56 protein-coding genes (2 of these 56 running past the window's edge) are annotated in these 57,036 nt (G+C 59.3%); 32 read left to right on the plus strand and 24 right to left on the minus strand.

Annotated features, from left to right (window positions below):
- On the minus strand, positions 1-833 hold the 5' portion of the coding sequence (locus tag LRR79_RS03525) for a YicC/YloC family endoribonuclease (protein ID WP_231759032.1). The gene continues 37 nt to the left of window position 1, outside the view; only the first 833 of its 870 coding nucleotides appear in the window; the start codon lies at positions 831-833; its stop codon lies off the left edge, out of view.
- A 155-nt stretch (positions 834-988) separates the two neighbouring features.
- On the opposite strand from LRR79_RS03525, the gene rph reads away from it, so the two are divergent.
- A complete protein-coding gene (rph, locus tag LRR79_RS03530) occupies positions 989-1,708 on the plus strand; it encodes a ribonuclease PH (protein ID WP_231759033.1) in 720 nt (239 codons plus the stop codon).
- A 161-nt stretch (positions 1,709-1,869) separates the two neighbouring features.
- On the opposite strand, the gene LRR79_RS03535 is transcribed toward rph, so the two are convergent.
- A complete protein-coding gene (locus LRR79_RS03535) occupies positions 1,870-2,637 on the minus strand; it encodes an exodeoxyribonuclease III (protein WP_231759034.1) in 768 nt (255 codons plus the stop codon).
- Positions 2,638-2,760: 123 nt separating this feature from the next.
- Here LRR79_RS03535 and pyrE point away from each other — a divergent pair, with 123 nt between their 5' ends.
- Both pyrE and LRR79_RS03545 read left to right on the plus strand, forming a co-directional pair.
- A complete protein-coding gene (pyrE, locus tag LRR79_RS03540; RefSeq protein WP_231759035.1) occupies positions 2,761-3,417 on the plus strand; it encodes an orotate phosphoribosyltransferase in 657 nt (218 codons plus the stop codon).
- Between the two features lie 200 nt (positions 3,418-3,617).
- Positions 3,618-4,214: a hypothetical protein gene (locus LRR79_RS03545; RefSeq protein ID WP_231759036.1), complete on the plus strand. Its 597-nt coding sequence runs from the start codon at positions 3,618-3,620 to the stop codon at positions 4,212-4,214.
- A 52-nt stretch (positions 4,215-4,266) separates the two neighbouring features.
- Here the strand turns inward: LRR79_RS03545 and slmA are convergent, their stop codons facing one another.
- From slmA to coaBC, 4 genes are all read right to left on the minus strand, one after another.
- Entirely contained in the window at positions 4,267-4,878 is a 612-nt protein-coding gene (gene slmA, locus LRR79_RS03550; RefSeq protein ID WP_231759037.1) for a nucleoid occlusion factor SlmA, read from the minus strand.
- 234 nt (positions 4,879-5,112) lie between these two features.
- On the minus strand, positions 5,113-6,024 hold the full coding sequence (gene argB / locus LRR79_RS03555) for an acetylglutamate kinase (RefSeq protein WP_231759038.1): 912 nt from the start codon (positions 6,022-6,024) through the stop codon (positions 5,113-5,115).
- 26 nt (positions 6,025-6,050) lie between these two features.
- The gene (locus LRR79_RS03560; RefSeq protein WP_231759039.1) at positions 6,051-8,402 is read right to left on the minus strand and encodes a phosphomannomutase/phosphoglucomutase; all 2,352 of its coding nucleotides are present in this window, start codon (positions 8,400-8,402) and stop codon (positions 6,051-6,053) included.
- 89 nt (positions 8,403-8,491) lie between these two features.
- Complete coding sequence (coaBC, locus tag LRR79_RS03565; RefSeq protein WP_231759040.1) at positions 8,492-9,706, minus strand: bifunctional phosphopantothenoylcysteine decarboxylase/phosphopantothenate--cysteine ligase CoaBC; 1,215 nt, start codon at positions 9,704-9,706, stop codon at positions 8,492-8,494.
- A 141-nt stretch (positions 9,707-9,847) separates the two neighbouring features.
- On the opposite strand from coaBC, the gene radC reads away from it, so the two are divergent.
- The 6 genes from radC (at position 9,848) to LRR79_RS03595 (ending at position 13,217) form a co-directional block, all read left to right on the plus strand.
- On the plus strand, positions 9,848-10,522 hold the full coding sequence (gene radC, locus LRR79_RS03570) for a RadC family protein (RefSeq protein WP_231759041.1): 675 nt from the start codon (positions 9,848-9,850) through the stop codon (positions 10,520-10,522).
- Positions 10,523-10,930: 408 nt separating this feature from the next.
- On the plus strand, positions 10,931-11,167 hold the full coding sequence (gene rpmB / locus LRR79_RS03575; protein ID WP_010132080.1) for a 50S ribosomal protein L28: 237 nt from the start codon (positions 10,931-10,933) through the stop codon (positions 11,165-11,167).
- Between the two features lie 32 nt (positions 11,168-11,199).
- Positions 11,200-11,355, plus strand: a complete 156-nt coding sequence (gene rpmG, locus LRR79_RS03580; protein ID WP_043319942.1) for a 50S ribosomal protein L33 — start codon at positions 11,200-11,202, stop codon at positions 11,353-11,355.
- A gap of 233 nt (positions 11,356-11,588) precedes the next feature.
- Positions 11,589-12,404 (plus strand): bifunctional DNA-formamidopyrimidine glycosylase/DNA-(apurinic or apyrimidinic site) lyase, encoded by an 816-nt coding sequence (gene mutM, locus LRR79_RS03585; protein WP_231759042.1) that lies wholly within the window; start codon positions 11,589-11,591, stop codon positions 12,402-12,404.
- 61 nt (positions 12,405-12,465) lie between these two features.
- Complete coding sequence (locus LRR79_RS03590; RefSeq protein ID WP_231759043.1) at positions 12,466-12,624, plus strand: DUF5993 family protein; 159 nt, start codon at positions 12,466-12,468, stop codon at positions 12,622-12,624.
- A gap of 20 nt (positions 12,625-12,644) precedes the next feature.
- Positions 12,645-13,217 (plus strand): disulfide bond formation protein B, encoded by a 573-nt coding sequence (locus tag LRR79_RS03595; protein WP_231759044.1) that lies wholly within the window; start codon positions 12,645-12,647, stop codon positions 13,215-13,217.
- Position 13,218: 1 nt separating this feature from the next.
- Here the strand turns inward: LRR79_RS03595 and sugE are convergent, their stop codons facing one another.
- The 4 genes from sugE to rsmD form a co-directional block, all read right to left on the minus strand.
- On the minus strand, positions 13,219-13,545 hold the full coding sequence (gene sugE, locus LRR79_RS03600; protein WP_231759045.1) for a quaternary ammonium compound efflux SMR transporter SugE: 327 nt from the start codon (positions 13,543-13,545) through the stop codon (positions 13,219-13,221).
- 29 nt (positions 13,546-13,574) lie between these two features.
- Positions 13,575-15,335, minus strand: a complete 1,761-nt coding sequence (ggt, locus tag LRR79_RS03605; protein ID WP_231759046.1) for a gamma-glutamyltransferase — start codon at positions 15,333-15,335, stop codon at positions 13,575-13,577.
- Between the two features lie 57 nt (positions 15,336-15,392).
- On the minus strand, positions 15,393-15,872 hold the full coding sequence (gene coaD, locus LRR79_RS03610; protein WP_043319947.1) for a pantetheine-phosphate adenylyltransferase: 480 nt from the start codon (positions 15,870-15,872) through the stop codon (positions 15,393-15,395).
- Positions 15,873-15,980: 108 nt separating this feature from the next.
- Positions 15,981-16,565 carry a 16S rRNA (guanine(966)-N(2))-methyltransferase RsmD gene (rsmD, locus tag LRR79_RS03615; protein WP_231759047.1) on the minus strand — a complete coding sequence of 195 codons (585 nt, stop codon included), beginning with the start codon at positions 16,563-16,565 and terminating at the stop codon, positions 15,981-15,983.
- A 430-nt stretch (positions 16,566-16,995) separates the two neighbouring features.
- Here rsmD and ftsY point away from each other — a divergent pair, with 430 nt between their 5' ends.
- The 7 genes from ftsY to LRR79_RS03650 all read left to right on the plus strand — a co-directional run bounded on the left by ftsY (position 16,996) and on the right by LRR79_RS03650 (position 23,560).
- The gene (ftsY, locus tag LRR79_RS03620) at positions 16,996-18,003 is read left to right on the plus strand and encodes a signal recognition particle-docking protein FtsY (RefSeq protein ID WP_322790444.1); all 1,008 of its coding nucleotides are present in this window, start codon (positions 16,996-16,998) and stop codon (positions 18,001-18,003) included.
- Between the two features lie 200 nt (positions 18,004-18,203).
- Positions 18,204-18,887: a cell division ATP-binding protein FtsE gene (gene ftsE / locus LRR79_RS03625; protein WP_231759049.1), complete on the plus strand. Its 684-nt coding sequence runs from the start codon at positions 18,204-18,206 to the stop codon at positions 18,885-18,887.
- Entirely contained in the window at positions 18,871-19,884 is a 1,014-nt protein-coding gene (ftsX, locus tag LRR79_RS03630; RefSeq protein WP_231759050.1) for a permease-like cell division protein FtsX, read from the plus strand. The genes ftsE and ftsX overlap by 17 nt, the downstream gene beginning before the upstream one ends.
- A 307-nt stretch (positions 19,885-20,191) precedes the next feature.
- Positions 20,192-21,046, plus strand: coding sequence for an RNA polymerase sigma factor RpoH (gene rpoH, locus LRR79_RS03635; RefSeq protein ID WP_043319951.1), 855 nt, complete (start codon positions 20,192-20,194; stop codon positions 21,044-21,046).
- A 266-nt stretch (positions 21,047-21,312) separates the two neighbouring features.
- On the plus strand, positions 21,313-21,690 hold the full coding sequence (locus LRR79_RS03640; protein ID WP_231759051.1) for a DUF423 domain-containing protein: 378 nt from the start codon (positions 21,313-21,315) through the stop codon (positions 21,688-21,690).
- A 217-nt stretch (positions 21,691-21,907) separates the two neighbouring features.
- On the plus strand, positions 21,908-22,645 hold the full coding sequence (gene trmB, locus LRR79_RS03645; RefSeq protein WP_231759052.1) for a tRNA (guanosine(46)-N7)-methyltransferase TrmB: 738 nt from the start codon (positions 21,908-21,910) through the stop codon (positions 22,643-22,645).
- Positions 22,646-22,735: 90 nt separating this feature from the next.
- Positions 22,736-23,560, plus strand: coding sequence for an outer membrane beta-barrel protein (locus LRR79_RS03650; RefSeq protein WP_231759053.1), 825 nt, complete (start codon positions 22,736-22,738; stop codon positions 23,558-23,560).
- Positions 23,561-23,587: 27 nt separating this feature from the next.
- On the opposite strand, the gene LRR79_RS03655 is transcribed toward LRR79_RS03650, so the two are convergent.
- Positions 23,588-25,507 (minus strand): ABC-F family ATP-binding cassette domain-containing protein, encoded by a 1,920-nt coding sequence (locus tag LRR79_RS03655; RefSeq protein WP_231759054.1) that lies wholly within the window; start codon positions 25,505-25,507, stop codon positions 23,588-23,590.
- A gap of 69 nt (positions 25,508-25,576) precedes the next feature.
- Between LRR79_RS03655 and LRR79_RS03660 the strand changes: the two genes are divergently transcribed.
- Positions 25,577-26,128, plus strand: coding sequence for a TIGR02444 family protein (locus LRR79_RS03660; protein ID WP_231759055.1), 552 nt, complete (start codon positions 25,577-25,579; stop codon positions 26,126-26,128).
- A gap of 21 nt (positions 26,129-26,149) precedes the next feature.
- On the opposite strand, the gene LRR79_RS03665 is transcribed toward LRR79_RS03660, so the two are convergent.
- Entirely contained in the window at positions 26,150-27,154 is a 1,005-nt protein-coding gene (locus LRR79_RS03665; RefSeq protein ID WP_231759056.1) for a hypothetical protein, read from the minus strand.
- A gap of 488 nt (positions 27,155-27,642) precedes the next feature.
- On the opposite strand from LRR79_RS03665, the gene LRR79_RS03670 reads away from it, so the two are divergent.
- A complete protein-coding gene (locus tag LRR79_RS03670) occupies positions 27,643-28,440 on the plus strand; it encodes an FKBP-type peptidyl-prolyl cis-trans isomerase (RefSeq protein WP_231759057.1) in 798 nt (265 codons plus the stop codon).
- 106 nt (positions 28,441-28,546) lie between these two features.
- Here the strand turns inward: LRR79_RS03670 and rsd are convergent, their stop codons facing one another.
- The 8 genes from rsd to LRR79_RS03710 all read right to left on the minus strand — a co-directional run bounded on the left by rsd (position 28,547) and on the right by LRR79_RS03710 (position 35,436).
- The gene (rsd, locus tag LRR79_RS03675) at positions 28,547-29,014 is read right to left on the minus strand and encodes a sigma D regulator (protein WP_231759058.1); all 468 of its coding nucleotides are present in this window, start codon (positions 29,012-29,014) and stop codon (positions 28,547-28,549) included.
- 174 nt (positions 29,015-29,188) lie between these two features.
- Positions 29,189-29,947 (minus strand): LrgB family protein, encoded by a 759-nt coding sequence (locus LRR79_RS03680; RefSeq protein WP_231759059.1) that lies wholly within the window; start codon positions 29,945-29,947, stop codon positions 29,189-29,191.
- Positions 29,937-30,335, minus strand: coding sequence for a CidA/LrgA family protein (locus LRR79_RS03685; RefSeq protein WP_231759060.1), 399 nt, complete (start codon positions 30,333-30,335; stop codon positions 29,937-29,939). The genes LRR79_RS03680 and LRR79_RS03685 overlap by 11 nt, the downstream gene beginning before the upstream one ends.
- 12 nt (positions 30,336-30,347) lie before the next feature.
- Positions 30,348-30,848, minus strand: a complete 501-nt coding sequence (locus LRR79_RS03690; protein WP_231759061.1) for a disulfide bond formation protein B — start codon at positions 30,846-30,848, stop codon at positions 30,348-30,350.
- A gap of 47 nt (positions 30,849-30,895) precedes the next feature.
- Entirely contained in the window at positions 30,896-31,483 is a 588-nt protein-coding gene (locus LRR79_RS03695) for an acyl carrier protein phosphodiesterase (RefSeq protein ID WP_231759062.1), read from the minus strand.
- A 236-nt stretch (positions 31,484-31,719) separates the two neighbouring features.
- Positions 31,720-33,327, minus strand: coding sequence for a glutamate--cysteine ligase (gene gshA / locus LRR79_RS03700; RefSeq protein WP_231759063.1), 1,608 nt, complete (start codon positions 33,325-33,327; stop codon positions 31,720-31,722).
- 124 nt (positions 33,328-33,451) lie between these two features.
- The gene (locus LRR79_RS03705) at positions 33,452-33,901 is read right to left on the minus strand and encodes a hypothetical protein (RefSeq protein WP_231759064.1); all 450 of its coding nucleotides are present in this window, start codon (positions 33,899-33,901) and stop codon (positions 33,452-33,454) included.
- A gap of 281 nt (positions 33,902-34,182) precedes the next feature.
- Entirely contained in the window at positions 34,183-35,436 is a 1,254-nt protein-coding gene (locus tag LRR79_RS03710; protein WP_231759065.1) for a malic enzyme-like NAD(P)-binding protein, read from the minus strand.
- Positions 35,437-35,916: 480 nt separating this feature from the next.
- Between LRR79_RS03710 and LRR79_RS03715 the strand changes: the two genes are divergently transcribed.
- Positions 35,917-37,575, plus strand: a complete 1,659-nt coding sequence (locus LRR79_RS03715; protein WP_231759066.1) for a hypothetical protein — start codon at positions 35,917-35,919, stop codon at positions 37,573-37,575.
- A gap of 153 nt (positions 37,576-37,728) precedes the next feature.
- Complete coding sequence (locus LRR79_RS03720) at positions 37,729-39,534, plus strand: PhoX family protein (RefSeq protein ID WP_231759067.1); 1,806 nt, start codon at positions 37,729-37,731, stop codon at positions 39,532-39,534.
- A gap of 96 nt (positions 39,535-39,630) precedes the next feature.
- Here the strand turns inward: LRR79_RS03720 and LRR79_RS03725 are convergent, their stop codons facing one another.
- From LRR79_RS03725 to LRR79_RS03740, 4 genes are all read right to left on the minus strand, one after another.
- Positions 39,631-40,464 (minus strand): thermonuclease family protein, encoded by an 834-nt coding sequence (locus LRR79_RS03725; RefSeq protein ID WP_231759068.1) that lies wholly within the window; start codon positions 40,462-40,464, stop codon positions 39,631-39,633.
- Positions 40,465-40,493: 29 nt separating this feature from the next.
- Positions 40,494-40,706 carry a 50S ribosomal protein L31 gene (rpmE, locus tag LRR79_RS03730; protein ID WP_231759069.1) on the minus strand — a complete coding sequence of 71 codons (213 nt, stop codon included), beginning with the start codon at positions 40,704-40,706 and terminating at the stop codon, positions 40,494-40,496.
- Between the two features lie 146 nt (positions 40,707-40,852).
- Complete coding sequence (locus LRR79_RS03735) at positions 40,853-41,167, minus strand: transcriptional regulator (protein WP_231759070.1); 315 nt, start codon at positions 41,165-41,167, stop codon at positions 40,853-40,855.
- Positions 41,164-41,739, minus strand: coding sequence for a hypothetical protein (locus LRR79_RS03740; RefSeq protein ID WP_231759071.1), 576 nt, complete (start codon positions 41,737-41,739; stop codon positions 41,164-41,166). Before LRR79_RS03740 ends, LRR79_RS03735 begins: the two co-directional genes overlap by 4 nt.
- Before the next feature lie 252 nt (positions 41,740-41,991).
- Between LRR79_RS03740 and LRR79_RS03745 the strand changes: the two genes are divergently transcribed.
- The 12 genes from LRR79_RS03745 to ubiB form a co-directional block, all read left to right on the plus strand.
- Complete coding sequence (locus tag LRR79_RS03745; protein WP_231759072.1) at positions 41,992-44,235, plus strand: primosomal protein N'; 2,244 nt, start codon at positions 41,992-41,994, stop codon at positions 44,233-44,235.
- Between the two features lie 80 nt (positions 44,236-44,315).
- Entirely contained in the window at positions 44,316-44,876 is a 561-nt protein-coding gene (locus LRR79_RS03750) for an SPOR domain-containing protein (protein WP_231759073.1), read from the plus strand.
- A 111-nt stretch (positions 44,877-44,987) separates the two neighbouring features.
- Positions 44,988-45,527, plus strand: a complete 540-nt coding sequence (gene hslV, locus LRR79_RS03755) for an ATP-dependent protease subunit HslV (RefSeq protein ID WP_010132036.1) — start codon at positions 44,988-44,990, stop codon at positions 45,525-45,527.
- A 204-nt stretch (positions 45,528-45,731) separates the two neighbouring features.
- Complete coding sequence (gene hslU, locus LRR79_RS03760) at positions 45,732-47,048, plus strand: ATP-dependent protease ATPase subunit HslU (protein ID WP_269455113.1); 1,317 nt, start codon at positions 45,732-45,734, stop codon at positions 47,046-47,048.
- Between the two features lie 63 nt (positions 47,049-47,111).
- Positions 47,112-47,489 (plus strand): gamma-butyrobetaine hydroxylase-like domain-containing protein, encoded by a 378-nt coding sequence (locus tag LRR79_RS03765; RefSeq protein WP_231759075.1) that lies wholly within the window; start codon positions 47,112-47,114, stop codon positions 47,487-47,489.
- 103 nt (positions 47,490-47,592) lie between these two features.
- On the plus strand, positions 47,593-49,197 hold the full coding sequence (locus LRR79_RS03770; RefSeq protein WP_231759076.1) for an alkaline phosphatase: 1,605 nt from the start codon (positions 47,593-47,595) through the stop codon (positions 49,195-49,197).
- Positions 49,198-49,760: 563 nt separating this feature from the next.
- Positions 49,761-52,280, plus strand: coding sequence for a TonB-dependent receptor (locus LRR79_RS03775; RefSeq protein WP_231759077.1), 2,520 nt, complete (start codon positions 49,761-49,763; stop codon positions 52,278-52,280).
- A gap of 8 nt (positions 52,281-52,288) precedes the next feature.
- Positions 52,289-53,050, plus strand: coding sequence for a porin family protein (locus LRR79_RS03780; protein WP_231759078.1), 762 nt, complete (start codon positions 52,289-52,291; stop codon positions 53,048-53,050).
- A gap of 87 nt (positions 53,051-53,137) precedes the next feature.
- Complete coding sequence (locus LRR79_RS03785) at positions 53,138-55,090, plus strand: alpha/beta hydrolase family protein (RefSeq protein WP_231759079.1); 1,953 nt, start codon at positions 53,138-53,140, stop codon at positions 55,088-55,090.
- A 182-nt stretch (positions 55,091-55,272) separates the two neighbouring features.
- Complete coding sequence (gene ubiE / locus LRR79_RS03790; RefSeq protein WP_231759080.1) at positions 55,273-56,022, plus strand: bifunctional demethylmenaquinone methyltransferase/2-methoxy-6-polyprenyl-1,4-benzoquinol methylase UbiE; 750 nt, start codon at positions 55,273-55,275, stop codon at positions 56,020-56,022.
- Positions 56,023-56,205: 183 nt separating this feature from the next.
- Positions 56,206-56,853, plus strand: a complete 648-nt coding sequence (locus tag LRR79_RS03795; protein ID WP_231759081.1) for a ubiquinone biosynthesis accessory factor UbiJ — start codon at positions 56,206-56,208, stop codon at positions 56,851-56,853.
- 1 nt (position 56,854) lies between these two features.
- Positions 56,855-57,036 carry the beginning of a ubiquinone biosynthesis regulatory protein kinase UbiB gene (gene ubiB, locus LRR79_RS03800; protein WP_231759082.1) on the plus strand. It continues 1,453 nt past the right edge of the window, so 182 of the gene's 1,635 nt are visible here — the first part of the coding sequence; it begins with the start codon at positions 56,855-56,857; its stop codon lies off the right edge, out of view.

Below are 57,036 nucleotides of genomic sequence, written 5' to 3' on the forward strand. Positions count from 1 at the left end.
ATCAATACTTTCAGCTCGACCGCGGCCTGGGTGGTATCGGTCACCACCGCTTTGGAGGAGAGTGTATTGGCCTCGCGGTTGAATTCCTGCATCAGGAAATCCAGGCGACGACCGATGGGGCCGCCGTTTTTGAGGACGCGGCGGGTTTCAGTGATATGCGCGTCGAGGCGGTCGAGCTCTTCATCGACGTCCGCTTTCTGCGCGAGGATGGCGATCTCCTGCTCGATGCGATCTCTGTCGATCTCTTCGAGCAGTTCCTCCAGGCGGCCTCGCAGCTTGTCGCGCTGGTTCTGTAAAATCTGCGGCAGCAGTGCGCGAACGGTGGCCACCTGCTCGTCGATACCTTTGATGCGCGCCTCGATAAAACCGGCCAGCTCCGCACCTTCCCGTTCACGGTTATCCACAACCTGCGCCAGCGCTTGCCTGAAACCGTCGAGTATGGCCTTGGCCTGTTCCTCCGCATCGGTTTCCGGTTCGGCGATGACACCGGGCCACTTCAGTATTTCCAACGGGTTCACTGGCTGGCTTTGTGGTGCCACCTGGGCTGCGGCATTCAGCAGCTCCTGCGCCAATGCCTGATTCACCTTGATACCGGTCACCTCACCGCTATTGGCTTTCAGGTTCAGAGTCATTTCCACCTTGCCGCGATTCAGGGTCTTGCGCAGCAGTTCCCGCAATTTGGGCTCCAGTGCGCGGCCGGCTTCCGGCAGGCGGAAATGAGGCTCCAGGTAGCGATGATTGACGGAGCGCATTTCCCACACGGCGGTGCCGGTGGAATAGTTGACTTCCGCGCGCCCGAAGGCGGTCATGCTGCGCACTTTGTTGTTGGCCATAATATTGCCGTACTCCGGAAATACAGTGAGGTCAGGGGTAAAAAACAGCGGCAAAGCATAGCACAGGGTGATTGCGTGCTTTGATGGCTATAATGCCGGGCTCCGAAAGTGAACCATGACATTCGTCGAAATTTTCTAAAGATCAGAGGTGCTATATGCAGCGACCCAGCGGCCGCAAACCGGAACAACTGCGCGATGTGCGCATCACCCGCAACTATACCCGTCACGCAGAGGGCTCGGTGCTGGTGGAATTCGGTGACACCAAAGTGCTGTGCAATGCTTCGGTGGCGGCGGAAGTGCCGCGCTTCCTGCGCGGCCAGGGCAGCGGCTGGATCACCGCGGAATACGGCATGTTGCCCCGCTCTACCGGCTCCCGTATGGGGCGTGAGGCGGCCCGAGGCAAACAGGGTGGCCGCACGGTGGAGATACAGCGACTGATTGGCCGCTCCCTGCGTGCCGCGGTCGATCTGAAGGCCCTGGGTGAGCATCAGATCACCCTCGATTGCGACGTGATTCAGGCCGATGGCGGCACCCGTACCGCGTCGATTACCGGCGCCTGTGTGGCCCTGGTGGACGCCATCCGCTTTATGCAGCGGGAAAAGATGATTGCCACTGATCCATTGAACAATATGGTCGCGGCAATCTCAGTAGGGATTTATGACGGTGAAGCGGTGCTGGATCTGGATTACCCGGAAGACTCCAATGCGGATACCGATATGAATCTGGTGATGGCAGAAGACGGCGGTATGATCGAGGTGCAGGGCACCGCAGAAGGCGCACCGTTTACCGAGCATCAGTTCGCGGAGATGTTGGCGCTTGGCAAGGCGGGCATCAAGGAGTTGGTCGAGCTACAGAAGAAAGCGCTGGCGGAATAGGTGGTGGATGCGCTTTGCTTATCCACCCTACTCCAGTTCGGAGGATACGCAGGATGGTTGCCGTAGGGTAGATAAGCGCAGCGCATCTACCAGCTCGGCTGGCCACAAACGAAAAAGGGCCCGCTGGTTTTCCAGCGGGCCCTTTTTCGTGATGTTGGAAATCAGACTTCCAGGTCGTAATCCATGATCAGTGGCAGGTGGCTGGAAAATTTGACGTTCTTGTTGATAGCGCCGTATTCGATCTTGTTTTTCAGGGTCTGCGACACGATCTGCATATCGGTACGCCAGCCGTCGCCCTGACCCGGTTCGCCGCTTGGCCACCAGGTAAATTCATCGGCATCTTTGACCACCCGGCGGAAGGCGTCGATGTAGCCGATCTCGTTGAACAACTGGTCCAGCCAGCGCTGCTCGTGGCGCATGAATCCGGGGGTGTCCTGATGGTCCTGCCAGTTCTGCACGTCGGCGCGACGGTGTGCCATGCCCCAGTTGCCGCAGAAAATAAAATCCCGGCGCTTGCGGCTGATCTTGGCCAGATGGGCCTGCATATCGTCAAAGAACTGGACTTTCACCTCCAGTGACGCTTCGTCCGTGGCGACCGGCGCCAGCAGGGAGCCAACGCTCAGGCGTTCAAAGTCCGCCTGCAGGTAGCGGCCGTACATATCCACACCGTTGGCAAAGCCCATACCGTAAATCAGCGCTTTCGGCTGGGCACGGGTATAGATGGCGACGCCATTTTCATGGGGGGTGCCAGAATCGAAGAAATAGCTGTAGTAGCCGTCCGGATGGAAGATGGGGTGATCCAGCTCCGGTTCCAGTGAGCGCAGATCCTGGAGGCAGATGATGTCTGCGTCCTGTTCTGCCAGCCGGTCGTAAAGCCCGCGCTGTGCAGCCTGATGCACACCATCCACGGACAAACTCACTATTCGCATTATTAGCCCCTTACCAGCGGACTGTGTAAAATTGCAGTCGTTATTCGTCTGAACATTTTTCGATTGCCGCCCCCCTTTCCGTGGGGACCTTCCTTCACCTTAGCCAATAGTTATCAAATTGCCATGCAGCAGTACCAGCGCGACTTTATTCAACTGGCCCTGGAGCACGATGTGCTCTGTTTCGGAGATTTTACGCTGAAATCCGGGCGCCAGAGCCCCTATTTCTTCAATGCCGGCCGTTTCCACAGCGGTGCGGCGCTCGCCGCACTGGGCAATGCCTACGCGGAGGCGATTCTTGCCTCTGGAGTGGAGTTTGATGTCATATTTGGGCCGGCCTACAAAGGCATCCCGCTGGGTGCGGTGACCGCGGTGGCGCTGGCACAGAAAGGCGTCGATAAACCCTTCTGTTACAACCGAAAAGAGGCCAAGGACCACGGCGAGGGCGGAACCTTAGTGGGTGCGCCGCTTAAAGGCAAGGTTTTGATCATTGATGATGTGATTACGGCGGGTACGGCCGTACGCGAGGTGATGCAGATCATCCAGTCGGAAGGTGCGCAGCCTGCCGGTGTGGTGATCGGCCTGAACCGTCAGGAAAAGGCCAATGACGACACCGATCTTTCCGCAATCCAGCTTGTTGAGCAGGAATACAGCATTCCTGTGATCGGGATTGTAGAACTGGATGATATTATTTCTTATCTTAAGTCGGAGGCTGCCAGCGACGAGCTGCTGCAGCGAATCATCGGCTATCGCAAGCAGTATGGTGTTTCCTCTGAGGGTTAGGCGGGCAGGAGCACGCAATTGATCCAATCGGGCTAACTACACGGTGTCTCGCCTGGGGTACTCTGTTGAAAACACATTGAGGTAGGTGTTCAGGAGAGATCGGCCCGGATAACGACCATTGGCCGTCGTTGGCGGGAAGCACAGGGCGGTGCCGCGGACCGACAATTGGCGCTTAGTAGACAATAAACAATGAGGCAGGTGTGAAAACCGCACTCGCGCTGGCATTGACCGGTGCCCTTCTGACACTGGATGTCGGAGCTGCAGGCTCGGGGTGGGATGGCAAGAAGCTATACCGCTATACCAACGAACACGGCGTCCAGGTGCTGGACGACGTTGTGCCTCCACGTTATGTGGCCGGCGGTTACGAGGTGCTGACGATTTCGGGGCGTGTTCTGGAGGTGGTGGCGCCGGAGCTGACTGGCGAGGAACTGGAAGAAAAGCAGCGCCGGGAAGCCCAGATGGAAGCGGACCTGCAGCTGCTCAAACGCTACAACAGCCTTGCCGACATCGAATCGGCGCGTAAGCGCAAGCTGGCGATCGTGCAGCAGGATATGGCAATCCTGCGCTCCAATATGGCCTCTCTTAACCGTCAGATCGAAAACGAAGAGTCTGCGGCCGCGCGCACCCAGCGTAATGGCGGCACGGTATCCGCCGAGCTGCTGGCACGTATTGAGAATTTGAACAAGGAAGTGGCAGTGGTGGCACAGCGCCTGTCACTGCGTGAGAAGGAAGCGGTGGCCATCAATAGCGAATTTGATGCGGCGGCCAGCCGTTATCAGGAAATCGCCGGCAACTAACCTCGTTGGCAGCTGCCAGTGCCACCGCTTCCGATCCGTCAATCTACTTGGCTTATCCCTGCGCGGTCAGCGCACTTTCCCGGAAAAACCCTGCAACCAGCACCGGCCACTGTTCAGGCCAGTACTCGGTGGGCTTGCGTTTGAAGCCGCTGCGCACGTACTGGACAATGCGTCCTTCGGCACTGGCCAGCAGAAGGTTGGCGGCGGCGGTCAGGGGAATGGCGGGGCGCAGCTGCTCGCGCAGTTCCGCTTCTCGCAGAATCTGCTTGAGTTGGGTCTCGAGGCGGTCGAATAGCTGCAGAATACGGCCGTGCAGGCGTTCGGTTTCACCGGTCAGTGCATCGCCGGTGAGCAGCCGGGTGATCCCGGGGTTGCGCTCACAGAAGGCCAGCAACAGGTGCAGAATTTTCTGACAACGTGCCAGTGCACTGGGCTCATCCTGCATGATCAGCTTGATGCGGCTGAAGATGGTCTCTTCGATAAACTCGATGAGGCCTTCGAACATTTTGGACTTACTGGGAAAGTGGCGGTACAGCGCCGCCTCAGAGAATCCCACCTCTTTGGCCAGTGCCGCGGTGGTGATGCGGGCGCCAGGGCTGGCTTCCAGCATGTGGGCCAGAGCCTGCAGAATCTGCTGGCGCCGATTGATTTTTTCGCTGCTCATGAACTGCCTTTGCCCGGAGTATTCAGCCGGGATCTGATTTTGTTGTTGTGCCGGTCCTGTTCTCGAAACCTGGCCTGGTGGCGCCGGGGGTCAGAAGCCCGCTATTTTTTAGCAAAGTTTGAGGCGCCAAAAGCCGGTGAACCTGCGCCAGAATCGTAACGATTCGGCGCCACGGCATCAATTGTTAGTGATCGTTAACACCGGTTATGTGACCGGGATCACGCAGGGGGTGGCTTATTCCTCATTCAGGGTCGCGTTGGTGATCAGGGTGCCGACACCGGTATCGGTAAAGATTTCCAGCAGTACCGCGTGTGGGACGCGTCCGTCGATAATATGCGCCGAGGTCACGCCCGCTTTCACCGCATCCAGTGCGCAGGCGATTTTCGGAAGCATGCCCCCGTAAATAGTGCCGTCGGCAATCAGGCCGTCCACTTCCAGTGTGGAAAGACCGGTGAGCACCTCTCCCTGCTTGTCCTGCAGCCCCGCCACATTGGTGAGCAACATCAGCTTTTCGGCCTTCAGGTATTCAGCGATCTTGCCGGCCACCAGGTCGGCGTTGATGTTGTAGGATTCGCCATCGCGCCCCACGCCGATGGGCGCAATCACCGGGATGAAATCGCTGTTGATCAGCATGTCGATGACACCGGTATCGACACTCTCCACTTCGCCCACGTGACCGATATCGATGATCTCCGAGGCATGCAGGCCGGCGGTGTCCTCTTTGCGGCGCAGCTTTTTCGCGCGGATCAGCAGGCCGTCTTTGCCGGTCACGCCTACTGCGCGACCGCCATTTTTATTGATCAGGTTGACGATCTGCTTGTTCACGGTGCCGCCGAGGACCATTTCCACCACATCCATGGTTTCGCTATCGGTTACGCGCATGCCATCGACAAAGCGGGATTCAATACTGAGTTTGTTGAGCAGATCGCCGATCTGCGGGCCGCCGCCGTGCACCACCACCGGGTTCATGCCCACCAGCTTCATCAGGATCACATCGCGGGCGAAGCTGTTCTGCAGCTCCTCGTCCACCATGGCGTTGCCACCGAACTTGACCACCACGGTCTTGCCGATAAACCGCTGGATATACGGCAGTGCTTCGTTGAGAACCTGTGCAACGCGCAGGGCGGATTTCTGATCCAGGGACATAGCGTTTTCCTTACTGCTTCAATAGGTCAGCCGGCGGGTAACACCAGGGCTGAGTCAATTTTGTGGAGCTGGCTGGCCACCTGCTCGCGGATGCGGGCGAGGGCCGCCTCGTCGTCGGCCTCAAAGCGCAGGGTCAGGGCGGCGGTTGTGTTCGAGGCGCGCACCAGCCCCCAGCCATCGGCGAATTCAATACGCAGGCCGTCAATGGTATTGAGGTCTGCCCCGTCGAACTTGCCTTCGCTGCGCAGTCGGTCGATCAGCGCGAATTTGTCCTGCTCGGCGACGGGCAGCAGAATCTCCGGGGTATTGACCATCTGCGGTAACGAGTCGAGGAGTTCGTCGAGGCTCTGTTCGCGCAGGGCCATGATTTCGAGGATGCGCGCGGCGGCGTAGATACCGTCATCAAAGCCGTACCAGCGGTCCTTGATAAAAATGTGCCCGGAAAGCTCGCCACCCAGCAATGCGCCGGTTTCCAGCATCTTGGTCTTCATCGGCGCGTGCCCGGTTTTCCACATGATCGGGCGGCCGCCATACTGGGTCACCAGATCCGCCAGTGCACGGGAGCTCTTTACGTCGAACACGATATCCGAGCCCGGGTTGCGCGCGAGGATATCCCGCGCCAGCAGCATCACCAGCTGGTCGGCCCAGACAATACGGCCGCTGCCGGTGATCAGGGTTACCCGATCACCATCTCCGTCCAGGGCGATGCCCAGGTCGGCATTCTCACTTTTTACTGCGGCGATCAGGTCCTGCAGGTTTTCCGGCCGCGATGGGTCTGGGGCATGATTGGGGAAATTGCCGTCGACGTCGCAGTAGAGGGGCTCGACGGCACAGCCAAGTTGTTCAAACAGCTCCGGTGCCAGTCTGGAAGTGGCACCGTTGCCCGCGTCGATGACAATATTGGGCTGGCCCGCCAGCGCCACATCGTTGAAGATCTCGTCGATATACGCAGCGCTGATGTCCTGGGCACTGTGGCTGCCCTTGCCGCTGGAAATCTGCACGCTCTGCATGATGCCGTGTAGCTCGCGCAGTTGTTCATCCGCCAGTGGGCGGCCGTTCATGACAATCTTGAAGCCATTGTACTCGGCGGGGTTGTGGCTCGCGGCCACCATCACGCCGCTGTTGGCATTTTTGCCCTTGGCGCAGGCAAAGTAGAGCACCGGTGACGGGACCAGGCCCAGGTCCACCGCGTTACAGCCGCTTTCCAGAATGCCCTCGATCAGACAATCCCTGAGCAGCTCGCTGCTGTTGCGACCATCGCGCCCAACCAGCAATAACTTCTGCCCCGCCTGCAGGGCGATAGTGCCGAGTGCACGACCGAGCTGGTACGCGAAAGGCTCGTTGATCTCCTCTCCGGCAATACCGCGGATATCGTAGGCGCGGAACACGTGCGCGGGAATTTCCGTGCTCGGTGTGCGCATCAGATCCCTCGCCGAAGATTCTTCGGCCTGTGGCGCTGCGGGTGCGGGAGAGGGGGCAGCGGCGACCATCGTACTGGTGCTCTGTTTTGGCTGAGGAGGATGGCCGAGATCCTGTTTGCTCAGGCCTTTTTTGACCGTACTGCCACCTCGGCGCCCGCCTTTTTCCCAGGGGGCCGCGCCACCGTCAGCGGGGACCAGTTTCCAAAGGGCGAATACGGTGGCGAGCAGGCCGATGGCGGCGACACAATAGATCCACAGTGCGGGAACTCTGTGTTGGGCGGCGAAGGTGGTGGACGGCGTAAAGGATACTTTCAGATAGCTTCCAGCAACGGCGGCAGAGGTGGTGTCACCACCGGTGGAATGGGTGGATGCATTCCAGAGTGGGCGCGCCGGTCCGTCGGGAAACTGCTGCGCGATCTGAATGTTGCCTGAGACAGAATCCAGCTTTGCCAGCTCGCGCTCGAATACGTCAAAGGGTTGTGCAACCAGCAACGCGCCGTCGGCTTCCGGTCGCGCACTGTAAAGTTGCCACTGATTATTGTCGTCGCGCAAAAATTCCGGCTTCTGGCTCCCCTCCTGCTTGCTGCGTTTGAGCAGGTCAACCAGGGCAAAATTGAGCGGGGGGCTGCCGGCACCCACATGCAGCTGATCGGCGGTAAAGTATTGTACCGATGCCTGGGTAACCGCACTGGTACCGGTACGGATGGCGGATACCTGCGGCGGTTTCAGGGTGGCCAGCTGTTGTTGTCGCTGGCCAAAAAAGCCCTGCAGTTGACGGGCGTATTCATCGGCTTTTTGCTGCGACGCCTGGCGCACACGGTCGATATTGTGTTTGTTGACCACATTTGTGGTCAGCAGGTGCGCGCCTCCCAGCCATAAGGCGGCGGCCAGTAGTGCGGGCAGCGTCATACCGCTATGCCACAGCGGTTTCCTCGGAATGTTTGCTTGTTCGGCCACGACTTAACAGTCTCCCCAGACCTGTGCTCAGTTACTTTGGGCTCTGAATCTTGTGTATTGCTGTGTGTTTTTATTCTTCGCCAGTCCTTTCAACCTGCGGGAAATGCCCGCTCGGCTATCTGGCGGACCAGCTCTGTGGCCAGCTCGGTTTTCAGTGCTGCGGGCAAAGTGCGTTCGCCCTGTTGGTCGATCACGGTGACCTGGTTGCGGTCGCTGTTGAAGCCCCCTTCCGGGTCGCTTACGTCGTTGGCCACAATCATGTCGAGATTCTTGCGCGCGAGCTTGCCTTTCGCGTGCTCAATCACTTTTTCGGTTTCCGCGGCAAAGCCGACGACGAACGGGCGCTTATCCTTGCGTCCGGCGATGGTGGCGACGATATCCGGATTCTTCACCAGGCGCAGCACGTCGCTGTCATTGCCGTCTTCTTTCTTTATCTTCTGATCCGCGACAATCGCAGGGCGAAAGTCCACCACCGCGGCCGCGGCGATAAACAGATCGCTCTCATCGGCGGCCTGTTCCGCAGCGCTGAGCATTTCGTCGGTGCTCACCACGTCCACGCGTTTCACCCCCGCCGGTGTATCCAGTCGTACCGGCCCGGCAATCAGCGTTACCTCGGCACCGGCGCGCGCGGCTGCGGCGGCAATGGCAAAACCCATTTTGCCGGAGCTGTGGTTACTCAGGTAGCGCACCGGGTCCAGCGCCTCGCGGGTGGGCCCGGCGGTAATGGCGACTTTTTTACCTGCCAGCACCTGCGGTGGCTGCAGAAAATCTATCAGCCCGTCCACAATCGCCAGGGGCTCCAGCATGCGTCCGGGGCCCACATCGCCACAGGCCTGACTGCCGGCATCCGGGCCAAGCAGAGTGACCCCACGGCGTTGCAGCGTTCGTCCGTTGGACTGGGTAGCCGGATGGCGCCACATGGCTTGGTTCATTGCCGGTGCCAGCACTACGGGTGCGTCCGTTGCCAGACACAAGGTGGTGAGCAGGTCGTCGGCCATGCCGGCGGCGAGCCGCGCCATCACGCTGGCACTGGCCGGGGCGATCAGGATTGCGTCGGCCCATTTGGCCAGTTCGATATGTCCCATAGCGGCCTCGGCGGCCGGATCCAGCAGATCGGTGTGTACCGGGTTGCCGGACAGGGCCTGGAAGGTCAGCGGACGTACAAACTCCTGGGCGCCGGCGGTCATGACCACGCGCACGGTGGCGCCCTGATCCTGGAGCCTGCGTACCAGGTCGGCGCTTTTGTAGGCGGCGATGCCGCCGGAGACGCCAAGCAGTATCCGTTTGTCGGCCAATGAGGGCATATTCTGTGGTTCCGAAATGCTGAGAGCGCGTAAGATTACCATCTTAGCGCCGGTGGCCATATGGGCCACGGTCAGTCGTTGCGGGCTTGCAGGGGAAGCGAGCGTTTACTTTGACTCATAAGTTTTGCCCAGGGAGGGGATATGGCGATCACGGATTGGCCGGCGGAGGAGCGTCCGCGGGAGAAGTTGCTGGCCAAGGGTGCGGCGGCGCTGTCGGATGCGGAGCTGCTGGCGATCTTTCTGCGCACGGGGTTGCCGGGGATTTCGGCGGTGGATCTGGCGCGGCAGTTGCTGGGGGATTTCGGTGGCCTGCGGCCTTTGCTGGAGGCGGAGCGCAAGGCGTTCTGTGCTGGTAAGGGGTTGGGGGATGCGAAGTTTGTGCAGCTGCAGGCGGTGCTGGAGATGGGCCGCCGGCATCTGGCGGAGGATCTGAAGCGCTCGGATGCGCTGACCAGCCCGCAGGCGGTGCGTGATTATCTATCCGCACAATTGCGCCATCGTACCCGGGAGGTGTTCTGTTGTCTGTTTCTGGACAGTCAGCACCGGGTGATCGCCTATGAGGAGTTGTTTGAGGGTACCTTGAACGCCGCGAGTGTATATCCCCGGGAGGTGGTGCAGGCGGCACTGAGTAAGGGAGCAGCAGCGGTGATTCTCGCCCACAACCACCCGTCCGGGGTGAGTGAGCCCAGTCAGGCGGACATTCATATCACCGGGCGCCTGAAGGAGGCCCTGGCCCTGGTGGATATCCGTGTGCTGGATCATCTGATTGTCGGAGAGGGTGGTGGGTGTTCTTTTGCGGAGCGAGGGCTGATTTGAGCCCCGCTTGGGCCGGGCTTCGTAGAACCTCTCTTGGCGGCAGGGTGCCGGGTGCGGCTTTTCAGGACCGCTGTGGACCCGTCCCTGGGCGCTTCGGCGCAAACATCCTGTTTGCGACGATCCTGAAAAGCCGCCCCCGGCACCCCGCCTTCGCTTCGGCAGATGTGCTCCGTAGCGGCCGTTATTTGGGACTTTTCCGTCGGCTCTTGTGACTTCGACCCAAAATGGCCGCCCAGACAGCAAAAAAGCTGGTCAAAACTTGCCCCACCAGGGGTGTTCTGGTATAAAACGCCGCTCTTTGCGGCCGGGCCAGATTCTGTACAGATCCCGCGGTCGCGCTGGATACCGAATTTCGCATTTGCCCCGCACCTGAGCTGAGGGCACAAGAGTTTTAAAGAGGCCAATCAGATGTCCAAGGTATGTCAGGTAACCGGTAAGCGCCCGGTAACCGGAAACAACGTTTCTCACGCCAAAAACCGCACCAAGCGTCGCTTCGTGCCGAACCTGCAGTCCCACCGTTTCTGGGTGGAAGCAGAGAAGCGCTTCGTTAAACTGCGTGTTTCTACTAAAGGTATGCGCATTATCGATAAGAAAGGTATCGATACCGTACTGGCAGAGCTGCGCAAGCGCGGCGAGAAAGTTTAATTACTGCTTAATCGCAGATTGGAGACAGAACAATGCGTGACAAGATTCGCCTGAATTCCAGCGCCGGTACCGGCCACTTCTACACCACTGACAAGAACAAGCGCAACATGCCTGAGAAAATGGAGATCAAAAAATACGATCCCGTTGCTCGCAAGCACGTTATGTACAAGGAAGGCAAAATCAAGTAATTGATTGCCTTTCTGGTTCACAAAAAAGCCCGGTTTTCCGGGCTTTTTTGTGCCTGATCGAAGTGACAATCTGCAAATTGCAGGTCGTGGTGCCGGTGAAAGTTTGCGGGACCGTCTGCGGCCTGGACGGCCGCAGCCGAGCCCCCATGGATGGGTTTACGGCGTGTCCCGCAAACTTTCACCGGCACCATGACCGCCACTGGGCTTACTAGTGGCTGCCCGGAACCCATTCGATGCCCGAGTTACCAGAAGTAGAAACCACCAAGCGCGGCCTGGCCCCTCACCTGGAGGGCCGCAAGGTAAAGCTGTGTGAAATCCGCCAGCACAGCCTGCGCTGGCCGGTGGATGCGGATTTTGCGGCGAAGATTCAGGGTGCCCGAATTCAGCGCCTGGACCGCCGCGCAAAATATCTGCTGGTGGAAACCGATAAAGGCCTCGCCATCTGGCACCTGGGCATGTCCGGCAGCCTGCGGATCGTCGACGGCAAACTGCCACCGGAAAAACATGACCATATCGACTGGTTGCTCAACAGCGGTCAGCGCCTGCGCTTCCACGACCCCCGCCGCTTCGGCGCCCTGCTGTGGACAACCGAAGACATTGCCGATCATGAACTCATCGCCCACCTCGGCCCCGAGCCCCTTAGCGATGAATTCCACAGTGACTACCTGTACAGCGCGTCCCGCAACCGCAAAGCCCCGGTAAAAACCTTTATCATGGACGGACGTATCGTCGTCGGCGTCGGCAACATCTACGCATCGGAAGCCCTGTTTATGGCTGGCATCCGCCCGCAAACCCCCGCCGGCAAAATCTCCCGCCCGCGCTACGCGCGACTAGTGGAGGCCATCAAAACTGTCCTCGCCGCTGCCATCGAGCAGGGTGGCACCACCCTAAAAGACTTCGTCGGTGGCGACGGCAAGCCCGGCTACTTCGCCCAGCAACTCAATGCCTACGGCCGCGCCGGCCAGCCCTGCCCCCGCTGCCCCGGCACCATTCGCGAACAGATCATCGGCCAGCGCAACACCTTTTTCTGCCCACGCTGTCAGCGCTGATTGGGAACAGGTTTATTGTCACCCTAAATTTGAGTCTGAAATTCCAACCGGACTCAAACCCATGATTATGATGTTGCCCTTCCTCACGGCACTCATCTCCGCCTGGTTTTCATGGCGCGGGCGCCGGTGTGCCGCTATGGCCTGGTGGGGGATTACCGCGGCCATCTATGTGGCCTGGTGTGTCTACCATATGACTTCCAGCCTGAATATTTCCCTGTAGCCTTCCCGGAGACCTGTGCCGTGATTCACCACTTGCTTGGTCTGCGTCGCTGGACCGACTGCCTCAATGCCCTTGCCCTGCTGGGGATCAGCGGCGTGCTCTGGTTTGCCTTCGCTTGGCAAATCGTGCTCCACGAACTGCCCTGCCCTCTCTGTTTGTTACAGCGGGTTGGATTTGCGATGGCGGGTATTGGTTTGATGCTGAACGTCTGTTTTGGCAGTCGGCCGGCGCATTACGGCATTGCGATTCTGTCGGCCCTGGCCGGAATGGTGTCGTCCGCGCGCCAGGTCCTGCTGCACATTGCGCCGGGCGATCCGGGTTTCGGCTCACCCTTTCTCGGTCTGCATTTTTATACCTGGGCGCTGGTGGCGTTTTTTGTATTGGGACTGTTTCTGGGTGGACTGTTGCTGCTGGATCAGATGAAAGTGAAAGAGGCGGCGGATGTGTCGCGTACCCCGGGCTGGTTGGGCAAACTGGCGGTGTACAGTTTTCTCGCCATCTTGCTGGTTACCCTCCTCTCCACTCTGCTGGAGTGTGGCTTTGGTCCTTGCCCGGACGACCCCACCGAGTATCTCTGGCTGCCGGGTAAATAGGTCAGACTGCAGAGGTGAGTTTCAGTCCGGCAATCCCGGCAACAATCAATCCGATACACAACAGCCGCGGCAAGGCGGTGGACTCTGCAAACAGTACGATGCCGAGAATGGCTGTACCCACGGCACCGATACCGGTCCACACCGCGTAGCCGGTACCGACGGGAATGGTTTTCAGTGCCTGGGCGAGGAAATAAAAACTGGCGATCATGGTCACGATTGTGAGGACACTGGGCAGCGGTTTAGTGAAGCCCTGGGTGTATTTGAGGCCAATGGCCCAGCCCACTTCCAGCAGTCCGGCAATCAATAACAATAACCAGGGATTGGCCATTATCCTTTACCTCGATGGTGGTGTTTGTATCAATTTCCTACCGCGCTGCCTTCCCGCCGGGTATCGGCGCCGCCGTAGAGCTTGCCGTCTTTGATCGCGATGCCGTGAATGCCGCTGTTCAATTCTTTGCGCACGACCTTGTGGCCCATGGCTTCGAGTTTTTTCAGTTCGGTATCCGACAGTGTCTCCGGCTCCACTTCCACCCGATAACCGATCGCGCCGATGTTACCGGCGTGGATGGCTTCTGCAATGGGCATTCCTTTGCTCAAATGATAAAGAATGGTACGCGCGGTGTAATCGATAATCCGCGAACCGCCCGGGGAGCCGACGATCAGCCGCAGGCTACCGTCCTTGTTGAACACGATGGTGGGTGACATGGATGAGCGTGGGCGCTTGCCCGGCTGCACGCGGTTGGCGACCAGCTCCTTGGCGGCATTGCGCGGCACAAAGGAAAAGTCGGTGAGCTGATTATTGAGCAGGAAGCCCTTGACCAGCAGGCGCGAGCCGAAGCCGGTTTCAATGCTGGTGGTCATGCTCACTGCATTGCCGTACTGATCGACGATGGACAGGTGGCTGGTGTTGGGCATTTCCGGGGATTCGGCTTCAATACGCTTGCCAGACAGGGCACCTGGCTCGCCGGAACGCGCCGGCAGAGCTTGCTTCAGGTTGATCAGTTTCGCACGCTGGGCAAGGTAGTGCGGGGCCACCAGTTCGTCCGTGGGTACGCTTACAAAATCGCTGTCACCCAGGTAGGTATTGCGGTCGGCGAAGGCCAGTTCCGACGCTTCCACAAACAGGTGCGTCAATTCGGCGCTGCCCACTCCCAGTGGCTGCAGGGGAATATGCTGCAGCATGCCGAGAATCGCCCCTACGGTGGTGCCGCCGGATGACGGTGCCGCTGCGCCACACACTTCAAATTCAAAAAAGGTACTGCACACCGGGTTGCGCACCTTGGCCTGGTAGTCGGCCATGTCCTGCAGGGTCATCACTCCGGGGTTGATCGGGTCATTGCGCACCGCGTCGACGATGGCCTCGGCAATTTCACCCTGATAAAAGGGTCGGGCGCCCTTGTCGGCCAATAATTTGAGCGTGGCGGCATACTCGGGGTTCTTCAGAATACGGCCCACCGGCCGTGGTTTGCCGTCTTCGCCAAACAGGTATTCGCGGATCGCGGGGCGCGCGGCGACCCGTGGCAGCCGGTCTGCCAGTTGATACAGGCGGGGGGAAATGGCGAAGCCGTTTTCCGCGAGTTCGACGGCGGGGTGGAACAGGTCCTTCCATGGCAGTCTCCCATCCCGTTTGTGCGCCAGCGCCAGCATGCGCATCACGCCCGGGACGCCCACGGAATAACCGCCGATCACGGCGTCGAGAAAACCGCGGGGTTTGCCGTCGCGGATAAAGTAGTTTTCATCCACTGCCATGGGGGCGGTTTCTCGGCCGTCGTAGGAGTACAGCTTCTTGTCATCGGCGCGGTAACTCAGCATAAAGGCGCCGCCGCCGATCCCGGAGGACTGGGGTTCCACCAGCCCGAGCACCAGCTGCGCGGCAATGGCGGCATCCACCGCGGTGCCGCCATTGGCGAGTATCTGCGCCGCGGCGTCGGAGGCATGGGGGTTGGCGGTGACCGCCATAGAGGTGTCCGCCGTGGCGGCTTTGATTTCCGTGCGTCCAGTGGCAATTTCCGGCTGGACTTCCGTGGGCGCCTGCATTGCGGGCGCAGCCAGGCAGGCCGAGGTGATCAGCAATCCGGACAGGGTGGTGGAACAGGCAAGAGAGACAAAGCGTTTCACTGGGCGATCCAAAGTGATTGGAATCGCCCGAGTGTATCAGAATGGTGGCGCCGGGCCTTAGCGGCTGTATTTTTCCTGCAGGGCTTTCTGCACGCCGGGGGGGACGAACTTGGTGACATCGCCACCGAGGGAGGCGATCTCGCGCACCAGAGAGGAAGAAATATAGGAAAGGTGCTCCGCCGGTGTCAGAAACAGGCTTTCCATCTGTGGTGCCAGCTGGCGATTCATATTGGCGAGCTGGAATTCGTACTCGAAGTCGGATACCGCGCGCAGGCCGCGCACGACACCGTGGGCATCCAGTTGGCGCACCAGATCCGCGAGCAGGATATCGAAGCCGATCACTTCGATATTGTCCAGGTGGGCCAGCTCCTGCTGGGCCAGTTCCACCCGTTCTTCCATGGTGAACAGCGGGTTTTTACGGGTGCTGGCGGCAACGGCAACCACCACGTGATCAAACAGGCGGCAGGCCCGCTCCACAAGGTCCATATGACCATTGGTGATGGGGTCAAAGGTACCCGGGTAAACCACTTTTTTCATAAGCCAATTCGCCTTGCCGGCCAGAAGGGACGCGCATCTTAAACAATTTAGCCCCCGCTCTCAAAAAGTCCGTGGAAAAAGCGTCAAACTCGAGTGAATGTTCGGGATTCACGCCCTAAATAGCCGCATGCAGACCTGTCCGGCCTGCTTTTCCTTTTCCAGCTGCCAGCTGGCGGGCACGGTGATTTGAATATTACGGGGGGATTCCACGTAGATCAGGGTGTCTTCGCCGACACAGCCGGCTTCCATCAGGCCCGCCAGTGCGGTTGTCCACAGGTCATTGGCAAAGGGTGGGTCGACAAAGATCACATCAAAGGGGGCTGCGGGCTGGCTCAGAAACACTTCCGCGGGGCAGTTGTGCACCTGGGCGCCCTCGGCTTCCAATACATCCAGCTGCTGCCGGAGTATCTGTGCGGCGCCCCGATTCAGCTCCACGAAGTCGACCTGTGCAGCGCCACGGCTCAGGGCTTCCAGGCCCAGGGCGCCGGAGCCGGCAAACAGGTCCAGGCAGCGGGCCCCGGGCAGGTGAAACTGCAGCCAGTTGAACAGCGTCTCGCGCAACCGGTCGCCGGTGGGACGCAACCCTTCAATGGGGGCGAAGGCGACTTTACGCCCGCGCCAGCGGCCGCCGATGATGCGCAATTGGGATACGGGGGGCGAGGCCGGGGAACTGGGGCGGCGGTTTCTGGGCATTGGCGGTCCGGCAAAAGGGTTACGGCGGCAAATAAAGGCGGGCCACTGTGTGCTAAACAGTCAGCGGTGCTAAGATTAGCGCCTTTCCAGGGCCGGCTGCCAGCCGGTATTTGCCAGTCACCCTTTTCCTTCGAAGAATCCACACCTGATGATTTTTGATTTTCTGCGCAAAAAGAAGCCCGAGGACCAGACCGCCGAGGAGTCCTCCCCCTCGACGGAGGCCCAGAACCCGCTTGTAGAGACGGCGGACGAGGTCGAGTTTGAGATTCCGGAGAACCTGAAGGCTGACCCGTCGTCGGAGACCGCGACAGCAGAAATCCCGCCAGCGGCGGACGCGGGGGGGACCCTTTCTGCGGAGGAAGCACCGGAATCCGGGTTCGACCCGGTGGCCGAGGTTCAGCCGCCGCAGGCTCCTGAAGCGCCCGCTGATATTGAGGCGCCGGCCGCTGCTGCCGAGACGGAAGCCCCGGCGCCAGCCACGCCGGCGAAAGAGCAGGAGAAGCCAAAGAAAGAAGGTTTCTTTGCTCGCATCCGTCGCGGTCTGTCCCGCACCAGCAGTCAGTTTGCCGAGGGTATGGGCAATCTGTTCCTGGGTGCCAAGGAGATCGATGAAGATCTGATGGAGGAGCTGGAGACCCAGCTGCTGATGGCGGATGTGGGCCTGGATGCGACCACGGAGATTATCGATCGCCTGACCGAGCGGGTTTCCCGCCGCGAGCTGTCCAATGGTGAGGCGTTGTACAAGGCGTTGCAGGAGGAGCTGGCGGGCTTGCTCAATAAAGTGGAGGCGCCGCTGGCCATTGATCAGGCGAAGCAGCCGTTTGTGATTCTGGTGGTGGGCGTGAATGGTGTGGGCAAGACCACGACCATTGGCAAGCTGGCGCATCGCTATCTGAACGAGGGCAAGTCGGTGATGTTGGCGGCGGGGGATACGTTCCGCGCGGCGGCGGTGGAGCAGCTGCAGGTGTGGGGAAGCCGTCACAATGTGCCGGTGGTGGCCCAGCATACGGGGGCCGATAGCGCCTCTGTCATCTTTGATGCGATACAGTCTGCCCAGTCCCGGGGTGTGGATGTGGTGATTGCGGATACGGCGGGCCGCCTGCACAACAAGTCCAATCTGATGGAGGAGTTGTCGAAGGTGCGCCGGGTGATGGGCAAGCTGGACAGTTCTGCTCCCCATGAGGTGTTGCTGGTGCTGGATGCGGGCACCGGGCAGAACGCGTTGTCCCAGGCGGAGACCTTCAAGGATTCGGCGGGGGTTTCCGGTCTGGTGCTGACGAAGCTCGATGGTACGGCCAAGGGCGGGGTGATTTTCGCGCTGGCGCAGAAGCTGGGGATTCCGGTACGCTTTATTGGCGTCGGGGAGCAGGCAGAGGATTTGCAGCCGTTTGTAGCCAAGGACTTTGTGGCGGCGCTGTTTAATCGCGCTCAGGGGTGATAACTCCGAGATAACTTTGGTGGCGGCGCTGCTACCGGGTACGGCCTTGTGAGACACGCCGTGAACCCATCCCTGGGGGCTCTTCCGCGAGGTCCCTCTCGCGGAAGGTCTCACAAGGCCGTACCCGGTATCAGCGCCTTCGCATTGGGCTAATGTAGTTCTTTTCGCGCCCTCGAAACTAAAACAACAAAAACGCGCTCATGATCCAGTTTGATAACGTCAATAAACGCTACGAGTCCGGCCAGGATGCCCTGGGGCGTGTCAGTCTGGAAATCGATCGCGCTGAGATGGTGTTTCTCACCGGTCATTCTGGCGCCGGTAAAAGTACCCTGCTGAAACTGCTTACTGCCATCGAGCGCCCTACCCGCGGCAGCATCATCGTTGGCGGCCAGAATCTGAATCGGCTGCGTAACGGCCAGATCCCCTACTACCGTCGCAATCTCGGCATCGTGTTCCAGAATCACCAGTTGCTATTCGATCGCACCGTGTTCGATAACGTGGCGCTGCCGCTTTCCGTGTCTGGCTGCAGTAAGCGTGAGGTGGGCCGGCGGGTGCGGGCGGCGTTGGATAAGGTGGGGTTGCTGCACAAGGAGAAGCAGAATCCGATTGTGCTCTCCGGTGGTGAGCAGCAGCGGGTGGGGATTGCGCGGGCGGTGGTTAACAAGCCGGCGCTGCTGGTGGCGGATGAGCCGACCGGTAACCTGGACCCGAAGCTCTCCGAGGAGATCATGAATCTGTTTCGGCAGTTCAATGCGGTGGGTACCACGGTGTTGATTGCGAGCCACGATCTCGAGCTGATTGCGCGGATGCGCCAGCGGGTGCTGACCCTGCAGCAGGGCCAATTGATCTACGACGGATACCCGAGCCGTGAACCAGCGTATTAAGTCTACTTCTGCCAGAACTTCCCCCCAGGCCCCCGAGCGCGCCCGCTCCACCGGCGCGGTGACCGCGCGTACCGGAATGGGTGATCGCTTCAGCAGCTGGCTGGATCACCACCGGGAGATGTGGCGGGAGTCCTGGGTACGTTTTTTTGCCTCGCCCATGTCCAGTGGTATGACCGCGCTGGTGATCGCCATTGCGCTGGCGCTGCCGGCGGCATTGCAGTTGGGGCTTACCAACTTTCAGAAGGCGGTGGCTGGTTGGGACGGGCAGCCGCAGATTTCGGTGTTCCTGCACAAGCGCGCCAAGCAGAGTGCGGTCACGTCCTTTGCGGACGATCTGCGCGGTGATCCACTGGTGGCGCAGGTGACGTACATTTCTCCGGAGCAGGCGCTGGCGGAATTTCAGCAGGCGTCCGGGCTCGGGGATGCGCTGCTGGGAATGGACAGCAACCCGTTGCCGGCGGTGTTGCTGGTGCGCCCACGGGGTTCCGACAGTGCTGCGCTGGAGTCTCTGGCCGAGCGCCTGCGCGAGAGTGCGCTGACCGACTCCGTGGTGCTGGATATGGCCTGGGTGCAACGGCTGGCGAACCTGACCGAGCTGGGCCGCCGTATGAGCCTGGGGCTGGCATTTCTGCTGGCGTTGGGGGTGCTACTGGTGGTGGTGAACAGCATCCGCCTGCACATCGAAAATCGCCGGGACGAGATTCTGGTGGTGAAGCTGGTGGGTGCGACGGACGCATTTGTGCGCCGACCCTTCCTGTATACCGGGCTGGTGTACGGCCTGGTGGGCGGGCTGATCGCCTGGCTGCTGGTGAGTCTCGGGGTCTGGCTGCTGGCGGGGCCGGTGAGCGGGCTGGCGAATCTCTACGGTAGCGGCTTCCGCCTCGACGGGCCGGGTTTCACTTACTTGATTGGGCTCGCCGGTGGTGCAGCCCTGTTGGGCCTGACCGGCGCCTGGCTGGCGGTGGCGCGACATATTTCGGCGATTCAACCGCGTTGACCACCCGGTCAGTCAAGAATCGTAAAGCGTGGAACTTCGCCTGTGGATAACCGCTCTAATCCACCGGAAAACAAGGGCTGGCGCGGTTTGCCGGCCCCCCGCACACGGGCTTCCATTTCCTGTTGCGGGTGCTACACTGTGGCCAACTTTGCGCTCCCGGTGCCGCTTAAAAACTGATCACTGTTGATTCGAACGTGGTCGGTTCAGGGCCGAAAGCGCAAGCCGCCGCAAACTACTGGTCCCGGTATGAATGAGTCCGGGCAGCAAGTGCCAAGCGGGGCAACCTGAGTTACGAGGAGAATCCTGAATGGGAACCAGTTTACAGCCGATTCATACACTGTCGCCGGGCGCTAACCTGAACGCCTACATCCAGACGGTCAGCGGCTTTGAGGTACTCTCCGCCGAGGAAGAAAAGAAGCTCGCGGAAGATCTCTATTACCACCAGAACCTCGAAGCGGCTCGCCAGCTGGTGATGTCGCACCTGCGCTTTGTGGTGCATATTGCCAAATCCTACTCCGGCTACGGTCTGAACCAGGGCGACCTGATTCAGGAAGGGAACGTGGGCCTGATGAAGGCGGTGAAACGCTTCAATCCGGAAAAGGGTGTGCGTCTGGTGTCCTTTGCGGTGCACTGGATCAAGGCGGAGATTCACGAGTTCATCCTGCGCAACTGGCGTATCGTCAAGATCGCGACCACCAAGGCGCAGCGCAAGCTGTTCTTCAACCTGCGTGGCCAGAAGAAGAAACTGGCGTGGCTGACCAACGATGAAGCCAAGCGCGTTGCCGCTGAGCTGAATGTGGATGTGCAGCACGTACACGATATGGAAGGTCGCTTGGCGGCCCACGATGCGGCCTTCGATGCCGGCGTGGACGACGACGAAGATTCCGCCTGGCAGGCGCCAGCCCACTACCTGGAAGACCGCCGTTACGATCCGGCCACCATGCTGGAAAACGATAACTGGCAGGAAACCAGCGTAAACAACCTGACTGCCGCGATGGAGCAGCTGGATGACCGCAGCCGCGACATTATCGAGGCGCGCTGGTTGAGCGAGTCCAAGGCGACCTTGCACGAGCTGGCGGACAAATACGGTGTTTCCGCTGAGCGTATTCGCCAGCTTGAGAAAAACGCCATGAAAAAAGTCCGGGTGGCGATGGAGGCCTGACAGCCTTCTCACTGACCGGATTCAAGAACCGCGCTACTGGCGCGGTTTTTTCGTATGGGGGCTTTGTTCGGGGTTAGTGGGATTCGCTTTGAAGCTGGTCTGGTGGCGGTGAGGCACCGGGTATCTGTTTTCGGAACCACTGTGAACCCATCCCTGGGCGTTGCGGCGCAAACTTCCTGTTTGCGACGCTTCCGAAAACAGATCCCCGGTACCTCCCCTTCAATTTTGACTGCTGTTCTTCGTAAGCCAGAACGAAAGGAATAACGATGGCTAAATTGTATTTATTGCTCGCCGCATTTTTTGGTGGCACCGGTGTGGTTCTAGGTGCGTTTGGGGCCCATGGCCTGCGCGACAAAGTCGCGGAAAACTTGTTGGAAGCCTATAAAATCGGTGTGCACTACCAAATGATTCACGCCCTGGCCCTGATCGCCGTGGCGGTATTGATTCATCAGATCGGCGCAAAAACCTCGCTGATTGCAAGTGGTGCCCTTTTTGCTATCGGCATCCTGTTTTTCTCCGGGAGTCTGTACGGCCTGACTTTCGGCGGTCCCAGAATTTTGGGTCCCATCACCCCACTGGGTGGAACCCTGCTGATCGGCGGCTGGATAGCACTGTTTATCGCCGCACTGAATTACGGCAAATAATCGCCAACAGAAGTTGGTAAGAACTCAGAAATACGACTTGAAGGCTAAGCACCGGGTATAAGTTTTCAGAAGCGTCGGCGACAGGACGTCGCCGCCGCAACGCCCATGGATGGGTTCACAGTGGTTCTGAAAACTTATACCCGGTGCTTGGCCGCCACAGAAAGAGCTACGTAGCACCCAAGAACAGTGCTCCGGGCCAAGAGGTAACAGAGCCAAGATGCAAGAAGAACCCAACAACGAACCAAGTAACGAGGAAGAAGACTTCCCCTACCGCACCGAATTCAAAAAGAAATCCATCCGCAGCTACGTCATTCGTGGCGGGCGTATGACCGAAGGTCAGCGCAAGGCGTTTGATAATTACTGGGGCCCGTTCGGCCTGTCTCTGTACGACGGCCCGATCGACCCGACAGAAATCTTCGGCCGCGAAGCACCGGTCGTGCTGGAAATCGGATTCGGCATGGGCGACTCCCTGCTGGAAATGAGCGAAGCCGAAACCGACAAAAATTTCATCGGCATCGAAGTCCACCCGCCCGGTGTCGGTCGCCTGATCAATAACGCCGGCAAAGCCGAAGTCAAAAACCTGCGGGTGTATATGGCCGACGCCATCGACGTGCTCCACGACTGCATTCCCGACGCCAGCCTCGACCGCTTCCAGCTGTATTTCCCTGACCCCTGGCACAAAAAGAAGCACAACAAGCGCCGCATCGTGCAGCCCGAGTTTGTAAAACTCCTGTGCAGCAAACTGAAACCCGGCGGCCTCATGCACATGGCCACTGACTGGGAAAACTACGCCGAGCAGATGCTCGAAGTGCTCGAAGCGGAAGAGTTGCTGGAAAATACCGCAGGCAAAGGCAACTACGCCCCGCGCCCCAACTTCAGGCCGCAAACCAAATTCGAGCGTCGCGGCGAACGGCTGGGCCACGGCGTTTGGGACCTGCTCTACAAAAGGCAATAAGCCGACAGACACCGCGGGTCAGATAGGAAATAACTCCCGGCCCGCTGTGCTATCTTCTGTCTACCGGTAAATGGATGCTCCGGAGCAACAATGACAACAAGCCCCACCCTCGTCTCAAATCAAATGCGCGCCTTACTACTGGGCGGTGCACTGCTCCTGCTGAGCGGACCGACCCTGGCCGATCAGGAAGGCACACTCAATCTGTATCTTAACGCCGGACAGTACTGGTTTGACGACCAGCGCCTCGATGGCACGCCTTACTTCGGATTTGAGCTGGACGACAGCACCGGGGGTGGTATCGGCTTCGGCTACAACATTACCGACCGCTGGGCCATCGAAGGCGTGTACGATTATTTCAGCGTCAATGTCCGTGACACCCGCGAAGACGTTGGCGTGCAGAATTATCACCTCGACCTCATGTACCAGTTTGCCGGCCAGTTCTGTGGCAATTTCGACTGGCAGCCTTACGTAGTACTGGGCGCCGGTGAGCTGCGTATCGATGAGGACACCTACGGGTACCCGGACGACTGGCACCAGCGTCAGACGATGGTCAACTTTGGCGCCGGTGTGAAATACCAGTTTCTACCCCGGTGGCAGATGCGGGGCGATGTGCGCGGGTTTCAGGGCGTTGAAGAAGGCGGGCTGGACAGCTTTGTGAGTTTTGCCATCGGTTACCAATGGCAAGATGAAATAGCGCCGCGGGACTGGGATGGAGACGGCATATACAGCAATCTGGATGAGTGCCCGCAGACGCCACCGGGGATCGATGTAGATGCCCGTGGCTGCCCCATCGACAGCGACGGCGACGGGGTGCCGGACTATCTGGACCAGTGCCCGGGTACTCCCATGGGGGCGGCGGTCAATTTCGACGGCTGCCAGCGGGAAGCCTACGATCCCAACGACTTCTCCAAATAAAATCTTAAATGCCCGTCGGGAGATGATTCACTCTCCCGCCCGGGCCGCCTCCAACGCCTCGGAAATTTCCAGCCATTCCATTTCCAGCGTCTCCAGAGACTCTTTCGCCTCCCCCTGAGCCCTGGTCAGGCGAGTGATTTCGTCCTGTTGACCACCGCTGTAAAGGCCTTCGTCGGCCAGCTTCTCCTCAAGGGACTGCACCTCCTTTTCCGCCTTCGCCATCTTCTGTTCAATACTTTTGAGCTTATTGGTCAGCGGCTTCAGCTGCTCGCGCAGTGCCGCGGCGGCCCGGCGCTGGGCCCTTTTGTCTTCTACGGGTTTTGCGGCGGTACCGGTGTTGGCCGGTTCACTGCCGCTCTGGCGTTTTTCTTCGCGCTTGAACGCCAGTAGCCACTGTTTGTAGTCGTCCAGGTCTCCATCAAATGGTTCCGCACGCCCCTCGGCCACCAGAATGAATTCGTCGGTGGTATTTGCCAGCAGATGGCGATCGTGAGATACCAGAATCACCGCGCCGGGAAATTCGGCTAGTGCCAGGGTGAGCGCGTGGCGCATCTCCAGGTCCAGGTGGTTGGTGGGCTCGTCCAGCAGCAGCAGGTTGGGTTTCTGCCAGGCCAGCAGTGCCAGTGCCACCCGTGCCTTTTCACCGCCGGAGAAGCCGCCCACCGGCTCGAACACGCGATCGCCAATAAACCCGTAGCCGCCGAGGAAATCCCGCAGCTCCTGCTCACTGGCGGTGGGTGACAGGCGCTGCACATGCAGCAGAGGGGAAGCCTTTGAATCCAGCGCCTCCAGCTGATGCTGGGCGAAGTAACCGATCTTCAGGTGCTCGCCACACTGGCGTTCGCCCTGAAGCAGGGGTATCTCCCCGGCGAGGGTCTTGATCAGAGACGACTTGCCCGCGCCATTCGGCCCGAGCAGCCCGATACGCCGGCCCGGCTGAACGCCCATTTCCACCCGTGGCAGAATGGTCTTGCCGGGGTAGCCGATCTCCGCTTCACGCAGATCGATCAGCGGGTTAGAGACCTTGTCTGACGACGGCAGACGAAAGCGGAACGGAGAGTCCACGTGTGCCGGGGCAATCTCGGCCATTCGATCCAGTGCTTTCAGGCGACTCTGGGCCTGCTTGGCCTTGGTGGCTTTTGCGCGAAAGCGCCGCACAAAATCTTCCATATGTGCACGCTGCGCCTGCTGCTTCTCGTACTGCACCTGTTGCTGGGCAAGGCGCTCGGCTCGGGCCCGCTCAAACGCGGTGTAGTTACCGCTGTAGAGCACCAGGTCCTGGTGTTCGAAGCTGACAATGCCATCGACCACCGCATCGAGAAAATCCCGGTCGTGGGAAATGATCAGCAGGGTCCCCGGGAAGCGCTGCAGCCACTGCTCCAGCCATAGAGTCGCGTCCAGATCCAGGTGGTTGGTGGGTTCGTCCAGTAGCAGCAGATCCGCCGGGCACATCAGTGCCCGCGCCAGGTTCAGGCGAATGCGCCAGCCACCGGAAAAGCTTTTCACCGGGCGCTGCTGGTCGGCGTGGGAAAAACCCAGGCCGTCGAGCAACTGCGCTGCACGGGCAGGACCGCTGTAACCATCGATCGCCGCCATGCGCTCGTGCAGTTCCGCGATGCGTTTGCCGTCGCTGCCATCGGCCTCGGCGGCATCCAGCTGTCCCTGCAGTTCCCGCAGGCGGTGGTCGCCATCCAGGGCGTAGTCCAGCGCGCTGCGCTCGCTGGCGGTTACCTCCTGAGCCATATGGGCAATTTCCCAGCCGGAGGGCACCTCGACGCTGCCCGCGTCGCTGTCCTGCTTCTTCAGCAACATTTTGAACAGGGTGGATTTGCCACAGCCGTTTGCGCCGATGACGCCTACCTTGTGGCCCGGGAAAATACGACAGCTGGCGTCGTTGAGCAGATCGCGCCCGCCCACCTGCAGCGATACGCCTTGCAGATTTATCAATGGAAACCTCTTTGAATTCGCCTGAATTTGACTAGGCTATCGGCTATAACAAACCGCCGGGATTCTATCGTGACAGAAACCGCACAGCCATCACCGCCGCCCTGCCCTCTGCAGAACCCTCTGTGGCAGTTCAGCCTGGAATTCTATCAACAGCCCTCGGTGGCCGAGTTCCTGCTCGACTGTCAGGACAGCAAGGGCGCGGATGTGTGCCTGTTGTTGTGGGCCAGCTATACCAGCGCCTGTGGCCGTCAGCTCAGTGATGAGAGTTGGCTTGTGGCGGATCGCGGACTGGCGCCGCGGCGGCGCATGATCAACAGTGTGCGCAATATGCGTCGTCTGCTGGGGCGGTTAGACAAGCAAAACCGGGTGTATCAATGGTGTAAACGCTGCGAGATTCGAATGGAGCAGCGGCAACTGGCGGCGCTTTGGAAGCTGAATGGCGAGAGTTGGCCGGAAACCCGCTCACCCCTGGCCCTGGCGGGTGAACAGTACGGGTTGATGCAAAAAGATCAGGCCCGCTGGGCGGGCCTGATCGATGCTTACAGTGCAGCCGGCACGAGTGGGGACGACGAGACTCGCCGGGATCTCCGCAGGGGCGGTATTCCCGGTGTGACACTTTGAATCCCCGCTAGGCGTGCCTGCTCAGTGTTTGTGTTTATGCTCTTCCGGCCCGTAGTGCGGGTTTTCCTCGGTGGCAAACAGGCTGTTTGGCGGCGTCGTCGGAGTAATGCTCGGGGTCACCGGATTGGCCGCCGCGGTGCTGGATTCGGGCACCAGAGGCTTGGGCTCTGAGGTTTTACCCATGACCGGCGCCGGGCTCTCAGTAGCGGGGGTGGTCGCTGGCATTGCCTGAGTCGCCGGTTGCGCCGCGGGCTTGTCTGGCGCAGCGCCGTTGGATTTCTGCTCGGTCTTGGTTTCAGGCTTCTTGTCGGCAGCTGGCTTCGCTGCTTTTTGGGGGGCCGCTTTCGGAGTGGCTGCCTTTTTCACGTCCGCCTTGGTCGATTTCGGTGCGGTTTTTTTCGCTGTCGCCTTCTTGGGAGCGCTCTTAGCAGCGGTGGCCTTTTTGGCCGGTGCTTTCTTTTCAGCGGTCTTGCTGGTTACGGTTTTCTTGGCGGCGGCCTTTTTCGGCGCGGCCTTTTTGCTGGTCGCTTTCTTGGCGGAGGCCTTTTTAGCAGCAGGTTTCTTGGCGCTGGCTTTCTTTTCTGCCGCTGGCTTGGCGGCAGCCGATTTCTTAGCGGCCTTCTTTTTCTTTGGTTTGTTGGCTGCCATTACCTTCTTGGCCGCAGCCTCGCCAGCCTTCTTCACGGTTTTTGCCGTCTTCTCTGCCAGCTTGGCTGCAGAAGCCACGGCCTTAGAGTCCGCCACGGCCTGGGCCGCGTCTTTGGCAACCTTTTCAACCTTGGCCAGAGCGGCGTTTGCCGTATCTACTTTTTTCTTGGCTGAAGTTTTGGCGGCTGGGGTTTTGGCTTTGCTGCTGGCTGCGCGTGCAGTAGCGAGTTTGGCCTTGGCTTTCTTCACTTGCGCCTGCGCCTTGGTGGCTTCCTTGGTCGCTTTAGCCAGGGCTTTGTCGGCATCGGCCGCTTCCTTGGCCCTTGCTTTCTCGAGTTGGGTGGTAATCTTGGCGATCTGTTTTTCCAGATCGTCCACGGAAACAGCGGCTTTGCGTTTGGCGGCCATGGTTCAAAATCCTGCGGTTGAAACGGGTTGGGTAAATGCTCTTGAGAGAAACCCCGATGCTTCTAGTTTATTGATAGCAGAACCACCTCTCTGCCTGTGAAAAAAATCGGGGTTGAACGCTGATAATAGCGCTGTTATTTCGGAAGTGCATCCCTGCCGCCAGCGGAATCCCTGTGTAATTTGTAGCGAGAAATTGCCCAGCTGAATTTGCGCGGGGTGATTGTCAGGAAATTGAAACAACAGCGCTGTGCTGTGGTCCTAGTGGGAATCCCCGCACAAGCCTCACAGCCAGTGTGCAGCCTGTAACTGCATGGGTTAGACTTGACTGTCGCTGGACCCGCTTGCGGTACTGTGATCTGACGCACAATGTGCGCCAGCATCAGGGTGTACAACAGCAGAGAAGGGTGGAACCCTACTCGTACAAATAAATGCTTCACGGAAATTAAGAGACAATTCTCATGAATAAAACTTCTTTGGCTGCTGCGATTGCTCTGGGTATTGCACTGGTCGGCTGTAACAAGGAGGAGTCTGCGGGCTCCGCAGATATCAAGCTGGAATCCCAGGAGCAGAAAGTCAGCTATATCATTGCCGAAGATATGGCCAATCGCCTGAAAAGCCAGGAAGTTGCTCTGGACCCGAAAATCGTTGCCATGGCGCTGGAAGATGTGGCCAGCGGGCGCGAGTCCCGCCTGAGCGATGAAGAAAAGCAGCAGGTTATCCAGGTATTCCAGGAAAATATGCAGGCCAAGCAGAAAGAGCTGATGGCCAAGCAGGAAGAGGAATTCAAAGCCTCTGCAGATAAGAACCTGGAGGAAGGTAAGAAATTCCTCGAAGAAAACGCCAAGAAAGAAGGCGTGCAGACCACCGACTCCGGCCTGCAGTACAAGATCATTACCGAAGGCAGTGGCCCCAGCCCCAGTGAATCCAGTGTGGTGGAGGTCGACTATAAGGGAACCCTGATCGACGGAACCGAGTTCGACAGCTCCTACAAAAACGGTAAGCCGGTTCAGTTCCCGGTGAAAGGCGTGATCAAAGGCTGGACCGAAGCCCTGCAGCTGATGAAAGAAGGCGCCAAGTGGGAGCTCTACATTCCCTCTGATCTCGCCTACGGTCCGGGCGGTGCGGGTGGCATCATTGGCCCTAACTCCACGCTGGTGTTTGAAGTGGAACTGCATAAAGCCAATGTGGGTGGCGACGAAGGTGCGGCCGAAGAAGAAGCGGTCGAGGAAAGTGGAGAAGATCAGGCCACCGAGTGACCGGTAGCGGATCGACAATCTCACGCAGTGCTGCGGTTTTCCGCAGCCATCAAAAAAGGGGCTTGCAGCCCCTTTTTTGTGGAATACGCTTTCAGTCCTGGTCGTTTCAGGCCAGCTGATTCTTGTGTGCGGTATGCAGTGTGTCGATCATGCGGTCTTCCGCGGCGAAGCGGGTTTCCAGGGCCACACCCAGCTCCGAAAGGTCTTTCACCAGGGTGGTGAGGTCGTCGGTTTCCAGATACTTGTCGTTGAAGTCCACGGCTACATCGGTAGTGCCGTCAATTTCCCGGTACAGGGTCTTGGCCTGTTGCAGACCTTCGGTATCACCAAACGCCTGGCCTTCCTGAATCAGCTGGTCGTATACCTCAAAGTGACCGGCGGAGACATAGTCCACCAGTTGCTGGCACAGGGTGCGCACACTCGCTTCTGCCTCTCGGTCGCCGTCGGCAAATTCCTTGTGCTCTGACAGCTGGCAAAAGCTTACCAGTAGCGCCTGGCGAGATTGCAGCCAGCGGTCGATGATCTGGCTGACGCCGCCCCAACGCTCTTGCGCGTTTTTACAGTTCTCCAACATCTCCAAGTTTCCTTTTGTGACTTCTACAACTGTATTCGGGAGCGCCTGAGCAAGTGCACGCTGAGGCCATGGGGACTTGATGAGACGCTCCCTTAGGAATGTAGAAGCTTCTGCCGCCGCGGGCAAGGTCAGCGGCAGAAAATAACCGGGAACGGGAAACAGGTCAGGTTTACGTCAGGGCGTGACCAATAACGGAAGGAGCAATGCGGTCAGTGCGCCGCACAGCCCCATGGCCAGAGCAGAAAAGGCCCCACACAGAGCGCTGATCTCCAGCGCACGCACGGTACCGATGGCGTGGGCGTTGACACCCAGGGTGAAGCCGGTGATCCGGTCGTCGAAGACTCCCAGCAACTGCAACAGACCCGGGCCGCATACCGCGCCCACAATACCAGTAAAGGCCACCACGCCCGCGGCGAGGCTCTGGATGCCGTGCATCTGTTCGGTGAGCGCCAGGGCAACCGGGGTGGTGACGGATTTGGTGGTCAGGGCGATCAGTACCGTGGCGCTGCCATTGAGCAGCAGCGCGATCAGTACCGCCACCAGCGGCGCCAGTATCGCGCCCACCGCGAGGCCCAGCATCAGTGGCCAGCCCACGCGCCGTACCATTGTCAGGTTCTGTTTGAGGGGGATCGCCAGGGCGACCACGGCGGGCCCCAAGAGCAGGTACAGCAGGCCGCTGCCGCGCTGGTAACCGGCAAAGTCCACACCCAGAAGCAGCAGGCCCGCAAACACCAGCAGACTGCCCCCCACTACCGGGTGCAGTATCGGTGATCCGACGCGGCGGTAGATCTTCAGCGCCAGCCAGAAGCCGAGGATATTGAGCGGCAGTATGACCAGCGGGTGGGTGGTGGAAAGCGGCTGCGCAATGTCCGCGGCCACCTGCTGGACCTGCGCGAGCCATTCCTGCAGTGGTGCGAATGCGTTACTGGCCATGGTCGGCACTGCCCCCGCCTCGCCCGCTGCGCCGGATCAGGTAGTTCAGCAGCAGTCCGGTCAGCGCGATACTGATCAGGGTACCCACCACCATGGCGGCAATCAGTGCAAACCAGTCGCCGCGGGACAGGTCACGCAGATAGTAAATGCCCACAGTGGCAGGCAGAAAGATCAGCACCAATACGCGCAGTATCTGTTCGCCCACCAGCCCGAGCCCGCTGGGTACGCGGCCGTAGAGCATCATCGCCAGCAACAGCAGGAGCATGCCCATTACCGGGCCGGGTATGGGCAGCGAAAGCGCGGCAACGAGAAGGCGGCCGGCCAGGTCAAAGGTCAGCAACAGGCTGGCCCCCAGCAGCCAGCGCGGCAGTGCGCGCAGAAACGGCATGGCGAGTATCGGTCAGTGTTTGCGGAAGGCTTGCCACAGGCCGAACAGGATCAGGCCCACAAAGCCTACGGCGGCCCAGCCGGCGATGGACAGGCCGAGCATGGTCCATTTTACTTCCGCGCAGTTGCCGTCGCCGGTAAGCAGGGTTTTGATGACTTCTGCCATGGGGAATACGTCCACCATGTAGCTGATGCCGGGCCCACAGGCGGGCACCTGATCTTCCGGCAGGTTCTGCAGCCACAGCTGGCGCCCGGAGAAATACAGGCCGCCGATGGCCCATAGAGAGACCAGCAAGCCATAGATGCGGCGGCCGATATTGGTGGCGCCGGTGGGGTTGTGCAGAAACGCGATCAGGGAGGTGAGGCCGACACCCAGAAACATGACCCGCTGGGTGATACACAGTGGGCAGGGTTCAAGGCCCATCGCATATTCCATATAGAAGGCGACGCCCAGTACGGCGATGACGGCGAGGAACATGATCAGGAAGGTGGTGCGTGGGCTTGGCAGGGTCATGTGATTATTTTCCGGGTGCGTTGAGCAATGCTTTGGCAAGCAGTTTTCTAGTCGATAGTCTGGCGGAACTGCTCGGCCTGTCGGCTGAGGTCGGCAAACAGTTGCCGGAATTCCTGTTCCAGTGGGCGCTGATCCCGCTGCAGTAGTGGCAGCATGTCGGCGAGGGGCTGCGGGCGTCGCAGGCGCTGGCCGACCCGTTGCAGGGTGCGCTGGATAACATCTACCTCGCGGTAGCCGGGCAGGAGTTTAAATTGCTCGGCCCTTTGAATAAACGTTTGTGCGTTTTCGGGGATCCATTGGTTGCGCTGGTGGAAGTTGGACCAGCAGTTCTGGGTAAAGGTTTCGAGGGGTTGCGGGTGCCAGTGGTGCCATTGGTTGGCGAGGATGTGGTCGAACCAGATGTCGAGGGCGATGCCGCCGAGCCGCCGCCATTGGGGGCCGAGGCGGTGGAGTGCGCTGAGATAGGCGGGGTGCTGGTCGCTCAGCAGGTCGATACGGCGGTGCAGGCGGATGCCGTCTTCGATGGGCTTGGGGCGTTCGCCTTTCATGGGGCCTTTGACGAAGTCACCCAGTAACCCGCCCAGTTGCCAGTCCGGGTCCGGGCCTGAAAGTAGCAGGTGGGCCAGGTAGTTCATTTCAGGTCCCCTGGCTTACGATCTTAATTGGATTGAGTGGCGGCACTGCTGCCGGGTACGGCCTTGCGAGACACGAGCTAGGCGCCGCCCCGATGAACCCGTCCATGGGGGCTCTTCCACGAGGTCCCTCTCGCGGACAAAGCATGAGCTTTGGACGCCGAAGGCGCCCGCAGGGTGAGCAAAGCGAATCAACGTCTCGCAAGGCCGTACCCGGCATCAGCACCTGCGCGGCGACTTCAAAGCCCTTTCTGACAGAACACATACTGCGCGTAGTACTTACCGAGGAAGTCCTCAAAGCTGCCGGTATCGGCGTCTTCCACCTGTTTTTGCTTGTCGAGAGACTCTTTTGCGAGGCGCTCGAAATCCGCCTGCTCGTCCTCGCTCAGCGGGCGCTCGAGGAAGTACTGGCGGTGCTGTTCCGCCTTGGCCTTGGCCCATTCAAAGAAGGTCTGTTTGTGCTCGTGCATTTCCGCCAGCATCTGTGCGGCGGGTGTGGGCACCTTGCCGTCGATCTTGTCGCGCTGGGCGGTGACGGCGCGCTGGTAGTCGTGGCTGTCCCAGGCCTGGTCGAGGAGTTGGGCCATGGGGGTGATCTCATCGAGGAGTTCGCCAGCCCAGTCGGTGAGTCTGCGTTCGCTGCCGTTGTGAATCAGCTGCAGGTCGGGCTCGCGGCCGCGGTCGACGATGCGGGTCTGGTTTTCCTGGACGGCGCGGTAGTCGGCTTCGTCGGTCATGGGGCTGTCACTGAGCAGGCAGTGCAGCAGGAAGGCGTCGAGGAAGCGCATCTGTGGGGCTTCGATGCCGAGCGGGACGAAGGGGTTGAGGTCGAGGCAGCGCACTTCGATATATTCGACACCGCGGGCGTCGAGGGCGGAGAGTGCGGTTTCACCCATACCCGCCGGGTTTTTCGGGCGGATCGGGGAGTAGAACTCGTTTTCGATCTGCAGCAGGCCGGTGGAGAGCTGCTGGTATTCGCCGTTTTCGTCTTTGACACCCTGCTGGTGGTATTCCGGGTAGGGCTTGCTGATGGCCGCGCAGAGGGTGGAGAGGTAGGTCTGCAGGTCGTTGTAGCAGACGATCAGTGACTTTTGCGCATCGCTGGTATAGCCGAGGCCGCCCATGCGCAGAGAGGTGGCCTGGGGGGCATACAGGGTGCGGCCGTCGCCGTCGAAAGATTGCAGCTGGTGCTCGCGGTTCTGCACGAAGGTCCCGCACACGGCGGGGGCGGCGCCGAACAGGTAGATCAGCAGCCAGTAGTGGCGGCGGAAGTTGCGAATCAGGTCGAAGTAGCGACGGGTTTTAAAGTCCTGCAGGGATTCTTGCTGGCCGCTGTCGCTGCTGCCGCGCTCTTGATCCTGTAGCCACACCCAGAATGCGTCCGGTAGGGAGAAGTTGTAGTGGATGCCGGCGATGGTCTGCATGGCGCGGCCGTAGCGCAGGCCGAGCCCGAGGCGGTAGATGGTTTTCATGGTGCCGCTGTGGGAGCTGCCGTAGCGGGCCACGGGGATCTCTTCATCGCGCCCCAGTTTGCCGGGCATGCTGTTGACCCACAGGCGCTCGTCGCCGATCTGGCTGTAGGTATAGCGGTGAATCTGGTCGAGGGTTTCCAGTGCCTGTTCGGGCGTGGCCACCGGTGGGGTGATGAATTCCAGCAGGGCTTCGGAGAAGTCGGTGGTGATGTACTCGTGAGTGAGCGCGGAGCCGAGACCGATGGGGTGATCGGTCTGTGCCAGCTCCCCTTGCGCGGAGACCCGCAGGCCCTCTTTCTCAATGCCGCGGCGAATGCCCTTGAGCAGCGCTAAACCTTGCGGCTGGGCCAGGTCGGCCAGATTGAACGTGGACAAGGGAATCTCCTGTGGCAGCACTGGGCTGGTGGGCCGGATGCGCCGGGGAGGCGCGGTACATCAACTGCGGTAATGCAATCCGGCCTAAATGGGGGCATTTGCCGGGATCTCAAGACGCCGGGGCTCAGGCCTGGTGGACCGCCGACTCCGGGGGTTGATCCGGTTGGATTTCCGGACTGGATTCCGGATTGACTTCCGGCTGGGAGTCGGGCGCCACTTCCGGTGCCGGTTGCGGGTCAACTTCCGGGTTCTGTTCCGGTGGCGCCTCATTCGGATCCGGCTGTGGCATCTCGTCCGGCTCGCCGCCCTCGGCGACGGCTTCTACCGCCGACTCCAGCGGCGTCTCGCTCAGCGCGTCCTCAGGGATGATGGGCTGGCGTTTGGTGTCCAGCTTGCATTCCAGCAATTCAATGCGCAGGGCGACGTCGCGAGTATTGGCCTCGAACATCTGATTGATGGCGACGTCCTTGTGTTCCGTGCGGAACAGCTTGGTGCTCTCGCGGCCGTCGATCCACTCGTTGCTTTTGCTTAAAAACTGCTGGTGCTGGTTGGTCAGCACATAGACGTGACTCATGCGGGGGGACAACTTTGCTCAGACATGGAAGGCAGTTTAGCGGCGGTGGGAGGGAGGCTCAAGGATTGGGATGTAGGCCGTGTTGGTTCACACGTTGAGAAATCAGTTCGTGATAGTGAGCTAGGGGCGAAGGTGGCGACGCCGGGTACAGCCTTGAGAGACCTTCCGCGAGAGGGACCTCGCGGAAGAGCCCCCACGGATGGGTTCACGGCGTGTCTCACAAGGCTGTACCCGGTTTCGCCACCGCCACCGGGTACGTTCGAGGGAGGTTGCGAGCTGGGTTACACCGGCTTCAACGGATAGTGCGCCGGATACGGCAAACGTGCTGCGCCGCTGTCCACCGCAGCCCGGGCCACGGCGGCGGCCACTTTCGGCAGCAGGCGTGGATCCGTGGGCTTGGGCAGGATGTATTCCGCACCAAAGGTCATTTCCACGCCACCGTAACCGGCACGCACCGCGTCCGGTACCTCTTCCCGCGCCAGCTTGCGGATCGCCTCGATGGCGGCGAGCTTCATGTCTTCATTGATGCGGGTGGCGCGTACGTCCAGCGCCCCGCGGAAGATAAACGGGAAGCAAAGCACGTTATTCACCTGGTTCGGGTAGTCCGAACGGCCGGTGGCCATGATCAGGTCATCGCGGGTTTTGTGAGCCAGCTCCGGGGAGATTTCCGGATTGGGGTTGGAGCAGGCAAACACTACCGGCTTGTCCGCCATATGCGCCAGCTGCTCCGCGGACAGCAGATCCGGGCCGGATACGCCGAGGAACACATCGGCGCCTTCGATGGCGTCGTCCAGGGTGCGCATCTCGGTATCCCGCGCCCACTCACCTTTATAGGCATTGATATCACTGCGCCCGGAGTGAATCACGCCGCGGCTGTCCAGCATGGTGATCTGGTCCTTCTTGGCGCCGGCGGCCAGCAGCAGTTTGCAGCAGGCGGTGGCGGCGGCGCCGGCGCCCAGGCACACGATGCGCGCGTCTTCGAGGGTCTTGCCCTGAATTTCCAGAGCATTGAGCATCCCGGCCACGGTCACAATCGCGGTACCGTGCTGGTCGTCGTGGAAAACCGGCACCGAGCAGCGCTGGATCAGGGCTTCCTCAATATGAAAACACTCCGGCGCCTTGATGTCTTCGAGATTGATGCCGCCAAAGGTGTTGGCAATGGCCGCGACGGTTTCAATAAAACGCTCCGGGCTCGGGCACTCCACCTCGATATCCACAGAGTTGATGTCCGCAAAGCGCTTGAATAAAAGGGATTTGCCTTCCATTACCGGTTTGGACGCCAGCGGCCCCAGGTTGCCGAGGCCGAGGATGGCGCTGCCGTTGGAAATGACCGCCACCAGGTTGCCTTTGCCGGTGAACAGGTAGGCGGCCTCCGGATCCTTGGCGATTTCACGCACCGGTTCCGCGACACCGGGGCTGTAGGCCAGTGACAGGTCTTCCTGGGTCTGGGCTGGGGTTGTGAGCTCCACCGAAAGTTTGCCCGGTGTCGGCAAGGCGTGGTAATCGAGCGCGGCCTGGCGCAGTGAGTCGGTCATCAGGATGTCATCTCTTGGTTTGGAAAGCCGCCAGCATTCTCCGGTTGGCGGCGGGTTACAGCGGAAATTTTGATTTTATTGTGGGGCTGTGGGTTCGCCTCTGATTTCAGGGCGGTGCCGTGGCAGGAAGGATAACCGAGGGGGTGGAAAGCCTACAAGTTGAAAATCCGCTCGTCCCGAAATATCTGTACTAATAGTGGTGTGATTTCAGGCTTTAAAGGTGCTAAATCCTGTAGTTTTTTTACATAATTAGGATGATGTTGCGGTCATTGTGGGGGTGCGCTCCGCCGAACGTGCTTTTCTGGGTGTTGCCAATAGGCCTTTTGCGGTGGCCAGAATGCAGCAGCTACCCGCCGCCGACCGGCGGATTGGCCGCTTCCACTACTCGTTCCCCTACCCGCTCCCCATCTTCATCCTTCTGTCATCCGCTGACGTTAGGGTCATGGTCGCTCAATTCCTTCACTATGGCTGAACATAAAAATGTCCTTCACTTACATCTTCCGCCGTGTCTGCTGGAGTCTCGCGGGTCTGCTTCTGGCTGGCTGCGGGCAGGAGGCTGCGGAGCTTGCACAGGATGCGGCGCTGTTACCACCCGTGCCGCTGGCGGCGCGTCTGCCGGAAACCGGCACCCACGAGGCCAATCCGGAAGCGCCGGTGCCGCCCATGTGTTACACGAAAACCGAGGGGCGGCATAACCCCTGCTATGTGTGCCACCAGCTCTATGAGCGCGACCCACAGCAACCGCGTATGAACATGCTGGATGATGGCGGTATTCAGGGAAGCTACCTGTTCTCCGATGAGGGCCTGAAAAACCACTGGGCCAACCTGTTTGTGGACCGCAGCGCGTGGCTGCAGCAGGTCAGTGACGAAGCCATTGTCGACTACATCAATCAGGACAACTACAGCGCACTGCCGCAGCGGTTGCGCGCCCAGGGCTGGGAAGGCTTTATACCCGACCTGACCGATTTTGATCAGGCTGCGGCGGCGTTTGATGCGCAGGGATTTGCCCGCGATGGCAGTGGCTGGGTGGCGTTCAACTACAAACCGCTCCCCAGCACCTTCTGGCCCACCAACGGCAATACCGATGATGTGGCCATCCGCCTGCCGCAGAAATTCCGCCAGCTGGGGGGCGAGGATTCACGGGATCTGTATCTGCTGAATCTGGCGCTGGCCGAGCTCAATATCAAACAGCTGCCGCGTATGCCTATTGTGGCAATGGATGAGCGCCTGGTGGCGCGGGATCTGGACGGCGATGGCGCACTGCGGGGTGATACGCGCTGGCTGACACCGCAATCCCACTACTTTGGCGATGCCGCCGAGGTCGCGGTGGTGGATCAGCAATTCCCCAAGGGGACCGAATTTATACACTCCGTGCGCTATGTGGGGGTCGATGAGGCGGGCAATATCGGGGTGCCCGCGCGCATGAAAGAGCTGCGCTATATGAAAAAAATTCGCGAGCTCACCGTGACCGACCTGGACAACCGCTACCGCACCGAGCGCAAGGAAAAAGTGCTCGGCGAACTGCCCTACTACGTGGATCATGGTGATAAAGGTCGCGAGAACGGTATGGGCTGGCTGCTCACCGGATTTATCGAAGACTACGACGGACATCTGCGCCCGCAAAACCGAGAAGAAATGCTGTTCTGCATGGGCTGTCACGCCGCCATCGGCACCACCATTGACCAGACATTTTCGTTCTCGCGCAAGGTCACCGGCCCTGAGGGCTGGGGATATATCAATCTGCGCGGTATGGCGGATGTGCCCAACGTGAATCAACAGGAAGGCGAGATCCTCCAGTATCTGAAGCGCGCCGGCGGTGGCAGTGAATTCCGGGAAAACCCGGAAATGCTCGAACGCTGGTACAACGCCGATGGCTCGGTGAACGAGGAGGCGGTAAAAGCGGCCGACGTGTACACCCTGATAACCCCTTCCCGGGAGCGCGCGCTGGCGATGAACAAGGCGTACACCCATATTGTGCGCCACCAGAGTTACGTGCAGGGGCGCGATGCCAGCTGGCGGCCGGCGCAAAATATTCACCAGCAGATTGAAGATGCAACACCGCCGCTGCAGGCGGAGCACCGCTTCTTCGGCTGGGATATGCGATTGAACTGGGCGCGGAGCGAGTCGGATAACTGGTAATTATTTTTATTTGAGGTAAAAACTTAGCAATAAAATTCCCCCAAAACCGTCACTGAACGATCGCGAATTCTTCATGGCAGATGTGGATCCTTGGTCTAAGCGCCACCGTTTTGGTCGGCGCTTTCTATTTTTGGATTTCACGGGGGCAAAACCATGCACAATAACGATTCTCTGTTTACGAAAAATGCACTCGCCATCGCCGTGCTCAGCGCGCTGCTACTGGGCGGCTGTGCCGACGACGGATCGAATGGACAGGCCGGTGCCGATGGCGCCAACGGCGTTGACGGTATTGATGGCGTCGACGGTGCTGACGGCCAGGACGGCCAGGACGGCCAGGACGGCCAGGACGGCCAGGACGGCCAGGACGGCCAGGACGGCGCCGATGGCGAAGACCTGACCGCGGCGCCGGCACTGGTAAGAGTCGCTACCCTGCCGCTGGGCGCCGAGGTTACCGGCGTATTCAAGACCGACAACGGTGAAGTCTTCTTCAACGTACAGCACCCGTCCGATACCCTGCCAGACGGCTGGAACGACGCTGCCGTCGGTGCCTGGACCGGTGTGGATATCGACAATCTGGATCCGCGCCTGGCATCGGTGCCGGTGCCCGCATCCGACGCACCGGAAGCGCAGGTAGTACAGGTGGCCACCGGTGAGTATCAGGTGCTGGGCCGCAGTGGTGACACCTTCGCCGGCGCTCTGCCGTTTGGTTTTGGCGCCATTGTCAAAGGCGATGCCAGCATGGCCCTCAAACAGTCCCAGAACCCGGACTTCAACGCCTTTATCCCCACCAACGCCGATGGCAGTGAAGGTATGCTGTACGTGGCCTGGGAAGATCGCCCCGGTGCCATGAACCGGGTAAACCTGCAGCGCCAGCAGGACGGCAGCTGGCAGGTGACCGGTGCCGCCGATGTGGACTTCTCGCCGGTGCAGGGCACCCTGATCAACTGCTTCGGCAGCGTATCCCCCTGGGGCACTCCGCTGACTTCGGAAGAAAATTACGAGGCGGAAAACACCGCGCACTGGAACGACCCGAACTATTCCACCGGCTACCCCAACAACGCGGATATCGATCTGCTCACCGACTACCTGGGCGGCACCTACCCGAACCCTTATCGCTACGGTTACATCGTGGAAATCACCGAGCCCACCAGCGAGACGCCACTGCCGGTCAAGCTGTTTACCCTGGGACGCATGGCACACGAAAACCCGGTAGTCATGCCGGACCGCAAAACCGTGTACCTGACCGACGACGGTGGCAATAAAGGCTTCTTTAAATTTGTTGCCGACACCGCTGGTGATCTGGGTACCGGCACCCTGTACGCGGCGAAAGTACAGCAGGATGCCACCCGTGACGCCGCGAAAGCCGGATTCGACATCACCTGGATCGAGCTGGGCCACGCCAGCAACGCCGAGCTGGAAAGCTGGATTGCCGAGTACGATGACATTGACCGCAGCGACTTTGTCGAAGGTGAAACCAGCTACATCACCGATGCGGAAATCGACGCCTATGCCAACGGCACCGCCCCCGACAGCCGCGTGGCCTTCCTGGAAACCCTGCGCGCCGCTGAGGCCAAAGGGGCTACCGTCGAGTTCAACAAAATGGAAGGGATCAACATCAACTTCAACGGTGCCGCGGACAACAGCGTGCCGTATATGTACGTCGCCATGTCTTCCGTGGACTACGCCATGGCCGACGACGAGGGGGATATCCAGGTTGATGCCAACAAGTGCGGTATTGTCTATCGCCTCGGCCTGCAGTCCGATTACGACGTGCTGCGGATGGAGCCGGTCGTGGTCGGCGGTACCTACGATGGCAGTGCCGAAAACCGCTGCCCAGTGGATGCCATTGCCAGCCCGGACAATATTGAAGTGCTGGACGATGGCCGTGTTCTGATTGGAGAGGACACCGGGTACCACGTCAACAACGCACTGTGGGTCTACAACCCGCAGGGCGAGTGATCGGGGACCGGGTCTGAAGTCTCAGGCCTGATCCCGGGTGCGCGGTGCCCGGCGCCGCGCATCTTTTTCTTGTACTCTCCCGTGCTCGCCTGTCGATCAGTCCCGCAGCAGGTCCACGGTCTGCGCGGAATCCACCGCGAGAAACCAGCGTTTGTGCCCGGGGTTCTTGCGCACATAATCCGCGCCGCGGTCCACCAGCCAACCTCGCACCATCAGTCTGCGTCCGTTCCAGTCGTTGCGCCGGGACATGCGCGGCGCACCTCTGGGGTCCACGCGCAGGGCCACGGGACCATCCAGGTCCAGCCAGATATAACGGTTCTTGTGCACTTTCTTTACCGTGCCAGTGAGCAGCACGAAGCCCCCATCACCCGCGCGCACCTCGGCAGCCTGAATGGTGGGCCAGACCCCTGGCTGCCACACACCGCGCTGGCGCAGCCGCGCCTCATCCTCGCGACTTGACAGGCACTCCGCCAGCGCAACATTGGGGGCCACCGCGATATGAAAGGCGAGTCCGGCGGCCAGCAGCGCGGATTCCAGGCTGTCCCCGCGGTGGTTGTAGACATGGGCCAGTACGCGCCCATGATTGTCATAGCGGTCGCGGTCATACACCAGTTCCAGGTCGCCTCGGGCGAGAAAGCGCTGCACAAACTCCCGGGACTCTTCCGCCAGAGGTTGTGCACGGTGTTTGCCCCGGGCCAGCTCCGGTGTGTTTACGCCGATCAGGCGTACACGACGACCGTCGGTAAGGCGCAGGGTATCGCCGTCCACCACCTTCTGCAGTGCCACCACCTCATCTGCCTCCCCCAGTACGCAGTCGGCCAATGTGGTGGCGGGCGTGGCAGCGAGGCCGAGCAGCAGGCAGGCACAAAAAAAGACGCCACGGAAGTTCCGGGGCGTCTTTTTTGTCGCTGCCGGTGTTGCCTGATGCATACCGGAGCGGGTCTCGATCGCGCGTTCTCTTACTTGGAGATACGGCTGCCGAAACGCTTCTTGAAGCGATCCACGCGGCCGCCGGTGCTGGCTTCGCGCTGCTTGCCGGTGTAGAACGGGTGGCAGTTGGAGCAGACGTCCAGCTGGATGTCCTTGCCCAGTGTGGAACCCATTTTGAAAGAGTTGCCGCAGGAGCAAGTTGCAGTAATTTCGCTGTAGTTCGGGTGGATATCGGTCTTCATGATGGCCTCTATTCGATACCGCCACCCAGTCGTTCGCTGAGCACGGGATCGTCATTGGTGTAGGGGAAACGTCCCCGGGCTGTTTAAAAAGTCGGCGCATACTATCAGATTAGCCCGCCGATTCAAGCGTAAATGCGGCTTGGGGGTCACGGCTCTCCGGCACCGACGCCCGTTGCATCGATCAGTGCGCGCAATGCGGTCATGTGGGACTCCAGCGCAGCGAGCCCCTCATCGCTGAGGCGGTACCAGGTGGTCGGTTTGCGCTCCACGAAATCCTTTGTGCTCAGCAGATAGCCCCGCTCCTCCAGTTTGCGCAGTTGCGCGCCCAGATTGCCGTCGGTGGCGTGAAGCTGGCTCTTCAACCGGGCGAAGCTGAGCTCGCCGTGCTTTGCCAGCAGTACACACGTGCCCAGGCGGATGCGGTGCTCCAGCAATGGGTCAAGGGCGGTCAGCGCCTTCATGGGGTGTGGTCCGCGTTCAGCGCCGCGCGACGGCTGAAACCGGCCCAGCACAAGGCGGCGCCCACGCTGATCCCGGTAATCGTCCAGATGTGGGGTGGCATAAACACCACCAGCACCCCATAGGCAATCAGCATCGGGACGCCACACCACAGCAGCGGTCGCTCCAGGTGAACGCCGGCGAGGCTGTAGGCAATGCCGGTCACCAGCAGAAAGTTGGCGCCGCCCATCTCGGGAGTGACCCGCCCCAATACCAGCGGAAGGAAGCACAGCAGAAATGCCGCGCCCACCAGACACCAGTGCAGGCCGTAGCGCCGCCCCAGCTGAGCATTGTTGTAGCCGTGACGCCGGCTCTCGCGGGCGCCGAGCCACCAGCTGAACAGGCCTCCGCCCGTGCCAGCGAACAGCCAATACGCGCCGGCGAATCGGGGGGCCAGATCCGGAAGGCTGAAGCCCACTGCTATCAGGGCAGCCCACAGGAAATACAGCGCCGGTATGCCTCCGGCTGTGGCGTCCTCGCCGATGGCGCCGCGGATATAGTCCAGGTCACTCTGCAATTTGTTCACGTCGGTCATGGTTACGAATCCTTGTTCAGTGAGAGGGGCCCTACAAGGGCTTGGGTCCCGGTCTACTCTAAAATGTAGAGATGATGTGTAGAGTACTCTGAAAATTAGAGTAGGCAAGAGGTTTTGGGCTTGCGCGTGGTTTTGTGCGCCATAAATATGCGCGGGATGGTTTAGCGATGCCGGCTGTAACCGCGGACGTCAGCCGGTAAACTAGCGCGCTCTGAAAATTCCGCGCAGCAGATAACGTCAATTGGGGGCCGCTTGCAGGTACAAACGGAACAACACCGCCTGGGCAGGACTGGTGAACGCCCGCCCGCCATATTGCGCGTGGCGGTACCGGTACCCCTGCGCCGGCTGTTCGACTACCTGCCCCCAAAAGGTCTGGGGGCCGAGGATCTGCAACCGGGCCAGCGCTTCCAGGTGCCCTTTGGCAACCGCGACCTGGTGGCGGTGCTGGTGGAAGTGGTGGCGGAGTCGCCCCTCGCGGAGCTCAAGCCCGCCAGTGAACGCCTCGACCGCGAGCCGATCTTTGATGCGCGCAGCCGCCACTTTCTGCAGTGGGCCGCGGACTACTATCAGGCGCCAGTGGGCGAGCTTTACGCCGCGGCCCTGCCGGTGGCCCTGCGCAAGGGCAAGCCGGCAGATCACTGGGCGGAACCGTGGCTGGAATTGACCACGGAGGGCAAGGGCCTGCCGGAAACCGCACTGGCGCGCGCCAAGAAACAGCAGACGCTGCTGCAACTGCTGCTGGGGAGCGGCCCACAGAGCCGCACCGCACTGAATGCCCGTGGCCTCAACAGCAGTGTGTGCAAAGCGCTTATCGAGCGCGGGCTGGCGCGTTGGGTGTCGGGCCCCACCGCGCCACCGCCGCTGGAAACGGTGGAACCCCGCCCCGCAACGGAGCTGAACGAGGAGCAGCGCCTGGTGATCGATTCGGTCCCGCCCGCAGGCTTCAGTGCATCTTTATTAGAGGGCACCACCGGCAGCGGCAAGACCGAGGTCTACCTGCGCCTGATGGAACGGGCACTCCGCGACGGCAATCAGGCCCTGTTGCTGGTGCCGGAGATTGGCCTCACCCCGCAGACCCTGCGCCGCATTGCCGCGCGCTTCCCGGATTTCCGCATCGCCGCCCTGCACTCGGGCCTGGCCGACGGCGAGCGTGCCCGCGCCTGGCTGTCCGCTGCCAGCGGGGTAGCCGATATTGTGATCGGCACCCGCTCGGCCATTTTCACTCCGCTGCCGCGCCTCGGCGTGATCCTGATTGACGAGGAGCACGACGGCTCCTTCAAGCAGCAGGACGGGGTGCGTTACTCCGCCCGCGACCTGTCGGTAGTGCTGGCAAAAAATGCCGACGTACCGGTGCTGCTCGGCTCGGCAACGCCGTCCCTGGAAAGCCTGCACAACGCCCTGAGTGGCCGCTACCAGCATCTGCGCCTGCGCCACCGTGCCGGCAATGCGCGGCCACCGGAGATCAGTGTGGTGCCCATCCTGCATCAGACGCTGCAAGAGGGTTTCGCGCCGCAGGTGCTGCGCCATATCGGTGAAACCCTGAATCGCGGCGAGCAGGTGCTGGTCTTCATCAACCGCCGCGGGTATTCCCCGGCCCTCACCTGTGACGATTGCGGCTGGCTGGCCGACTGCCCGCACTGCTCTGCCAAACTCACGCTGCACCGGCGCCAACGCCATCTGCGCTGCCACCACTGCGACTACCGCATGCGCGAGGTGCACAGCTGCCCCCAGTGCCACAGTCGCAATCTCAATGCGTTGGGGGCGGGCACCGAGCGCAGTGAAGACTTTCTTGCCCACACATTTAATCAGTACCCCGTGATACGGGTGGATCGGGACACCACCGCCAGCAAGCAGGCCCTGGACAGACTGTTGGAGCCGGCGCGCAACGGCGAGCCCTGCCTGTTACTGGGCACCCAGATGCTGGCCAAGGGCCACCATCTGCCCAAAGTCACCCTGGTAGTGATTCAGGATGCGGACGGCGGGCTGTTCAGCGCAGATTTTCGTGCCCCCGAGCGTATGGGGCAGCTGCTGGAGCAGGTTGCCGGCCGCGCTGGCCGCGGCGATCTGCGCGGTCATGTGTTGGTGCAGAGCCGCTACCCGGAGCACCCGCTGCTGCAACTGTTGCTGAGCAAAGGGTACGGGGCGTTTGCCCGCCAGCTGATGGAAGAGCGTAAAATCGCCCAGCTGCCCCCCCTGCGGGCCATGGCGCTGGTGCGCGCCGAGTGCGAGGAGCCGCGCTGGGCGGAGGAATTTCTGGCCAGTGCCCGGGACTATTTCCAGGCGCTGGCACCGCCCTCACCAGAGCTTCAGTACCTGGGTCCCGTGCCTGCCCTGCTCGAGCGCAAGTCCGGCCGCTTCCGCTTTTACCTGCAGATCACCGCAGAGAAGCGCGGCCTGTTGCAGAACCTGTTGGCACAATTCAGCCAGTGGGCCGAAGGCAACCGCAATCGGCGTCTGCGCTGGGCGGTGGACATGGATGCCCAGGAGTTATCCTAAAATCCGTCCACAGCGCCGGTCGCAGACGGTACAATTTCCCGCCCGCTGATAAAACGATTTACAAAAACGAGAGAACGCCCATGGCCCGCCGCAATACCCGCCGCCAACAATCCACCGGCAAACCCGCCTGGGTGTGGTTTGTATTGGGCAACTTCGTAGGGGGTTTTGCGGTATTTGTATTCCTGCTCAATGACCTCAAGACCGGGCAGACGCAGGTGGCCAAGCGCGCCGATAAACCGGCCGCGGAACAGCCTGCGCCTGGAGAATCCAAGCCGCGCTTCGACTTCTACAAGCTGCTCGAAGAGAGCGAAGTGAAGGTCCCGAAGCCGAAGAATCCGCAGGTGCGCGTGCGTGAGGGAGACAGCGACGACTCGCCGGTACGCAGCGAACCCAAATCCGATCTCGTGTATATCCTTCAGGCCGCCAGCTTCCGCGACAAAGGCGAGGCCGAGCGCCTGCGCGCCCAATTGATGCTCGCCAACCTCGACGTCAAAGTCGAGTCCGCCACCGACAACCGCGGCACCTGGCACCGGGTGCTCGTAGGCCCCTACACCAATCGCTCCAAAATGGCCGCCGCCCGCGGGGTGCTGGCCGAACATCGGCTGATGCCACTGGTGCTCAAACGCCCGGCCCAGAGCTAGGCCGCAACGCCTGCGGCGTCTCGGAGGGACGCAAAGTCACCTTCGGCAAGTTGAAATCCGCCCCCATCGACCACACTTAGTGCTCTCGAAATGTAAAACACCGAGGCACACGTGGAACAATATCGCGGCACTACCATTCTCTCCTGCCGCCGAAACGGCAAAGTCGTAATCGGCGGTGACGGGCAAGTCTCCATGGGCAACACCATCATGAAAGGTAACGCCCGCAAAGTCCGCCGCCTGTACAACGATAAAGTCATCGCCGGATTCGCCGGCGGCACCGCCGACGCCTTCACCCTGTTCGAGCGCTTCGAAGCCAAGCTCCAGGCACACAACGGCCAGCTCACCCGCGCCGCCGTCGAACTCGCCAAAGACTGGCGCACCGACCGCGCCTTGCGACGCCTGGAAGCCCTCCTCGCCGTCGCCGACGAAACCGCTAGCCTGATCGTTACCGGTAACGGCGACGTGATCCAGCCGGAAGACGATCTGATCGCCATCGGCTCCGGTGGCCCCTTTGCCCAGTCTGCGGCACGCGCGCTGCTCGATAACACTGAACTGGATGCGAGAACGATTGTGGAGCAGGGATTGAAGATTGCCGGTGACATTTGTGTGTACACCAACCACAACAACACCATTGAAGAGTTGAGTTACTGATTGCAAACCAGCGACGAAGTAATTCACCACGAATAGAAGGCGGGGTGCCGGGTAGGGGTTTTTGAAAGCGTCGGCGACAGGGACGTCGCCGACGCAGCGTACAGGGATGTATTCACAGCGGTTTCAAAAACCCCTACCCGGTACCCCGCCGCCACCGCGCTTCAATAAAACGAGCGCTGGGACAAACGAAAGAATTCGAGAAATATCATGTCCATGACCCCCAGAGAAATTGTCCACGAACTCGACCGCCATATCGTCGGTCAAAACGACGCCAAGCGCGCGGTCGCCATTGCGCTGCGCAATCGCTGGCGCCGAATGCAGGTCAATGAAGAACTGCGTGCGGAAATCACTCCAAAAAATATTCTGATGATCGGTCCAACCGGCGTTGGTAAAACTGAAATCGCCCGCCGCCTCGCCAAACTTGCCGGCGCACCGTTTATCAAAGTCGAAGCCACCAAATTCACCGAAGTCGGTTACGTCGGCCGCGATGTGGAATCCATCGTCCGCGACCTCGTCGAAATGGCCATCAAGCTCGAACGCGAGCGCGCCACCGAAGGTGTCAAACAACGGGCCATGGACGCCGCCGAAGACCGCGTTCTCGACGCCCTGCTGCCGCCGGCGCGCAACACCGATCCCAGCGAAAAAGATTCCGGCACCCGCCAGGTCTTCCGCAAAAAACTGCGCGAAGGCGAGTTGGATGACAAAGAGATCGAAATCGAAGTCTCCGCCGGCCCTATGGGTGTGGAAATCATGGCACCTCCCGGCATGGAGGAAATGACCAATCAGCTGCAGGGCATGTTCTCCAATATGTCCAAGGGCAAAACCCAGAAGCGCAAGCTCACCGTCAAGCAGGCGCTCAAGCAGCTGACCGACGACGAAGCCGCCAAGCTGATCAACGACGAAGAAATCAAAACCAAAGCGATCCAGTCTGCCGAGCAGAACGGCATCGTGTTTATCGATGAGATCGACAAAGTCGCCAAGCGCCAGGAAAGTGGTGGTGCCGACGTATCCCGCGAAGGCGTACAGCGCGATCTGCTGCCATTGATCGAAGGCTGCACCGTCACCACCAAATACGGCATGATCAAGACAGACCACATCCTGTTTATCGCCTCCGGGGCCTTCCATCTGTCCAAGCCCTCCGATCTGATTCCGGAGCTGCAGGGCCGCCTGCCCATTCGCGTGGAACTGAGCTCACTGACCTCCAAAGACTTCCAGCGCATCCTGACCGAGCCGAGCGCTTCCCTGACCGAGCAGCAGAAAGCACTGCTGGGCACCGAAGGGGTGAATCTGGAGTTTGCCGACGACGGTATCCAGCGCATTGCGGAAGTGGCCTACGAAGTGAACGAGTCCACGGAAAACATCGGCGCCCGCCGTCTGCACACCGTACTGGAGCGACTGCTGGAAGAAATCTCGTTTGTCGGTGGCGACGGAGATACCGCGATTACCATCGATGCCGCCTATGTGGACAAGCACCTGGGTGAACTGAGTAAAGACGAAGACCTGTCTCGTTTTATTCTCTGACGTACAACACCCTGCAGGAGCCCGCAAGCAGGCTCCTGCAGGGTTAATCTTTCCGGACACACAATGCCCCCACCGCAAAAAATCCGTCTGCAAAAAGCCGACAAGACACTCATCCTCCTCTACCCGGATGCAGAATTCGAACTCCCCGCCGAATATCTCCGGGTTTACTCTCCCAGTGCCGAAGTGCGCGGTCACGGCGCCGGCGAAGGCAATCTGGTGGCGGGCAAGCTGCATGTGGGAATCGAGCGGGTCGCCGCCGCCGGCCGTTATGCGCTACAGATTTTTTTCGACGACGGTCACGACAGCGGCATCTACACCTGGGCGTATCTGCGGGAGTTGTGCGAAACCCGGGAGCAAAAGTGGCAGGCCTATCTCGAGCGCCTGGAAAACGCGGGCCAGGGTCGCGATCCCGACGAAAGCCCGGTCAAGCTGATTGGCTGAACCCGACGTAAATCTGACGCATATTTCCGGTATCCTCCCCCAAAACTTCTTCCGGCCACGCCGGAAGCCGATCACCATCAAAATTGCCTCTGGGGGAATACTCGTGCAATTAAACCGCTTTACCCTGGGCTTCGCCCTGGCCTTCGGCGTTACTCTGGCCGCCTGTCACAGCGGCAAATCCGAAACGGTCGCCAGCGAAGCCGCGCCGACCAAGGCCACCGCCTCCCATCTGCCGGAGACCCAGCGCAACAGCAGCTGGTTCCAGGATGCCCGCGAGGCGATCGCCGATGCGAGCGCTGTCACCATTAACAACCAGCCCGGCGCCGCCAGGAATGTCATTCTGTTCGTGGGTGACGGCATGGGAATATCAACAGTGACCGCCGCGCGGATTCTGGCTGGCCAGCAACAGGGCAAGCCGGGCGAGGAGTATCAGCTCAGCTTTGAGAAGATGCCCTTCGCCGGGTTGATCAAAACCTATAACACCAATCAACAGACCCCGGACTCCGCCGGCACCGCCACCGCCATGCTCTCCGGCGTGAAAACCAAGGCCGGTGTGCTCAACGTGGACGAAACCGTGGCCCGCGGTGATTGCGCCGGCAGTCTGGAGCGCCCGCTGACCACCGCGGTGGAGCTTGCGGAAGAGCTGGGCAAGCGCACCGGCATCGTCAGTACCGCGCGCATCACCCACGCCACCCCCGCCGCCGCCTATGCCAAAGTGCCGGAGCGGGGTTGGGAGCATGCGGCTCCCGCAGGGTGTAAGGATATCGCCACCCAGATGGTCGAGTTCGCCGCCGGTGACGGTGTGGATGTGATTATGGGCGGCGGTCGCCGCAGCTTTCTGCCCAAAGATGTCACTGACAGCGAGGGCAAAAGTGGCAAGCGCGAAGATGGCATCAATCTGATTGAAGCGTGGCAGGAGCGTTACAGTCGCGCGGGCGGCAATGCGGTATACATTGAAGACCAGGCGGGCTTTGATGGGATCGATGTCACCGACACCGACAAGCTGTTGGGACTGTTTGCCAGCTCCCATATGCGCTACGAGGCGGATCGCCAAAACGACAAGGCCGGTGAACCTTCCCTGTCAGCAATGACCGGCAAGGCCGTCGAACTGCTGAACAAATCAGAGCGCGGATATTTTCTACTGGTCGAGTCCGGGCGTATCGATCACGGGCACCACGCGGGCAGCGCGTTCAATGCGTTGACCGATGCCGTCGAAATGGCCAAAGCGGTACAGGTCGCCATGGACAGTACCAGTGCCGAGGATACCCTGATCATCGTGACCGCAGATCACAGCCACGTGATGACCATCGCCGGCTACCCTACCCGTGGCAATCCGATTCTCGGCAAGGTGGTCACCAACAATCGTGAGGGTGCGCCGGAACCGGAGGTGGCACTCGCCGCCGATGGGAAACCGTATACCACCATCACCTATGCCAACGGTCTCGGCCACGCCCATTACGGAGACAGTACCGACGCAGATGATCGCTACGAAGACCCCGTCAGCGCCGGGCGCCAGGACATCAGTGCCAGCGATACCGAATCTTCCGGTTACCACCAGGAAGCACTGGTACCCCTGGGAAGTGAAACCCATGCCGGTGAAGATGTAGGTGTCTGGGCCCGCGGCCCCGGTGCGCATCTGTTATCTGGTACCAATGAGCAGAGCCTGATTTTTCATGTGATGGCGCATGCGGGTGGGTTGCTGGAGTAGGGGTAGTGTTTTGGTGGGCAGGAGTGGACAAAGAATGGATGGAATTTGGCGCATGCTTCAGTGCCATTGGTTATCGGTTTAGTCTCCTGCCTTTTCCCACGCGTCGCTATTGGAGTAGTCAGGTCGCGTAGCGAAGTCAGTATCCGGGCTGCTTCAAAAAAGCAGAAGCGCGCCATACCGTTCTCTTGCATGCCAGCAATCGCTCACATCAGCTAGCAGTATCTCCTTCATATTGTGAAATGACTGGTTTTTTAGTTTTTCCATTATCTCATTTAGTGGGTTTTTGTCCTGACGCATGGGTCAGAAAAATGACCGATTGATAGGGTAAAAGCCCCAAGGGATGCCTGTCCCAATTAAGGCTATTTTGTTGTTACATTCATTCTTTTTTTTAAAGATTTTGGGTGTGAGTAGCCTGATTCGAGAATGGGCGGGGCATGTTTGTTATTTATTGTTCGCTCGTCAAAAAATACATATGAGGGGTTAGGGAGGTTAGTCGTCAAATTTTTGTAGCGAAGTCTTTCGCTACAAAATACTGACAAGAGCCTAATTGGGGGGCTAACCAATTGAATAAATTAAAAAAAATGTTCGAGAGCGCAGGGACTCCGCTCAAGGTAAGCGTGTCCACAGCTGTTCTGGCAGCAGTACTTTCTCCTATTACTTTCGCACAAGAAGATGACACCTCTGTTACTGAGACGAACGTAGTCGCCGAGCAGCAGTCCGCTGTTCCCGTTCCTCAGGGAGTGGAAGACGATTCGGGGGTAGAAGAGGTCGTCGTTACCGGCTCTCGTCTGAAACGAGACACATTTTCAAGCATTGCACCTTTACAGATAATTAACGCCGAGGGGGCACGAGAGGCTGGTGCCATTGATACGTCCACGATCCTGCAGTCCAGTGGCGCAGCGACCGGTCAACAAATTGATCTGACCTTCTCCGGTTACGTTTTGGATAATGGGCCTGGTGCTTCAACCGTAGATCTGCGCGGTCTTGGTGCTGGCCGTACCCTAGTGTTGCTGAATGGCCGTCGAATGGCGCCTGCGGGCGTAGAAGGTGCCCCTGTCGCTGCAGACTTGAATCTGATTCCAGCCTCCCTCGTTCAACAATATGACCTTCTTTTAGATGGCGCCTCATCGATTTATGGTTCTGATGCTGTAGCGGGCGTGGTAAACGTTATCTTGAAGAAAGATTTTGATGGCGTTGACTTTGAGGTGTTTGGCACCAATCCCCAGCAGCCTGGTGGTGGGGAAAACACATTAAGCTTGAGTTGGGGTCACAACTTCGATCGTGGTTTTGTTGGTATGGGGGTCGAGCATTATGAGATGGATGCTGTGACCCTGGCGGACCGAGAGTGGACCGCTGGCTGTGCCCGTGATATCGAAGTCGGAACTGATGGAAATATTTATACGGGCAACGCGTACTACCAAGAAATTTATGGCATGGACTTTGAGGGCTGCGGATTCGGTTCTCTTGCTGGTCGGATCTCTGTGCCAGAAGCGGGAAGTATCTATTACACCCCTGGTAGTTCAAACGGTGGCTGGAATGGTTTCACAGAATCCAGTGCTTTCGCGCTGAGCGGACTTGATACGAATGGTGATGGTGTTCCGGATATCAACTTCCACGATTACGACCTCAATGGTAAAGAGCAGTTTGCACACCTGATTCCCGAGCAGGAGCGAACCAGTTTTATGGCCTTCGGTGAATATACATTCGAGGGGGACATGAATCTGACTCCATTTTTTGAAGTCAGCTATGCAAAGCGTGAGAATTTCATTAATACAGGTGCCAGCCAGCTGTTCCCGGACGTTCCCGCCGACAACCCCTTTAACCCTTGTAACCCAGACGGCGTGCGTGGCGTAGATTGTGGTGAAGCCTATGACCAACTATTGACGAATCCGGGCTTTGAGGCTCAGTTTGCCGCGTTTTATGGGTTGACGCCTACCCAGTTCCGCGACCAAGGTATCGTCGATCTGTTTGCTGGCCCTATTGGTGCGCAGGAAACAACACCGATTGTCTCGGTTCTAGGTGACCGCAACATCAACCGTGTCGAAGTTGCACAATCACGTTTCGTAACTGGGATGCGCGGTGATCTACCAATGATGAATATTGGTAGTTTATCTGATTGGTCCTTTGAGCTCTCTGGCTCCATTACCAAGTCAGACGGGGAGTCCAGTCGTATTGGTATCCGGGGGGACCGGATGTACCAATCTCTGGAAACGACTATCGAGGATCCCGATAACCCGGGTACATATATTTGCGAGCCACTTCCCGGTGAGTCAACCTGTGTACCTATCGATATGTTTGCGGGTTCCCTTTATGAGGGTGTGATCGGAGACTTCGCGACACAGGCCGAGCGCGATTACCTGTTTGATAGTCGCGACTTTGATACGTCCTATTACCAGACGATCTTTTCTGCGTATGCCAGCGGCACCGTGGCTACCCTGCCTGCGGGGGACGTCATTGTGGGGGTAGGAGTAGAGTTGCGTGATGATCGCATCAAGTCTGTACCAGATGATGTTGCGCGTGATGGCTTGTTTATCCACTACTTTGCAGATGGTGGTGCAACGGGCAACAAGACTACAAAAGAGGCCTACGGTGAAATTGAATTGCCGTTACTCGCCGGTAAATTCTTGGCTGAAGAGCTGACTACTAACCTGTCCGCGCGATATACCAAAGATGAATTTTATGGTGGTGCCTGGACAAACGCAGCAAAGGTTGCATATCGTCCGGTCGAATCCCTGTTGCTTCGTTCTACTTATGGGACCTCATATCGCGCACCGAACCTGCGTGAAAATTTCCTGCAGAACCAAACCGGTTTTCAGACTGTGTCTGACCCCTGTTTGATTCCTGACAGTGCATTGGATGACCTTACTGGTGGTTATAATGCCGACTTGGACACTCGTTCACCCGAGGTTCTGGCTAACTGTGCTGCCAACGGCGTGGACCCAACTGTCACAGAGAACGGTGGTTTCAACTCTTATAGTGTGGAAGTGGCTCGTGGTGGCAGTCTTGGTCTGAAAGAAGAGACTTCAGATTCCTTCACGGTAGGATTTTCTTTCGAGCAACCTTTTTCGAAAGCTTTGATCTGACTCTCGGTATGACGTACTACGATATCGAAATTGAAAATTCGATTATCGAACCGTCTCCTCAGTTCCTGATCAACGATTGCTACAGCAATCCAAATGGCAATAGTGCCTTCTGCTCTCAGTTGGAGCGCGGTGACGATGGTCTTCTCGACAAAGTCGACGCGGCGTTTGTAAACCGAGACAACGAGGTCGCACGCGGGTTCGATTACAATGTCGCCTATACCCAGCCCGTGACAGTTTTCGGGGCACCGATTGAATTGAGTGCGAACCTTACATTCAATCGTGTGCTGGAACGTACTCTTACGTATCTGGACGATGAAGGTAATCCCGATGTGGACGTATATCAGGGCACCTTTGGTTTCCCGAAATGGCAAGGGCGTGGTGAATTCCGCGTAGATTATGATAAATATCGTTTCACCTGGACAACACAATACCTGGACTCAGTAGAGCAAGCGGATGAATTTGTCGATGAGTTCAGCGACATCTATGACACCAATGAAACTGGTTTCACCTCTGATGCTTGTATTGGTGCCGAAAATGGCGGGGTTGATTGCCGTGATGTAGGCTTTGCGGACGACTATATACTGCATAGTGCCTCTCTGTACTACTATGCCGATACTTGGACCGCTGGTCTCGGTGTGCGGAATGTGTTTAATGAGGCACCACCGGAAGTGGACGGCGACGAAATCCTATCCGTCAACAACACCCCGATTGGTTATGGTTACAATATTCAAGGTCGGACAGTGTTCCTGAACCTTCAGAAAAACTTCTGATATTGCCAAGGTTCAAAAAGCCCGCATTTATGCGGGCTTTTTTTTCAAAAAATGACGATTTTCTAGTTCTATTTACAGGGTGCCGTAATGGAAATACTGAAAAGGCTGGCCGTTTCTCTATTGTTCTTATGTAGCTTGGAATCGGTGTCCGCGGCTGTCGAGCCCTATCCGTTGGATTACTGGGCTCTGCGCGATGTGATCAGTAATGTCGAGGTTTCGCCAGACGGGAAGCACGTTGCTTTGCTGAAAATACCAACCAAAGATGGCGATCCGATTATTGAGGTGTATCCGTCAGATGACCTGGATGCCGAGCCCTACCGGGTCAACTCACATCCAATGGAGATTCAAGGATTTTTCTGGTTGAGCAATGACGTGATTGGGATGAATCTTCGTCAGAAAGTGCGCGATCGTATCGAAGGGTTCAATGAAGGGGTATATGAATATCTTCTCGCTTCGGTAGATATCAAACGAAAAAAAATGAAAAAGTACGATCAGTTGGGTGCTGAACTGGAGCATGTGCTCCCGAACAACGATCGTCGCATTATCTTTTCCTACATTCCGGGAGGCGATAAAAGTCGTTTGAACAAGGCATTTCGTCCTCGCACTTACTATGAGATGGATCTGAAGTCCGGTGCCAAGAAATTGATCTTGCGTGGCAAGCTGGATATGGGGCAGGTAGAGTTTGATATCGATGGTAATCCGTGGCTGGCACGGGGTTTCGATGTTGGCAAGGGCGAGTACGTTTGGTACCAGCGGGTTACTAATTCTGGAAAGTGGCAGGAATTCTATCGACTCAGCGAGGATAGTTTTGAAACCTTCGAAGTGGAGGGTTTTGATGACAGGCAACCTCACATTTTTTATGTACGTGCAAACCAGGGTGATGACAAAATTGGACTTTGGGAATACGACGTGCGCAAAGGAGACTTCGGTGAGCTGATCTATCGTCGCAGTGATGTGGATGTTGCTGCTGTCCGTTTTCATAGCAACGAATGGAAGAATAGAGATTCTGTAGTTGGTGTTGTTTACGCTAAAGACAACATCAAGGTCGAATATTTCGACGAGCTGGAAATGGCAACTACGCGTCAGCTGCAAGGAATTATTCCGGAGTCTCACTATCTTCGCATCAATAGCCGCAGTCGAGACGGCGCGAGTCTAACGATCTACAACGTGGGTCCGCGTGACCCAGGCACCTACTACCTTCTGCATGCGGGCAAGCTCACCAAGGTCGGAAGTCGGCAACCTCTGCTCGAGCCGGAAAATTTGGCCGAAGTGCGGTATATCGAGTATCAGGCGCGCGATGGCCGGACTATCCCCGCCTATCTGACGATTCCTAATGGCAAGCCACCATTTCCTGCGATAGTAATGCCTCACGGTGGCCCCTTTGTTTCCGAAGTGGTGGTGTACGATGAGTGGGCCCAGATGTTGGCCAACAACGGCTACATTGTGCTGCAGCCCCAGTACCGTGGATCCAAAGGATTTGGTCTGGAGCACTACACCTCGGCCTTCGTTAACGGTGGCCAGGGCGGGTACAAAATGCAGGACGATAAGGACGATGGCATGCTCTATCTGGTAGATCAGGGCTGGGCGGAAAAAGATCGTCTCGCGATGTTCGGTTGGTCGTATGGAGGCTATGCGGCCCTTGTGGCAGCTGCGCGAGATGATCAGATATACCAGTGTGTGATAGCGGGTGCTGCTGTTTCCGACAACCAGATGCAGGTGAACTATTATCGTGATCGCCTGCGCGGCGCGAGCAAGATCGAGCAGCTTGGCATGTGGGATGACAGTGTATCTCCAATCGAGCAGGCGGCGAATGTAAATGTGCCCGTCTTGCTGATCCACGGGAGTGTGGACCAGCGTGTACCGCCAGAGCATGCGGAGCGATATCGCAAGGCGCTCGACAAGAATGGTCGGGTATACAAGTACGTGGAACTGGATGGCGCCGATCATTTCAGTAACACGCTGTTCTACGAGCATCAAAAGACACTGTACGAATCAATGATCTCGTATCTCGCTTCGGATTGTGGCGAGGGGGGGCTTTAGTCAGGTCGCCGTACCCCGCATCTCCTGTCCGCCCCATTCCATCGCCTCTCGCGTTGGAGTGGGGCTAACAGTCTGGCACCTCTCCCTGCATGCTATCCAGCCTCTAACTCTGGGCCTGCCCCTCTCCCTCGTCCTCTGTTCCCATGTACAATACCGCCTGAATCAGGTACAGCAGGCACACAATGACGGAACGCAAAACGACCCATTTCGGCTACCAGCAGGTGCCGGTGGAAGAGAAGGCCGGACGGGTGGCGGATGTTTTTCACTCGGTGGCGGCGCGCTACGATGTGATGAATGACCTGATGTCCGGTGGTATTCACCGCCTGTGGAAGCGTTTTACCATCGAGCTGTCCGCGGCGCGTCCGGGGCAGGCGATCCTGGATATTGCCGGTGGCACCGGGGATCTGACGGCGCGTTTTTCCCGCATTGTAGGCCCTACCGGCAAGGTGGTGTTGGCGGATATCAATGCGTCGATGCTGAAGGTGGGCCGAGATCGCCTGCTGGACCGCGGGATTGCGGGCAATGTGGAGACGGTGCAGGCGGATGCCCAGTATCTGCCCTTCCCGGACAATACCTTTGACTGTATTACCATTGCCTTCGGCCTGCGCAATGTGACGGATAAGGATCTGGCGTTGCGCTCGATGTTGCGGGTGTTGAGGCCCGGTGGCCGGCTGCTGGTGTTGGAGTTTTCCAAGCCGGAGTCGAAACTGCTGGAGAAGGTGTACGATCAGTATTCTTTCCGCCTGTTACCGTTTATGGGCAAGCTGGTGGCGGACGATGCCGAAAGCTACCGCTATCTCGCTGAGAGTATCCGTATGCACCCGGATCAGGAAACCCTGAAAGGTATGATGGGCGAGGCCGGGTTTGTGGACTGCGAGTTTCACAATATGACCGGTGGTATTGTGGCTCTGCATAAAGGCATTAAGCCTTAGTTTTTCAGTCCGTGGCGGCCCGGGTGGCGGTGTCTCCTTGTGAGACACGAGCTAGGCGCTCCCCCGGTAACCCATCCATGGGGGCTCTTCCGCGAGGTCCCTCTCGCGGAAGGTCTCACAAGGAGACACCGCCACCCGCGCCTTCGCTTCTGCCATCTCACACAGAAGAACTTAGTTAATATAATGACCGACCCCACCTTCCGCGCCGGCTTCGACGCCACCCTGGAGACCGCCATCAACACTGCCTTGCGCTACGACCCGGGTAGCCGCCTGCGCCTGGCCAGGCTGGCGGGCAAGGTGCTGGCGGTAAATCTTACTGCGCCGACCCTGTCACTGTTTCTGGTCATCGACGACGAGGATGGTGAAGAAGGGGGCTATATCGAGGTCCACAGCCGCTGGAGCGGCGAGGTCACCACGGAGCTGTCGGGCTCCGCGCTGGCGTTTATCCAACTGTTGAGAAACCGCGATGCCACCCCGGCCAAACTGGGGGTGACGGTGCGTGGTTCCAGTGCCCTGTTGGCGGAGCTGCAGTCGATCCTGCGAGATCTGGACATCGACTGGGAGGAGCCGTTGGCGAAGCTGATCGGCGATTCACCGGCACACCAGCTGGGTTCAGGCGTGAGGCTGGCGGCGAGCTGGTTGAAGGATGCACTGGGTGCCGCGCCGCGGGCGACGGCGGAGGCGGTGAGTGAAGAGTGGCGCATGACACCGCCGCAGGCGCAGTTCGAGGCGTTCGCGGAAGATGTGGCCGCGTTTGCCCAGGGGGTAGATCGGCTGGAGGCGCGCCTGGCCCTGCTTAAGAGCAAGCTGGACGCGCGGGGGAAAAACTGACGTGCCAATTGCAAGAAGCCTGACCATCGCGCGCGTGTTTCTGCGCTACCGCCTGAATGAACTGGTTCCTGCGGAACACCAGCCGCTGTGGTTGCGCACCTTGTGGGCCCCGGCAAAGCTGTTGCCGGCGGGCGCGGTAAAAGATATGGGGCGCGGCGAGCGCCTGCGCCGGGCTCTGGAAGA

This window comes from Microbulbifer elongatus (assembly GCF_021165935.1).
Lineage (GTDB): Bacteria > Pseudomonadota > Gammaproteobacteria > Pseudomonadales > Cellvibrionaceae > Microbulbifer > Microbulbifer elongatus.

Excerpts from the sequence above, each read along its gene's own strand:
- trmB (WP_231759052.1), top strand. The coding sequence starts at position 21,908 with ATGCAAGAAGAACCCAACAACGAACCAAGTAACGAGGAAGAAGACTTC.
- ubiE (WP_231759080.1), top strand. The coding sequence starts at position 55,273 with ATGACGGAACGCAAAACGACCCATTTCGGCTACCAGCAGGTGCCGGTG.
- LRR79_RS03670 (WP_231759057.1), top strand. The coding sequence starts at position 27,643 with ATGAATAAAACTTCTTTGGCTGCTGCGATTGCTCTGGGTATTGCACTG.
- LRR79_RS03640 (WP_231759051.1), top strand. The coding sequence starts at position 21,313 with ATGGCTAAATTGTATTTATTGCTCGCCGCATTTTTTGGTGGCACCGGT.
- rpmB (WP_010132080.1), top strand. The coding sequence starts at position 10,931 with ATGTCCAAGGTATGTCAGGTAACCGGTAAGCGCCCGGTAACCGGAAAC.
- LRR79_RS03705 (WP_231759064.1), bottom strand. The coding sequence starts at position 33,901 with ATGAGTCACGTCTATGTGCTGACCAACCAGCACCAGCAGTTTTTAAGC.
- LRR79_RS03785 (WP_231759079.1), top strand. The coding sequence starts at position 53,138 with ATGGAAATACTGAAAAGGCTGGCCGTTTCTCTATTGTTCTTATGTAGC.
- pyrE (WP_231759035.1), top strand. The coding sequence starts at position 2,761 with ATGCAGCAGTACCAGCGCGACTTTATTCAACTGGCCCTGGAGCACGAT.
- coaD (WP_043319947.1), bottom strand. The coding sequence starts at position 15,872 with ATGAAAAAAGTGGTTTACCCGGGTACCTTTGACCCCATCACCAATGGT.
- mutM (WP_231759042.1), top strand. The coding sequence starts at position 11,589 with ATGCCCGAGTTACCAGAAGTAGAAACCACCAAGCGCGGCCTGGCCCCT.
- coaBC (WP_231759040.1), bottom strand. The coding sequence starts at position 9,706 with ATGCCCTCATTGGCCGACAAACGGATACTGCTTGGCGTCTCCGGCGGC.
- LRR79_RS03695 (WP_231759062.1), bottom strand. The coding sequence starts at position 31,483 with ATGAACTACCTGGCCCACCTGCTACTTTCAGGCCCGGACCCGGACTGG.
- rpoH (WP_043319951.1), top strand. The coding sequence starts at position 20,192 with ATGGGAACCAGTTTACAGCCGATTCATACACTGTCGCCGGGCGCTAAC.
- rph (WP_231759033.1), top strand. The coding sequence starts at position 989 with ATGCAGCGACCCAGCGGCCGCAAACCGGAACAACTGCGCGATGTGCGC.
- argB (WP_231759038.1), bottom strand. The coding sequence starts at position 6,024 with ATGTCCCTGGATCAGAAATCCGCCCTGCGCGTTGCACAGGTTCTCAAC.
- LRR79_RS03780 (WP_231759078.1), top strand. The coding sequence starts at position 52,289 with ATGACGTACTACGATATCGAAATTGAAAATTCGATTATCGAACCGTCT.
- LRR79_RS03765 (WP_231759075.1), top strand. The coding sequence starts at position 47,112 with ATGCCCCCACCGCAAAAAATCCGTCTGCAAAAAGCCGACAAGACACTC.
- LRR79_RS03680 (WP_231759059.1), bottom strand. The coding sequence starts at position 29,947 with ATGGCCAGTAACGCATTCGCACCACTGCAGGAATGGCTCGCGCAGGTC.
- LRR79_RS03690 (WP_231759061.1), bottom strand. The coding sequence starts at position 30,848 with ATGACCCTGCCAAGCCCACGCACCACCTTCCTGATCATGTTCCTCGCC.
- rpmG (WP_043319942.1), top strand. The coding sequence starts at position 11,200 with ATGCGTGACAAGATTCGCCTGAATTCCAGCGCCGGTACCGGCCACTTC.
- LRR79_RS03735 (WP_231759070.1), bottom strand. The coding sequence starts at position 41,167 with ATGAAGGCGCTGACCGCCCTTGACCCATTGCTGGAGCACCGCATCCGC.
- LRR79_RS03795 (WP_231759081.1), top strand. The coding sequence starts at position 56,206 with ATGACCGACCCCACCTTCCGCGCCGGCTTCGACGCCACCCTGGAGACC.
- rsd (WP_231759058.1), bottom strand. The coding sequence starts at position 29,014 with ATGTTGGAGAACTGTAAAAACGCGCAAGAGCGTTGGGGCGGCGTCAGC.
- LRR79_RS03715 (WP_231759066.1), top strand. The coding sequence starts at position 35,917 with ATGTCCTTCACTTACATCTTCCGCCGTGTCTGCTGGAGTCTCGCGGGT.
- radC (WP_231759041.1), top strand. The coding sequence starts at position 9,848 with ATGGCGATCACGGATTGGCCGGCGGAGGAGCGTCCGCGGGAGAAGTTG.
- LRR79_RS03590 (WP_231759043.1), top strand. The coding sequence starts at position 12,466 with ATGATTATGATGTTGCCCTTCCTCACGGCACTCATCTCCGCCTGGTTT.
- rsmD (WP_231759047.1), bottom strand. The coding sequence starts at position 16,565 with ATGCCCAGAAACCGCCGCCCCAGTTCCCCGGCCTCGCCCCCCGTATCC.
- ftsE (WP_231759049.1), top strand. The coding sequence starts at position 18,204 with ATGATCCAGTTTGATAACGTCAATAAACGCTACGAGTCCGGCCAGGAT.
- LRR79_RS03650 (WP_231759053.1), top strand. The coding sequence starts at position 22,736 with ATGACAACAAGCCCCACCCTCGTCTCAAATCAAATGCGCGCCTTACTA.
- LRR79_RS03710 (WP_231759065.1), bottom strand. The coding sequence starts at position 35,436 with ATGACCGACTCACTGCGCCAGGCCGCGCTCGATTACCACGCCTTGCCG.
- slmA (WP_231759037.1), bottom strand. The coding sequence starts at position 4,878 with ATGAGCAGCGAAAAAATCAATCGGCGCCAGCAGATTCTGCAGGCTCTG.
- rpmE (WP_231759069.1), bottom strand. The coding sequence starts at position 40,706 with ATGAAGACCGATATCCACCCGAACTACAGCGAAATTACTGCAACTTGC.
- sugE (WP_231759045.1), bottom strand. The coding sequence starts at position 13,545 with ATGGCCAATCCCTGGTTATTGTTATTGATTGCCGGACTGCTGGAAGTG.
- LRR79_RS03740 (WP_231759071.1), bottom strand. The coding sequence starts at position 41,739 with ATGACCGACGTGAACAAATTGCAGAGTGACCTGGACTATATCCGCGGC.
- LRR79_RS03720 (WP_231759067.1), top strand. The coding sequence starts at position 37,729 with ATGCACAATAACGATTCTCTGTTTACGAAAAATGCACTCGCCATCGCC.
- LRR79_RS03750 (WP_231759073.1), top strand. The coding sequence starts at position 44,316 with ATGGCCCGCCGCAATACCCGCCGCCAACAATCCACCGGCAAACCCGCC.
- LRR79_RS03535 (WP_231759034.1), bottom strand. The coding sequence starts at position 2,637 with ATGCGAATAGTGAGTTTGTCCGTGGATGGTGTGCATCAGGCTGCACAG.
- LRR79_RS03685 (WP_231759060.1), bottom strand. The coding sequence starts at position 30,335 with ATGCCGTTTCTGCGCGCACTGCCGCGCTGGCTGCTGGGGGCCAGCCTG.
- LRR79_RS03725 (WP_231759068.1), bottom strand. The coding sequence starts at position 40,464 with ATGCATCAGGCAACACCGGCAGCGACAAAAAAGACGCCCCGGAACTTC.